General features: G+C 54.8%; 53 protein-coding genes and 3 tRNA genes (2 of these 56 running past the window's edge). 21 read left to right on the top strand and 35 right to left on the bottom strand.

Translation table 11 applies throughout. The features are described 5' to 3' along the window. Nucleotides 1-41: the end of an ABC transporter substrate-binding protein gene (locus F3J29_RS03415; RefSeq protein WP_166863027.1), read on the top strand. The gene continues 892 nt to the left of window position 1, outside the view; only the last 41 of its 933 coding nucleotides appear in the window; its start codon lies off the left edge, out of view; it ends in the stop codon at nucleotides 39-41. Between the two features lie 44 nt (nucleotides 42-85). Here the strand turns inward: F3J29_RS03415 and zigA are convergent, their stop codons facing one another. The 8 genes from zigA to F3J29_RS03375 all read right to left on the bottom strand — a co-directional run bounded on the left by zigA (nucleotide 86) and on the right by F3J29_RS03375 (nucleotide 9,179). Beyond that, complete coding sequence (zigA, locus tag F3J29_RS03410) at nucleotides 86-1,306, bottom strand: zinc metallochaperone GTPase ZigA (RefSeq protein ID WP_166863025.1); 1,221 nt, start codon at nucleotides 1,304-1,306, stop codon at nucleotides 86-88. A 302-nt stretch (nucleotides 1,307-1,608) separates the two neighbouring features. Beyond that, nucleotides 1,609-3,153, bottom strand: a complete 1,545-nt coding sequence (locus tag F3J29_RS03405) for a methyl-accepting chemotaxis protein (RefSeq protein ID WP_166863023.1) — start codon at nucleotides 3,151-3,153, stop codon at nucleotides 1,609-1,611. A 385-nt stretch (nucleotides 3,154-3,538) separates the two neighbouring features. Continuing rightward, nucleotides 3,539-4,483 carry an HTH-type transcriptional regulator Cbl gene (gene cbl / locus F3J29_RS03400; RefSeq protein ID WP_008458004.1) on the bottom strand — a complete coding sequence of 315 codons (945 nt, stop codon included), beginning with the start codon at nucleotides 4,481-4,483 and terminating at the stop codon, nucleotides 3,539-3,541. Nucleotides 4,484-4,589: 106 nt separating this feature from the next. After that, nucleotides 4,590-5,507 (bottom strand): nitrogen assimilation transcriptional regulator NAC, encoded by a 918-nt coding sequence (nac, locus tag F3J29_RS03395; RefSeq protein ID WP_166863021.1) that lies wholly within the window; start codon nucleotides 5,505-5,507, stop codon nucleotides 4,590-4,592. A 252-nt stretch (nucleotides 5,508-5,759) separates the two neighbouring features. Beyond that, entirely contained in the window at nucleotides 5,760-6,263 is a 504-nt protein-coding gene (locus F3J29_RS03390; RefSeq protein ID WP_166863019.1) for a protein disulfide oxidoreductase, read from the bottom strand. Then, complete coding sequence (locus tag F3J29_RS03385) at nucleotides 6,253-6,882, bottom strand: DsbA family protein (protein WP_166863017.1); 630 nt, start codon at nucleotides 6,880-6,882, stop codon at nucleotides 6,253-6,255. Before F3J29_RS03385 ends, F3J29_RS03390 begins: the two co-directional genes overlap by 11 nt. Then, nucleotides 6,879-8,765 carry a protein-disulfide reductase DsbD family protein gene (locus F3J29_RS03380; RefSeq protein ID WP_166863015.1) on the bottom strand — a complete coding sequence of 629 codons (1,887 nt, stop codon included), beginning with the start codon at nucleotides 8,763-8,765 and terminating at the stop codon, nucleotides 6,879-6,881. The genes F3J29_RS03385 and F3J29_RS03380 overlap by 4 nt, the downstream gene beginning before the upstream one ends. Nucleotides 8,766-8,813: 48 nt before the next feature. Further along, nucleotides 8,814-9,179, bottom strand: coding sequence for a copper resistance protein (locus F3J29_RS03375; protein ID WP_166863013.1), 366 nt, complete (start codon nucleotides 9,177-9,179; stop codon nucleotides 8,814-8,816). 191 nt (nucleotides 9,180-9,370) lie between these two features. Between F3J29_RS03375 and F3J29_RS03370 the strand changes: the two genes are divergently transcribed. Then, a tRNA-Asn gene (locus F3J29_RS03370) sits at nucleotides 9,371-9,446 on the top strand. Nucleotides 9,447-10,004: 558 nt separating this feature from the next. Continuing rightward, nucleotides 10,005-10,640: an acyl-homoserine-lactone synthase gene (locus F3J29_RS03365; protein WP_166863011.1), complete on the top strand. Its 636-nt coding sequence runs from the start codon at nucleotides 10,005-10,007 to the stop codon at nucleotides 10,638-10,640. Between the two features lie 9 nt (nucleotides 10,641-10,649). On the opposite strand, the gene F3J29_RS03360 is transcribed toward F3J29_RS03365, so the two are convergent. From F3J29_RS03360 to F3J29_RS03345, 4 genes are all read right to left on the bottom strand, one after another. Next, on the bottom strand, nucleotides 10,650-11,411 hold the full coding sequence (locus tag F3J29_RS03360; RefSeq protein WP_353620531.1) for a LuxR C-terminal-related transcriptional regulator: 762 nt from the start codon (nucleotides 11,409-11,411) through the stop codon (nucleotides 10,650-10,652). Nucleotides 11,412-11,505: 94 nt separating this feature from the next. Further along, nucleotides 11,506-12,159: an oxygen-insensitive NAD(P)H nitroreductase gene (gene nfsB / locus F3J29_RS03355; protein ID WP_166863008.1), complete on the bottom strand. Its 654-nt coding sequence runs from the start codon at nucleotides 12,157-12,159 to the stop codon at nucleotides 11,506-11,508. Nucleotides 12,160-12,220: 61 nt separating this feature from the next. Then, nucleotides 12,221-12,526, bottom strand: a complete 306-nt coding sequence (locus F3J29_RS03350; protein WP_166863006.1) for a putative quinol monooxygenase — start codon at nucleotides 12,524-12,526, stop codon at nucleotides 12,221-12,223. 1 nt (nucleotide 12,527) lies between these two features. After that, a complete protein-coding gene (locus F3J29_RS03345; protein ID WP_166863004.1) occupies nucleotides 12,528-13,535 on the bottom strand; it encodes a zinc-binding alcohol dehydrogenase family protein in 1,008 nt (335 codons plus the stop codon). Between the two features lie 111 nt (nucleotides 13,536-13,646). Here F3J29_RS03345 and F3J29_RS03340 point away from each other — a divergent pair, with 111 nt between their 5' ends. Then, a complete protein-coding gene (locus F3J29_RS03340) occupies nucleotides 13,647-14,567 on the top strand; it encodes a LysR family transcriptional regulator (protein ID WP_166863002.1) in 921 nt (306 codons plus the stop codon). Here F3J29_RS03340 and F3J29_RS03335 read toward each other — a convergent pair. Next, nucleotides 14,564-16,201, bottom strand: a complete 1,638-nt coding sequence (locus tag F3J29_RS03335) for a methyl-accepting chemotaxis protein (protein WP_166863000.1) — start codon at nucleotides 16,199-16,201, stop codon at nucleotides 14,564-14,566. The two genes, F3J29_RS03340 and F3J29_RS03335, sit on opposite strands and share 4 nt — an antisense overlap. Before the next feature lie 200 nt (nucleotides 16,202-16,401). Between F3J29_RS03335 and F3J29_RS03330 the strand changes: the two genes are divergently transcribed. From F3J29_RS03330 to F3J29_RS03320, 3 genes are all read left to right on the top strand, one after another. Further along, nucleotides 16,402-17,856: an AMP nucleosidase gene (locus F3J29_RS03330; RefSeq protein WP_166862998.1), complete on the top strand. Its 1,455-nt coding sequence runs from the start codon at nucleotides 16,402-16,404 to the stop codon at nucleotides 17,854-17,856. Between the two features lie 21 nt (nucleotides 17,857-17,877). Further along, nucleotides 17,878-19,659 (top strand): aminopeptidase P family protein, encoded by a 1,782-nt coding sequence (locus tag F3J29_RS03325; RefSeq protein WP_166862996.1) that lies wholly within the window; start codon nucleotides 17,878-17,880, stop codon nucleotides 19,657-19,659. Between the two features lie 128 nt (nucleotides 19,660-19,787). Beyond that, nucleotides 19,788-19,863: transfer RNA gene (locus tag F3J29_RS03320), tRNA-Asn, on the top strand. Between the two features lie 88 nt (nucleotides 19,864-19,951). On the opposite strand, the gene F3J29_RS03315 is transcribed toward F3J29_RS03320, so the two are convergent. The 6 genes from F3J29_RS03315 to F3J29_RS03290 form a co-directional block, all read right to left on the bottom strand. Beyond that, nucleotides 19,952-20,881, bottom strand: a complete 930-nt coding sequence (locus F3J29_RS03315) for an HNH endonuclease (RefSeq protein WP_286175126.1) — start codon at nucleotides 20,879-20,881, stop codon at nucleotides 19,952-19,954. After that, entirely contained in the window at nucleotides 20,878-23,175 is a 2,298-nt protein-coding gene (locus tag F3J29_RS03310) for an AAA family ATPase (RefSeq protein WP_166862994.1), read from the bottom strand. The genes F3J29_RS03315 and F3J29_RS03310 overlap by 4 nt, the downstream gene beginning before the upstream one ends. Beyond that, a complete protein-coding gene (locus F3J29_RS03305; protein ID WP_166862992.1) occupies nucleotides 23,162-24,388 on the bottom strand; it encodes a T6SS phospholipase effector Tle1-like catalytic domain-containing protein in 1,227 nt (408 codons plus the stop codon). The genes F3J29_RS03310 and F3J29_RS03305 overlap by 14 nt, the downstream gene beginning before the upstream one ends. A gap of 358 nt (nucleotides 24,389-24,746) precedes the next feature. Continuing rightward, nucleotides 24,747-26,135, bottom strand: a complete 1,389-nt coding sequence (locus tag F3J29_RS03300; protein ID WP_166862990.1) for an APC family permease — start codon at nucleotides 26,133-26,135, stop codon at nucleotides 24,747-24,749. Then, nucleotides 26,125-26,328, bottom strand: a complete 204-nt coding sequence (locus F3J29_RS03295) for a hypothetical protein (RefSeq protein ID WP_166862988.1) — start codon at nucleotides 26,326-26,328, stop codon at nucleotides 26,125-26,127. The genes F3J29_RS03300 and F3J29_RS03295 overlap by 11 nt, the downstream gene beginning before the upstream one ends. A 185-nt stretch (nucleotides 26,329-26,513) precedes the next feature. After that, nucleotides 26,514-27,932 (bottom strand): glutamine synthetase family protein, encoded by a 1,419-nt coding sequence (locus tag F3J29_RS03290; RefSeq protein WP_166862986.1) that lies wholly within the window; start codon nucleotides 27,930-27,932, stop codon nucleotides 26,514-26,516. A 212-nt stretch (nucleotides 27,933-28,144) separates the two neighbouring features. Between F3J29_RS03290 and puuD the strand changes: the two genes are divergently transcribed. From puuD to F3J29_RS03265, 5 genes are all read left to right on the top strand, one after another. After that, entirely contained in the window at nucleotides 28,145-28,909 is a 765-nt protein-coding gene (gene puuD / locus F3J29_RS03285) for a gamma-glutamyl-gamma-aminobutyrate hydrolase (RefSeq protein WP_166862984.1), read from the top strand. A gap of 25 nt (nucleotides 28,910-28,934) precedes the next feature. After that, complete coding sequence (puuR, locus tag F3J29_RS03280; RefSeq protein ID WP_154189164.1) at nucleotides 28,935-29,492, top strand: HTH-type transcriptional regulator PuuR; 558 nt, start codon at nucleotides 28,935-28,937, stop codon at nucleotides 29,490-29,492. A gap of 137 nt (nucleotides 29,493-29,629) precedes the next feature. Beyond that, nucleotides 29,630-31,123, top strand: a complete 1,494-nt coding sequence (puuC, locus tag F3J29_RS03275; RefSeq protein ID WP_166862982.1) for an aldehyde dehydrogenase PuuC — start codon at nucleotides 29,630-29,632, stop codon at nucleotides 31,121-31,123. Further along, nucleotides 31,120-32,400 carry an NAD(P)/FAD-dependent oxidoreductase gene (locus F3J29_RS03270; protein ID WP_166862980.1) on the top strand — a complete coding sequence of 427 codons (1,281 nt, stop codon included), beginning with the start codon at nucleotides 31,120-31,122 and terminating at the stop codon, nucleotides 32,398-32,400. Before puuC ends, F3J29_RS03270 begins: the two co-directional genes overlap by 4 nt. Nucleotides 32,401-32,721: 321 nt before the next feature. Continuing rightward, a complete protein-coding gene (locus F3J29_RS03265; RefSeq protein WP_166862978.1) occupies nucleotides 32,722-32,982 on the top strand; it encodes a YdgH/BhsA/McbA family protein in 261 nt (86 codons plus the stop codon). Nucleotides 32,983-33,026: 44 nt separating this feature from the next. Here the strand turns inward: F3J29_RS03265 and ldtA are convergent, their stop codons facing one another. After that, complete coding sequence (gene ldtA, locus F3J29_RS03260; protein ID WP_166862976.1) at nucleotides 33,027-33,962, bottom strand: L,D-transpeptidase; 936 nt, start codon at nucleotides 33,960-33,962, stop codon at nucleotides 33,027-33,029. 159 nt (nucleotides 33,963-34,121) lie between these two features. Here ldtA and F3J29_RS03255 point away from each other — a divergent pair, with 159 nt between their 5' ends. After that, nucleotides 34,122-35,363, top strand: a complete 1,242-nt coding sequence (locus F3J29_RS03255; RefSeq protein ID WP_166862974.1) for a mechanosensitive ion channel family protein — start codon at nucleotides 34,122-34,124, stop codon at nucleotides 35,361-35,363. Here the strand turns inward: F3J29_RS03255 and F3J29_RS03250 are convergent. Then, nucleotides 35,360-36,814 (bottom strand): EmmdR/YeeO family multidrug/toxin efflux MATE transporter, encoded by a 1,455-nt coding sequence (locus F3J29_RS03250; protein ID WP_166862972.1) that lies wholly within the window; start codon nucleotides 36,812-36,814, stop codon nucleotides 35,360-35,362. The genes F3J29_RS03255 and F3J29_RS03250 overlap by 4 nt on opposite strands. A gap of 197 nt (nucleotides 36,815-37,011) precedes the next feature. Here F3J29_RS03250 and F3J29_RS03245 point away from each other — a divergent pair. Further along, a tRNA-Asn gene (locus F3J29_RS03245) sits at nucleotides 37,012-37,087 on the top strand. A 66-nt stretch (nucleotides 37,088-37,153) separates the two neighbouring features. Here the strand turns inward: F3J29_RS03245 and F3J29_RS03240 are convergent. The 4 genes from F3J29_RS03240 to F3J29_RS03225 form a co-directional block, all read right to left on the bottom strand. Next, nucleotides 37,154-37,510: a putative T6SS immunity periplasmic lipoprotein gene (locus tag F3J29_RS03240; protein WP_166862970.1), complete on the bottom strand. Its 357-nt coding sequence runs from the start codon at nucleotides 37,508-37,510 to the stop codon at nucleotides 37,154-37,156. Then, entirely contained in the window at nucleotides 37,507-38,049 is a 543-nt protein-coding gene (locus F3J29_RS03235) for a type IV secretion protein Rhs (RefSeq protein ID WP_166862968.1), read from the bottom strand. The genes F3J29_RS03240 and F3J29_RS03235 overlap by 4 nt, the downstream gene beginning before the upstream one ends. 371 nt (nucleotides 38,050-38,420) lie before the next feature. Continuing rightward, nucleotides 38,421-39,548 carry a DNA alkylation repair protein gene (locus F3J29_RS03230; protein ID WP_166862966.1) on the bottom strand — a complete coding sequence of 376 codons (1,128 nt, stop codon included), beginning with the start codon at nucleotides 39,546-39,548 and terminating at the stop codon, nucleotides 38,421-38,423. A gap of 82 nt (nucleotides 39,549-39,630) precedes the next feature. Next, nucleotides 39,631-40,299, bottom strand: a complete 669-nt coding sequence (locus tag F3J29_RS03225; protein WP_166862965.1) for a Crp/Fnr family transcriptional regulator — start codon at nucleotides 40,297-40,299, stop codon at nucleotides 39,631-39,633. Nucleotides 40,300-40,592: 293 nt separating this feature from the next. Between F3J29_RS03225 and deoD the strand changes: the two genes are divergently transcribed. Then, complete coding sequence (gene deoD / locus F3J29_RS03220; RefSeq protein ID WP_286175203.1) at nucleotides 40,593-41,306, top strand: purine-nucleoside phosphorylase; 714 nt, start codon at nucleotides 40,593-40,595, stop codon at nucleotides 41,304-41,306. 22 nt (nucleotides 41,307-41,328) lie between these two features. Next, nucleotides 41,329-42,855 carry a purine-cytosine permease family protein gene (locus F3J29_RS03215; protein ID WP_166862960.1) on the top strand — a complete coding sequence of 509 codons (1,527 nt, stop codon included), beginning with the start codon at nucleotides 41,329-41,331 and terminating at the stop codon, nucleotides 42,853-42,855. Between the two features lie 17 nt (nucleotides 42,856-42,872). Here the strand turns inward: F3J29_RS03215 and F3J29_RS03210 are convergent, their stop codons facing one another. Further along, the gene (locus F3J29_RS03210) at nucleotides 42,873-43,772 is read right to left on the bottom strand and encodes a LysR family transcriptional regulator (protein ID WP_166862958.1); all 900 of its coding nucleotides are present in this window, start codon (nucleotides 43,770-43,772) and stop codon (nucleotides 42,873-42,875) included. A gap of 110 nt (nucleotides 43,773-43,882) precedes the next feature. Between F3J29_RS03210 and F3J29_RS03205 the strand changes: the two genes are divergently transcribed. Further along, nucleotides 43,883-45,259: an MFS transporter gene (locus tag F3J29_RS03205; protein ID WP_166862956.1), complete on the top strand. Its 1,377-nt coding sequence runs from the start codon at nucleotides 43,883-43,885 to the stop codon at nucleotides 45,257-45,259. A 3-nt stretch (nucleotides 45,260-45,262) separates the two neighbouring features. After that, on the top strand, nucleotides 45,263-45,637 hold the full coding sequence (locus F3J29_RS03200) for a DUF4440 domain-containing protein (protein WP_166862953.1): 375 nt from the start codon (nucleotides 45,263-45,265) through the stop codon (nucleotides 45,635-45,637). Nucleotides 45,638-45,671: 34 nt separating this feature from the next. Here F3J29_RS03200 and proR read toward each other — a convergent pair whose 3' ends face one another. The 3 genes from proR to fusA form a co-directional block, all read right to left on the bottom strand. Next, nucleotides 45,672-45,974, bottom strand: coding sequence for a transcriptional regulator ProR (gene proR / locus F3J29_RS03195; RefSeq protein WP_008454998.1), 303 nt, complete (start codon nucleotides 45,972-45,974; stop codon nucleotides 45,672-45,674). Next, nucleotides 45,959-46,333, bottom strand: coding sequence for a type II toxin-antitoxin system RelE/ParE family toxin (locus F3J29_RS03190; protein ID WP_008455001.1), 375 nt, complete (start codon nucleotides 46,331-46,333; stop codon nucleotides 45,959-45,961). The genes proR and F3J29_RS03190 overlap by 16 nt, the downstream gene beginning before the upstream one ends. A gap of 221 nt (nucleotides 46,334-46,554) precedes the next feature. Next, nucleotides 46,555-48,654 carry an elongation factor G gene (gene fusA, locus F3J29_RS03185; protein ID WP_166862951.1) on the bottom strand — a complete coding sequence of 700 codons (2,100 nt, stop codon included), beginning with the start codon at nucleotides 48,652-48,654 and terminating at the stop codon, nucleotides 46,555-46,557. Nucleotides 48,655-48,856: 202 nt separating this feature from the next. Here fusA and F3J29_RS03180 point away from each other — a divergent pair, with 202 nt between their 5' ends. Continuing rightward, nucleotides 48,857-49,165: an ArsR/SmtB family transcription factor gene (locus F3J29_RS03180; protein ID WP_166862949.1), complete on the top strand. Its 309-nt coding sequence runs from the start codon at nucleotides 48,857-48,859 to the stop codon at nucleotides 49,163-49,165. Nucleotides 49,166-49,205: 40 nt separating this feature from the next. On the opposite strand, the gene F3J29_RS03175 is transcribed toward F3J29_RS03180, so the two are convergent. The 5 genes from F3J29_RS03175 to dacD all read right to left on the bottom strand — a co-directional run bounded on the left by F3J29_RS03175 (nucleotide 49,206) and on the right by dacD (nucleotide 53,315). Further along, nucleotides 49,206-49,541, bottom strand: a complete 336-nt coding sequence (locus tag F3J29_RS03175) for a DUF496 family protein (protein ID WP_166862948.1) — start codon at nucleotides 49,539-49,541, stop codon at nucleotides 49,206-49,208. A gap of 173 nt (nucleotides 49,542-49,714) precedes the next feature. Then, nucleotides 49,715-50,773, bottom strand: a complete 1,059-nt coding sequence (locus tag F3J29_RS03170; protein WP_166862946.1) for an FUSC family protein — start codon at nucleotides 50,771-50,773, stop codon at nucleotides 49,715-49,717. Nucleotides 50,774-50,923: 150 nt separating this feature from the next. Then, complete coding sequence (locus tag F3J29_RS03165) at nucleotides 50,924-51,358, bottom strand: VOC family protein (protein WP_166862944.1); 435 nt, start codon at nucleotides 51,356-51,358, stop codon at nucleotides 50,924-50,926. Between the two features lie 12 nt (nucleotides 51,359-51,370). Next, nucleotides 51,371-51,835, bottom strand: a complete 465-nt coding sequence (sbmC, locus tag F3J29_RS03160) for a DNA gyrase inhibitor SbmC (RefSeq protein WP_166862942.1) — start codon at nucleotides 51,833-51,835, stop codon at nucleotides 51,371-51,373. A 313-nt stretch (nucleotides 51,836-52,148) separates the two neighbouring features. After that, the gene (dacD, locus tag F3J29_RS03155) at nucleotides 52,149-53,315 is read right to left on the bottom strand and encodes a serine-type D-Ala-D-Ala carboxypeptidase DacD (protein WP_166862940.1); all 1,167 of its coding nucleotides are present in this window, start codon (nucleotides 53,313-53,315) and stop codon (nucleotides 52,149-52,151) included. Between the two features lie 252 nt (nucleotides 53,316-53,567). On the opposite strand from dacD, the gene F3J29_RS03150 reads away from it, so the two are divergent. Continuing rightward, nucleotides 53,568-54,719 carry an acyltransferase family protein gene (locus tag F3J29_RS03150; RefSeq protein ID WP_166862938.1) on the top strand — a complete coding sequence of 384 codons (1,152 nt, stop codon included), beginning with the start codon at nucleotides 53,568-53,570 and terminating at the stop codon, nucleotides 54,717-54,719. A 76-nt stretch (nucleotides 54,720-54,795) separates the two neighbouring features. Next, entirely contained in the window at nucleotides 54,796-56,223 is a 1,428-nt protein-coding gene (gene sbcB, locus F3J29_RS03145) for an exodeoxyribonuclease I (RefSeq protein WP_166862936.1), read from the top strand. Nucleotides 56,224-56,286: 63 nt separating this feature from the next. On the opposite strand, the gene F3J29_RS03140 is transcribed toward sbcB, so the two are convergent. Further along, a protein-coding gene (locus F3J29_RS03140; RefSeq protein ID WP_166862934.1) for an APC family permease crosses the window boundary here: on the bottom strand, nucleotides 56,287-57,304 show its 3' portion. It continues 347 nt past the right edge of the window; only the last 1,018 of its 1,365 coding nucleotides appear in the window; its start codon lies beyond the right edge, outside the window — the gene reads right to left on this strand; its stop codon occupies nucleotides 56,287-56,289.

The raw sequence follows: 57,304 nt of genomic DNA, 5'->3' as shown, positions 1-57,304 counted from the left end.
AAATCACCCCGGTGGATGACTACGCCGTAGCGCTGCACTAAGACTGGTTGCCCGGTTGCCTGCCAACGGGCAGCCGGGCCTTCAGTCAGTCGAACCAGGCATCAATCGGATCGTAATACCGCGCCCAGGCTTTAGGGCCTTCTGCCATTTCGGCATCGGTGAGTAAGGCATACTCCAGTTTCTCGCGCAGACTCGCCTCGTCCATATCAATGCCGATGAAAACAATCTCCTGGCGCGCATCGCCGATGCCATCTTCCCAGTGCTTTAAAATGTGCCGGAGGCTGTCGGCATCCTGCGGCCACTGCTCACGGGGAATACTGGCCCACCACATCCCTGCCAGCCCCTGGCGCATCACGCCACCGGCGTGGGACCAGGATCCGGCATGCTGAGGACGGCTTGCCAGCCAGAAAAAGCCTTTGGAGCGAATCACGCCTTTCAGACCGCCGTCGGTCACCATCTGGAAACGCGCCGGGTGGAAGGGACGCCTGGCACGAAAAACAAAATTACGAATGCCGTATTCTTCGGTTTCCGGCGTATGCTCCCCGCGCAGCTCTTTTAGCCAGCCCGGCGCCTGGGCGGCGGCATCAAAGTCAAACAGTCCGGTATCCAGAACCTGATCGAGGCTCACCTGGCTAAACGCCGAAGTAATAATTTTTGCGCGCGGGTTAAGGGAATGCAGCACGGAGATCAGGCGGCGTTTCTCCGCGTCGCCGATCAGATCCGTTTTGTTGAGAACAAGTACGTCGCAAAATTCTATCTGATCAATCAGCAGGTCAACCACGGTGCGCTCGTCCCCTTCGCCCATGGACTCGCCGCGAGACTGAATACTGTCGTAGGATTCATAATCCCGAAGGAAATTAAAGCCGTCCACAACAGTTACCATGGTGTCGAGCCGGGCGATATCGGACAGGCTTTCCCCCTTGTCGTCCACAAAGGTGAACGTTTCCGCCACGGGCAGCGGTTCGGAAATACCGGTAGATTCGATGACCAGGTTATCAAAACGCCCTTCCCGGGCAAGCTGGCTGATTTCCACCAGCAGATCTTCACGCAAGGTGCAGCAAATGCAGCCGTTGCTCATCTCAACCAGCTTTTCATCGGTGCGCGTCAGGCTGGAACCGCCCTCACGCACCAGCGCGGCGTCAATATTCACCTCGGACATGTCGTTGACGATCACCGCCACCCGCCGCCCTTCCCGGTTATTTAAGATGTGATTCAGCAAAGTGGTTTTTCCGGCACCCAAAAAACCGGACAGCACGGTAACGGGCAGTTTCTTTGACCGATGGTGGGTCTGTGTTAACGATGACATTGCAACTCCTTACTGACTGCGTAGCTATTATTGATATGTTATAACATAACAATATCGGACTACATAGTCATGCCGGAGATAAAAACCGTGCCTAGAAATGAAAAAAGCCAGCTAACGCTGGCTTCAGGTTGCTGACAAAGAGGGAAAAAGCGTGGTTTTTCCCTCTTTGTGGTTATCAGCCGAAAATTAACGAGTTGATTTTCCGGTCTATTTTTCTGGCGACACATTGCAGAATTTTATCCGCATGAGGTTTGTCATCAGTCTCAAGCCAGCTAACGCTGGCTTTGAGAAGGAAAACTGAATTACTGCAGGCGGAACACCCGCACCAGGTCACGCAGCTGCTTCGCCTGGTCATTCAGAGAGGCCGCGGCGGCAACCGATTCTTCCACCAGCGCGGAGTTTTGCTGGGTGGTGGAATCAATCATGCCAATCGCGCTGTTGATCTGGGAAATGCCGTCGGTTTGCTCCTGACTGGCCTGTTTTATCTCCCCGAGGATGGTGTTCATTTCCTGCACGTTTTCAATCATACCGGCAATCTGGGCGTTCGCTTTTTCCACCAGCCCCATGCCCTCGCGAGTCTGAGTGGTTGAGTTCTCAATCAGGCTTCTGATCTCGCTCGCAGATGAAGCACTTTTTTGCGCCAGCTGGCGAACTTCCCCGGCAACGACGGCAAAACCACGGCCATGTTCACCGGCGCGAGCTGCTTCCACCGCCGCATTCAGCGCCAGAATGTTAGTCTGGAAGGCAATGGAGTCGATAAGGTTAATGATGTCCGACATACGATTCGAGGTTTCATTTATCACGCGCATTTTGCTGGTGACCTGAGACATCATCTGGCCGTTGTTTTTTACCACCGTTGCGGCTTCGGAAGAGAGCTTGGTTGCTTCGTTGGTGTGGTCAAAGGTGTTTTTCACCGTGGAGGTAATCTGCTCCATGGAGGCCGCCGTTTCCTCGACGGAGCTGGCCTGCTCTTCGGTGCGAGCCGCAAGATCCTGGTTCCCGGCGACAATTTGCGCGGCGGCAGAAGAGATAGTTTCCGATCCCTGCTGAACCTGATGGACAATCTCTTGCAGGCGGACTTTCATGCTCATCAGCGCCTGCAGCAGTTCGCCTGTTTCATCTTTATGGGTCACCGTGATGCTGCCCGTAAGATCGCCCTCGGCAATCGCCCCGGCAAACTCAACGGCACGAACCAGCGGCCGGGTAATGGACCGCACCACAAACAGGCCAATGAGGCTGCCCAGAGCGATACTCAACAGCGTCAACAGAACGGTGACCAGCCGGTTAGAGTGGTAATCTTTATCAACCTGCTGGCCAGCAGCGGACATTTTCTGATTCTGGATAACGATAAGCTCTTGCACCTTATCTTTATATTTTTCCTGAACCTGGATGGTGGTGGACATCATTTCCTGCAGCGCGGCGGCGCGATCGTTTTGTTGCACCGCCTGTAAAATACGAAAACGCGAGTCCAGATACTGTTTACGAATATCGGCCAGCTCCCGCAGCGCTTTTTGTGACGCAGCGTCGGTACTGGATTTGTTCAGGTCCGCCAGCAGCGCTGTAATATGCGCACTGATCTCCGCAAGGTGTTTTTCCGACTTCTGACGAAATACGCCGGCTTCATCCAGCAGCATCAGCTGCTGCGTATTCACGAACTCCTGGAAACTATCAATCAGATCGTTGGCTTTAACGGTCGTCGGGTAATCATCGTTAACAATGGTTTGAATGCCGGTATTTGCTCTGCTCAGGCTAAGTAAAGAAAGCCCTGAGCTGAAGACCATCAGCACAATAAAAATAGCAATAGTCAGCGTTAACTTGCTGCGAATTTTTACATCATGTAGTGACATTTTTTCTCCCTTGAGAAGCGTATTTTTATGAATGCGCAAAATCCTCTGCCGCCTAAACAACAGAGAATAAATAGCACAAAGGGATGGAAGCACCTCGTACAGGCTTATCGGATATATTCAAATTAACTTTATGAATTTGATCGGTTTTTTCTTATGGTCAGGCCAGATGGATAGCTGAAAGCTATTAATTGATTTGCGATTGATCGATGATTTGCGATAAGGAACGTTTTTTTATTCTATTTTTGCGGGAGCCAGACTTTGCCAAACACTATTTTTTTAAATACAGCAAGCGCGAGGTAAATATAAATTCACCGCGCGTCGGTTTATTTAATTATTTAATATTTCATTAACAAACCTGAATTACCCGGGTCAGGACGGGGGAATATCAGATTTGATAATCGATGGCGGGTTCTTCAGGCTCCAGCGCCAGGCGCTTAATTTCCTCAACCGACAGCTCCGGGTTGCACAGTTCAATAAATCGCCAGACATAGTTACGCTGCAGCTGTCCACGACGGATCCCGAGCCAGACTGTATTCGCGTCAAACAAGTGGCGAGTGTCCAGGCGCACCAGACTTCCCTCTTCCCCGCTGGCCTGATCGGCTACCAGCCCAATGCCCAGACCGAGCTCCACGTAGGTTTTTACCACGTCCGAATCCTGCGCGCTGAGTACCACGTCCGCGGTTAATCCCCGCCGGGCAAACGCTTCATCGATACGGGAGCGACCAGTAATGCCCTGCCGGTAGGTGATCAGCGGCCAGCGGCTGATATCGTCCAGCGTGAGCGGGCTAGTATGAATTAACGGGTGCCCCTGCGGAACCAGCAGGCTGTGATACCAGCGGAACCACGGGTAAGCCACCACCAGAGGATCGGTGCTCAGACGTTCGCTGGCGATGCCAATATCCGCCGCGCCGCTGTGCAGCAGGGATTCGATTTCCTGCGGTGTGCCCTGAATCAGCTCGAGGCGAACTTCAGGGAATAAGGCGCGGAAAGCTTTGATCACCACCGGTAGGCTGTAGCGAGCCTGAGTGTGGGTGGTGGCGATGGTTAGCACACCGCTGGTGTCATTGGTGAAAAGGTCAGCCAGGCGACGCACGTTGCTGGCTTCGTTAAGAATACGTTCGGCAATCACCAACAGGGCTTTGCCCGGTTCGGTCATACCTAATAACCGTTTGCCGCGGCGAATGAATATTTCAATCCCCAGCTCTTCTTCCAGCTCGCGAATATGGCGGCTGACGCCAGACTGAGAGGTGAAAAGCATATTGGCGACTTCGGTGAGATTGTAGTCCCGTCGCGCCGCCTCGCGGATTATTTTTAGCTGCTGGAAATTCACATCGCCCCCGGGATCGTGACTGTTCTTTACACCATTGTTAAAGTCACAGCCCCGGCGGGACAAATAATAAAAACCAGCAAACTATTCCATTTAGTAATAAGCGGCGTTAGCCCACCAGCATCAGTTCGCGATTTTCCAGCGCCGGACGGGTGACCAGTGACATAAGAATTTCTTTTACCGCCTGAGCCTGAGGCGAGAGCGGTAAACGCGCGGACAGGTTCAGCGACAGCGGTAAATTTAACGACGGGCTGGTAATACGTGCCATCCAGCCACCTGCAGAATCGGCAAGTGAACGCGCGGCGGATTCCGGCAGCACGGTCACGCCCATACCACTGGCAATGGCCGCAGTTAAAGTCGAAATAGACTCAATCTCACCGATAATTTTTGCCGTCAGGCGGCGCAGGGAGAAAGCCTCATCCACGCGCTTGCGAACCGCGCTGTAGTCGCGGGGCAGGAAAAGATTCATGGCGGCAACGTCCGACAAATCAACGCTGTTGCCCGGGCAGTCGCGGGTACCCACAAGGAACAAATCCTCTTTCAGCAGCGGCTGGCTGGTCAGCCCCGCCGTTGGCGTACGGTCATACAGCACGGCCATATCAAGCTGCCCGCTGAGCAGTTTGTCATTCAGCTGTGAACCGCTATTTTCATGCAGGTACACCTGCACATCCGGCAGTTCGGCACGTACGGCCTGCAGCAGCGGCATGGTAATGGAGGACGCCGCCATCCCCGGCGCAAGACCAATCGAGACAAGGCCCTGCATGTTCTGACCCACGTTATTCACCGCCAGCTGAGCCTGCTCACACTGGCGCAGAATCGTCCGGGCGTGAGCATATAAAATCTTTCCGGCTTCCGTGGGCGTGACGCCGCGTTTGGTGCGAATCAACAGTTGCTGATCCAACTCCCCTTCCAGAGTGGCAACCTGCTGGCTGAGCGCCGGCTGTGCGATGTGCAGTACTTCCGCTGCCTGGGTCAGGCTGCCAATATCAACAATTTTTACGAAGTACTTCAGTCGTCTTAAATTCATTTTGCCCCCTATTACGGAATGCCAGCGCCAGTAATGGCAGTGATGTCGTAAAAGGTTTTGCAATATGCTTGCCACATTTTTCGTTTACGGCGCAAACGAGATAACAGGCTGGATAATAAGAGAAACTGATAAAGCACCCACGAGGATTAACGAAACAGGAGATTTGCTTATGCCCCATAAGAGGTACAAATGCACCGTGATGGTGCATTTCAGCAGAAAAACTGCGTGCCGGTGATAAGCCGGCACGATGAATCACACGCCGGCCCACCACAGGCGAATTTTCATTCCCCAGTAGCTCGTCCAGCCGCTGGTGGTAGACACGACCTGGCCTTTATCGACGATGACAAACGTCGGCGTGACGCCAATTTGCCAGCTGCGGGAAATGGCTCCGTCGGCATCATTGACCACTGGGAACTGAACACCTTTCCGCGCCAGCCAGCGAGAAACCTCGCTTTCATTCCCTGAGCGAAGCGCAATGGTTATCACGTTCTGCCCTTCAGCCTGCAGCTTCGCCACGTCAGGCGTGGTGAAACGACAGACGGCACACCAGCTGGCCCAGAAATAGACCAGCAGCGGGCGTTCTGCGCTCAGCGCGCCGAGCGTGACATCCTGCCCGTCCAGAGTATGCAGCGGAGTGGCATCAAAGGCCGCTGGCGACTGAGGAGCACGCCACCAGTCCATCACCAGCATCACGCCCGCCAGCAAAACCAGCAGAATTACGCCTTCCCGCAGCCAGCGCCGCAGTTTACTTGCCATGGGCGGCCGCCAGTTTTTCTTTGACCACCTCTTCCAGCGTTTCCCACGGCACCGCCCCAGGGATCATTTCATCGCCAATGATGGTGGCTGGCGTGCCCTGCACGCCCACGATGCGCGCCAGTTGAAGGTTCGTGCTCAAGGTTTCCATGCTTTTTTCGTCCGGCGTCACCGGCGTTGCGCCACTTTTTTCAACGGCCGCCGCAATGCTCGCCGCATCGTGATAGCCCTTCTTCTGCATCAGTTTTTCATGCAGCGCCAGGAACTGGTCCGGATGCTGACGCCAGGTCGTCAGGACGGTACGCGCCGACAGCACGGAGCTCTCCCCTTTAAACGGCAGCGGCTTCACGATCACCGCCACATCCGGGTATTTCTGCACAATTTTTTCCAGCATCGGATCGAGCTGTTTACAGTACGGGCAATTGTAGTCTGTGAAATTGACCAGGGTTAGCGTCGGCTTTTTGGCGCCGAACCGCGGGCTGGCCGGATCGTTAAACAGCGCCTGTTCAATCAGCACTTCCAACTGCTTTTGTTGATCGGCGGAAAACGGCGCAGGGGCTTCTTTCGCCGCCAGCGCCAGGCCGGAGAACAGCGATAGGATTAAAATAAAAGCGTATTTCATGGTTTCGTTCCTTTGGCATTATCCAGGGTTGTCAGCACCGAATCGCGCGACAGCAGCGTCGGCAGCACTTTGCCTTCCGGCAGGCCTGGGCCATAAATTTGGTTAAATGGCACGGCAACCTGGCCGCGACTTCTCAAAAAATCAGTGATTTGCTGGGACGGCAGCGTCCAGTCACCGCGCAGGGCAACCACGTCGGGTGCCTGTAAAGCAGCCTGCACGTCCTCTTTGTTGAGCACGTTGTATTTGTTGGCTTTGCAGGTAATGCACCAGTCAGCGGTAACATCAATAAACACGCGCTTATGCTGCGCGAGTGCGTCCTGAATCGCCTGCTCGCTGAGCGGCTGCCAGGCAATATTTTCCCGTGCTGGTTTGCTACCCGAAATGCCGAAATGCACCAGCAGCAGGCTTGCCAGCCAAATCGCGGATCCCAGCATCAGCATGCCGAGCACGCGACGCAGCCAGGTCATCCACTTGCCTGGGCGAGGCAAACGCATCGCCAGGCCGGGGCGAAGCGCAATCAGCAGCCACGGCAAACTCATCCCCAGCCCTAAGGCCAGGAACAGCCCCCACAGCACGGGGTAAGAAGCAGTAAGCGCGACTGCCACTGCAGTACCGAGGAAAGGCGCGCTGCACGGCGTCGCCAGCAGCGTGGCAAACGCGCCCTGCCAGAAGTGTCCGGCCATGCCATTGCCGCCCTGGGTGGCGAGTCGAGTATTCATACTGGAAGAGAGCCTGAATTCAAACAGGCCAAACAGATTAGCGCTGAACACCAGCATCACCAGCGCCATAAAGCCGATAAACCACGGGTTCTGGAACTGGATGCCCCAGCCCAGCGCCTGATTGGTCAGCCGCAGGACGGTCATCAGCAAAGCCAGCACCATAAAGGAAGCGATTATCCCCGCGACCGAGGCTAAAAACTGGCGGCGCACCAGGCCCCGGTCTTTTTGCTGCACCAGCAGAATCGACCCGAGCTTCATGCCCAGCACCGGGAGTACGCACGGCATCAGGTTAAGGATAAGCCCCCCCACCAGCGCCATCAGCACCACCTGCCAAAGCGGGAAGGCATCGTTTCCTCCCGCTACTGCAGGCGCGGAACCAATGGTGAGCGTGTTTTGCTGAGCAATGCCGTTGTCGGCCAGCACCAGCGTGATCGATTTACCCCGCAACTCCGGCGCACCTTCTCCCCAACTGTCGCTCACCGGTACGGTGGCCTGCAGCGAGTCGCCGTCGATGCGGAACACTGGCTTGCCAAGGTCGGCTTCTTCCGGTGGATCGAGGTAAAGACCTGGATTCGTCCAGCCGCCGGCACGCACGGCATTAATGACCAGGCTTCCCGGATGGTAACCGGCTTTGAGCGAATCCGTTAGCCCACTTTCGACCGGCACCTGTCCCATCGCCTGAGCGAAGTCATGGGCAAACTGAGCATCTGCCGCAGAAGGCGTGATGTTAAAGGCATAATCGGTCAGCAGGCAGACGTTGCTGCAGGTAGAAAGCGTCAGTACGCCGCCGATAGTTTCCGGTACCTGGCCGTGAAACACCATCGGGATGGTGACCCGATCGTGATAGCCCTGAGTGGTGATCCCGGCGACGTCAAAACGCGCAGGCGTCGGCCAGAACCACTCTACTTTGGGCATATCCCCCTGCCAGGCAATAGCTGGCGCAACGCCGCCTTCCCCTGGGGATCGCCAGTAGGTCTTCCATCCTTTTTCGAGCTTCACGTCCAGTAAAAGACGCGTTTCATTGTTGCCCGAGGTATCCGCACGCAGCCTGACGCTGGCGTGATCGTTATCCGGCGATTGCAGCCAGCCTGACTCTGCCGCCCAGGACACGGGCAGCCAAAGCATGAGCAGGCACAGCAGCGCCTGCCTGAAGCGAATAAACATATTTTTTCTCCATAAATGATTAACTAACTGTGGGTCACAGCCGGTCTGTCATTCACGGAAAACGCAGAAGCGAAGATGCACCCTGAGGGTGGGGGGTGAAGTGGCTCTTGGGGGTGAGTAAGGCATTCTTGTGGCACGCACGGGCACCAGCAAGGAAAGCAGCAGGCAAAGTGCGAACAACGCCCCATCAAACAAGACTGGCGGCACGCTCAATAATGATTTGGCACTCAGTTCGCACGGCGTGACCGGGGAATCACCGTCGGCCTGCGGGTTATCAGCCTGGGCAGCAACGGCGCTGGCCACGGTTTCCATCTGCAACGCGTGCAGACCCACCATGCGCTGCGCGGTACAAACCAGTACCACAACACATGCCAGGCAAAGAAACCAAATCCCTATCCGCCGCTGTTTTACCATCAGATCCTCACTGTTTAACCCGGCTTATCTTAGCGGCTGGCGAAATATTGGCAATCTTTGCGCTGTAAAGTTATGTCTGAGCCTGTTTCCTGGCAATTTTTGCTTGTTTTATCGGCAAACGATACAAAAGACGCTTTGGAGTCTTTGACAAGCCCGTGCGGCCTCGCTACTATGCGCCCCGTTCACACGATTCCTCTGTAGTTCAGTCGGTAGAACGGCGGACTGTTAATCCGTATGTCACTGGTTCGAGTCCAGTCAGAGGAGCCATATTTAAGAAGCCCGCTTAAGGAAACTTAAGCGGGCTTTTTGCTTTTGATTTTTCACAAAGTTGCCCTCCCTTCACAAAATTCATTTTTCCTCTACATCGGCTGTTCACTTTTTTAATTAGTCGGCTACTATTCAGTTATGCCGTACGCTTTTCACGCAACCCTATCCCGCCGTGTTATAAAATATTTTCCCCACATGCAGGCCGTTATGTTAGTAAATTTTAGCGAAGAATTGCGGTATATTGCCGGGAACGGCATTGAACGAGTCGGTTTCTGGTGAGATATAAAAGAAAAGCCCCCGCAAATGCAGGGGCTTAATTTTCTTTATTTTTATTTTTTGTAATGTAAAATTACAAGTGCTTACAATCTTGTGCATCGGGAAATCGGTGTACTAGATAATAATCTGTGAACATTTCCCTTGGTGTTGCTCAGGTCTTTGACCGCCTGACCCGCTTGCGTGTTGGCGCGGCTGGTCAGGATTTTTTTAAGTTTAGAGAAGGCCTTAGGCAAAAAAAAGCTGTCTTTAAGTACAGGGGATCTCCACATACAGGGATACGCGATGTGTTCTGCAATTGAATTTTTTATAAGTAATCATAATGATTTACATCCCGGTCTCGCCCGGGAATTGTATGCATTACGCAAAAAAACATTTCACGAACGGCTCGAATGGAAAGTGGAATGTGAAGACAATCAGGAAAGAGATCAATTCGATAATGCAAATACAACTTATTTAATGGGCATGCTGGAGGGCAAATTATTTTGTGGCGCACGCTTTATTGATGCCAAACATCCGACCATGACAGATGAAATATTTCATCAGTATTTTAATAACATTAGCTTGCCAAAAGATATTCCCTGTTGCGAAATCACTCGCTTATTTTTAGATAAAAATCGTCGCGATGAGGGGAATTTACGCGCCCTGCCTGCCAGTAAGGCTTTATTTTTGGCGATGATTATGTACTGCATCAAAAATGGCTATCCGGGCATGCACGCGGTGACCAGTCGGGGGATGTACGCCATTTTCCGCCAGGCCAACTGGAAAGTTGACGTGCTGCAGAAGGGGCTATCAGAAAAGGACGAAGCGGTTTATTACATTTATATGCCTGCTAATCAACAGGTTATAGAAGATATTATTAATAAAGATAAAAACAGCGAATGGCTGCGTGAGACGCTCGCCCAGCTCAATAATCTGTAGTCTCTTTGGTCAGGCACCCAGATCTAACAGCCTGAGTTCGATGCTGAGTTTAACCGCGTGACGCGCATTGTTAACGCCAAGCTTTTTCATGGCATTGCCCATATGGAATTTCACCGTGCGCTCGGTAATGGACAAGATAGTCGCAATTTCGGCATAGGTTTTTCCGGCGTAGACCCACTGCAGAATTTGCTGCTCACGCGGCGACAGAAAAACATTTTTTTTCTGCCGAATATCGCTGTATAAATTCAGCATCTTTTGGTGCAGCTTGATAAAGAAAGCGATTACCGCCTCACGATTTTCGGTGAGGTTCACTTCTGAAGGCTGATGGCTGATCAGTGAAAGCACAACAAGGTTGTTCACATAGTCATGGAGCGGATAAGTGTGCCCCTGCACAATATTGTGCTGTGAACCTTCGTCAAAAATACGTTTCAGCGTATATCCGGAAGAAACCATCATCCCGCTGTCCCATGAAAAATCCTCCAGGCTGCTGAGAGACCGGACAATCACTGGGTCAATAAACTGATATTTATTTTCGAGATAAATGTTAAACCATTGCGGATTGTTATTAATAATGCGCATTTGGGAAGGGTCTTTCTTATTCATTACAGCATACGCGTAGGTCGTATGTTTGTAATTCAGAATAAATTCATCAAGTTCGTGCTGAATTAATGAATTTACTCTGCTGTCATTATAATACGTGTCCTTCACAACCATCGCCGTCCGTAGAATTAAGAGTGGAAAGTATAGATCATTTCCCTTCGCTTGCCACACCTCAATGCCACCGATTTGATGAATAAACGCAGGAATTGCCCAATACGCATTCCTGCGTCAGCCGGTAATAGTTAAATCAAGGTATTATCACGCCTTAGATTTCGGTCAGAATCTGGCTGAAATCCAGGCGCGACTTTGGCAGTCCAGCGTTAAAGTCCTCCACGCTGCGGTAGCCCAGCGCCACCATCACCACGCTGGTCAGGCCTTTCTCCCGCAGGCCAAACTCTGCGTCCAGTACGGCGGCGTCAAAGCCTTCAATCGGCACGGCATCAATGTTCAGGGTGGAAACGCCCAGCAGCAGCGTGCCAAGGTTGAGATAAACCTGCTTCTCCATCCAGTGCTGTGCATCTTTCAGGTCAAAACGGTGTTTATTGGCATAGAATGAACGGCCTTTATGCTGCCCTTCTTTGGCCTGTTCGGTAGCAAAGCGCCCATCTTCCTGCTCTTTTTGCAGCAACGTTTGCAGGTGCGCATCGTCATAAACCGTTTTGGCACAGAACACCACGACATGTGAAGCATTCAGCACTTTAGGCTCGTTTGCCGCGTAAGGCCCGGTGGTCGCTTTCGCAATGCGCGCCTTGCCTTCATCACTGCTTACCAGCAAGAAATGCCACGGCTGCGAGTTGGTGCTGGACGGGCTCAGGCGCAGTAGATTTTTAATTTTATCCACGTCCTCAGCGGCAATTTTTTTAGACGCATCAAAAGCTTTGGTGGCATAGCGCCGGGAGGCAGCATCAACAATGTTCATTATTTTTCCTGAATAAGTTTTTGTGTTTTGCAGCGGCCTGCCAGGCCGCTGCACGTAATAATTAAACGGCAACTTCGTCCAGCGGTACCAGTTTCAGCGGTTCCGCCAGCAGCCCGTCCATCTGTTTCACAAATGCCTGGAAATGAGGCAGTGAATTGTGCAGGTCGAGCGCCTGCTGGCCTCGCCATGATTCGCGTACGAAAAATGTATCCGGCTCTTGTTGAAGCTGAAACAGCGTGTAGTCGAGGCACCCAGGCTCAAGGCGGCTCGGCGCGCCCAGCGCTTTCAGCGCGGCTTTAAGGTTATCCTGCTGCCCGGCCTTCGCCTTCAGCATGGCAATTATCGTCAGGGTTTCTGTGGTTGCCATATCAGAATCCCTCCAGCACGATTTTGCCCACCGCGCGCCCGGTTTCCAGCAGCGCATGGGCGCGGCGAAGGTTATCCGCGTTAATTGTGCCATAGTGTTCGCCGAGCGTAGTGCTTAAAACACCCTGGTCGATAAGCGCGGCCACGCGCGTCAGCAGATTATGCTGCTCAATAATATCGCTGGTGACGAACATCGAGCGGGTAAACATAAACTCCCAGTGCAGCGAAATACTTTTGGCCTTCAGCGCACGCACGTCCAGCGCTGCCGGGTCATCAATCAGCGCAAACTTCCCCTGCGGGATGAGCGCCTCAATCAGCTGGGCATAATGTTGCTCGGTATTGGTCAGGCTGGCAACGTGCGTAACGTGTTTCACGCCAATACGCTGTAATTCTTCCGTCAGAGGCTGGCTGTGGTCGATAACGTGGTGGGCGCCGAGTTCGCTCACCCACTTTTGACTTTCCGGGCGAGACGCGGTGCCAATCACGGTGGCTTTTGTCAGCCTGCGGGCAAGCTGGGTCAGAATTGATCCCACGCCACCGGCCGCGCCCACAATCAGCAGCACGGCCTCTTCGCTGCCGTTTTCCTGAATACCCAGGCGGTCGAAAAGCATTTCCCACGCGGTGATTGCCGTCAGCGGTAATGCGGCAGCAGCGGCATTTTCCACGGACTTAGGTTTGAATGCCGCAATACGCTCATCTACCAGCTGAAATTCGCTGTTGCTGCCCGGGCGAGTCAGCGCCCCGGCGTACCACACGGCATCGCCGGGCTTAAACAGCGTGACGGCTTCACCCACTTCAACGACTGTACCCACGGCGTCCCAGCCCAGTACCCGAGGCGCGTCGCCGCTAAAGCCACTGCGAACTTTGGTATCAACGGGGTTCACGGAAATAGCGTTCACCGCCACCAGAATGTCGTGCCCCTGAGCAACGGGTTTCGGCAGCGTGATGTCCTGTAGCGCATCAATATTGTTGCCGTCTTTTGCGTCGCGGGTAATAGCAATAGCTTTCATAGCAGCTCCCATAAGGTAATAGGTTCATCAATTGAGTAAAATCATGGTACAAGGTGCGCTGCAGGTGAAAAACCGGCGTCAGGAAACAACACTTATACTCGGAGAGTGAAAATGCTCAGGCTGGAAGACCTTGCGCTGTTTGTCAGGGCGGCGGCGTTAAACAGTTTTAGCGATACCGCCAGGGAAGCCGGGCTGCAGCCGGCCCAGGTCAGCACCGCCATTAAGCGCCTGGAGCAGAACCTCAATATTCGCCTGTTCGCTCGCTCAACGCGCAGCCTGCGCCTGACCCCCGAAGGTGAATCCTGGCTGCCTTACGCCCAGCAGGTGCTGCAGACGCTGGATGCCGGGTATGAGCAGATCCAGCCTCCCAGCGACGAAGTACGCGGCACGTTACAAATCGCTGTGCCTTCGGATCTTGGGCGCAACCTCCTGCTGGATGTTTTTCAGCGATTTCGCAGTACTTACCCGGCGCTAAGCCTGAAGCTTCTGTTTTCCGATCGGATAACCGATGTGTTTAAAGATCCGGTGGATGTGGCCTTTCGCTACGGCAACAATGATGATGCGTCGTATATCTCCCTGCCGGTCGCACCAGAAAACCGGCGCGTGCTCGTTGCTTCTCCCGCCTATCTGGCACGCTTTGGCGAACCGCAAACCCTTGCCGACCTGGCCCAGCACAATGCGCTGACGTTTGTGCTTCGCGGGCGGGTGCACAATAGCTGGTCGTTCAATTTGCACGGCAAAATGCAGCAGGTGGCGGTGAAAGGTTCGATGATGAGCGATGATGCAGAAGTCATTCACCGGCTGGCGGTAAAAGGCGAAGGCATTACCTACAAATCCTGGCTGGATGTCAGCGAAGATGTGCAGGCAGGCCGCTTAAAGCTGCTGCTGCCGCAGTATGAAGGGGACAGTATTCCGCTGAATCTGATTTGCCCGCACCGTAAGCAGCTGTCAACCACGGTGCGGTTGCTGCACGAAGCGGTCAAGGCGCGCTGCGAAAACGCGATGCGCACCCTGCCCGCTATCGAAGCTTAAAACGTGACCCAGTCATCTCCTGCCGCGGTGGCAGTGGCGGCTTTTGCCTGAGGTTTGACCTTCGTTTCCACGCTGACCCGTTCTTCACGCCCGGACAGGCGGAAACGCGCCACCGCTTTTTGCAACATTTCAGTCTGGCCTTCAAGCGCCGCCGCCGCCGCCGAGATCTGCTCCACCAGCGCGGCGTTTTGCTGCGTCACGCTGTCCATTTCGCTGACCGCCACGCTCACCTGAGAAATGCCTTTACTCTGCTCATCCGTCGCCGAGGCAATTTGCTTCATAATTTGCGTCGTGTCAGAGACTGCCTTCAGCACCTCTTTCATAGTATTGCCCGCCTCGTTCACCAGCGCCGCACCGCTGTTCACCCGGTTTACCGAATCGGCAATCAGCGTTTCAATCTCTTTCGCCGCGCCCGCGCTGCGGCTGGCGAGGTTGCGCACTTCCCCCGCTACCACCGCAAAACCTCTGCCCTGTTCACCTGCGCGGGCGGCCTCAACGGCAGCGTTTAGTGCCAGAATGTTGGTCTGGAAGGCAATACTGTTGATGACGCTGGTGATTTCGCTGATTTTGCGGGAGCTGTCGGAGATCCCTTCCATTGTCACCACCACGTCACCCACCAGCTTGCCGCTGCGGCTGGCGGTTTGTGAGGCTTTCTCCGCAATGCTGCTGGCCTGGCGGGCATTCTCGGCGTTGAATTTGACCGTGGCCGTGAGCTGCTCCATGCTGGCGGCGGTTTCTTCCAGCGCGGCGGCCTGCTCTTCGGTGCGTGAAGAGAGATCGTTATTGCCGGACGAAATCTCCGCCGAACCACGATAAATGTTCTCCGTGCCGCTGCGAATCGCGCTCACCGCATCACGTAGGCTGCCCTGCATCTCGGCCAGCAGCGGGAACAGTTTGCCGACGCAGTTCCGCCCAAAGTCCTCCACCGGATGGCTGAGGTCGCCTTTCGCAATGACCGAGAAATGATCCCGAATGCGGTCCAGCGGTTTCACCAGCAGGTTCACCAGATAGCGATCGGTAAACAGCAGGATCAGCAGCCCAATCACGATAGCCACCAGCACGGTGACTTTCATCAGGCGAGTCAGCGAGTCCACGGCAACCCGCGTCCGGTCCAGCCGTTCTTCTGCCACGGCGGTAAACTTGCTGCTGCTGGCCCCAAAAGCGCGGCTGAGCGGCGGCGTGACCTGGGTCGCCTGCTGGCGATAATCCGCCGCGCTCCCCTGCCGGGCAAGCTGCATCTGCACCGCCACGCCGCTATCTAAAAGCTGCTGCCATTTTTCGATCACGTCGGCGGAAACGGCCGGATCCATTGGCCCAGGCGAAACGCTCTTCAGGCGCTCAAGCTCGCTTTTCATGTTATCCAGCGCTTCCTGCACGGGTTTAAAGTCGGCATTTTCCCCGGCCGCCTTCGCCTCCATCACGCGCGAAAGGCGGGTAATAAAGCGAAAATACTGGTCGTTACCTTTGCTGAGTATCGTCATCTGCGACACCAGCTGATGGTCAACGGCGTTGCCGTCCCCCAGCTTCGCCAGCGAATAAACGGTAAACACGCCCACGGCTGACCACAGCAGGCAAAACAGCCCCAGCACGGTGAGCAGCACCCGGCGTACGGTAAAATTCTTTAACATTCCCATGTCGTTCCCCTCATCGTTATTGTCGTTATCCCATCAAGCTCGGGTATCAATGGGGTTATCGGCAGTCTCTGCGCGGGTATTCATTTTTTTGCGATGAATTTTTTATGAGGCTCGCAACTCTTCCCGTCTTCCGCTTCCGTTCTGCGCCCGGCATGACATACTGAGACACTAACCCGGCGAGAACCGGTAAAGGAGAATCAATGAATAATAACGTTGTGTGCCAGGGGCTGACGCCTGCTGAAGCCCTGGACAAGCTGGAAGCACTGTACGAAAACTCGGTAACCGCCCTTCGCGATGCGATTGCCCTCTACACCCAACACGGTACGCTGCCGGACGTAGACGCGCGTTCCGACGGGCTGTTTGTCTACCCGGAACTGCGGGTGAGCTGGGACGGCGTTCCCCGTGGCCCCAAAAATACCCGCTCCTACGCCCGCTTTACCCACTCCGGCAGCTACACCACCACGGTGACTCGCCCCGCACTGTTTAAGAGCTACCTGCACGAACAATTGAGCCTGCTGTGCGAAGACTATGGCGTGCACATTGAGGTTGGCCCTTCTCAGCATGAGATCCCTTATCCTTATGTGATTGACGGCCTGAACCTCGACCGCACGATGAGCGCCGGGCTGACGCGCCATTTCCCGACCACCGAGCTGTCGCAAATTGGCGATGAAACCGCCGATGGCCTGTTCCATCCGACGGAAGCCTGGCCGCTGTCGCACTTTGACGCCCGCCGGGTTGATTTCTCGCTGGCTCGCCTGCGCCACTACACCGGCACGCCGGTGGAGCACTTCCAGCCTTTCGTACTGTTCACCAACTACACCCGCTACGTGGACGAGTTTGTCCGCTGGGGCTGCCAGCAAATCCTCGACCCGGACAGCCCGTATATCGCCCTGTCCTGCGCCGGAGGCACCTGGCTGACCGCCGAAACCGAAGCCCCGGAAGCAGCGATTTCCGATCTGGCGTGGAAGAAACATCAGATGCCGGCCTGGCATCTGATCGATAAAAACGGCAGCGGCATTACGCTGATTAACATCGGCGTAGGCCCGTCCAATGCCAAAACCATCTGCGACCACCTCGCGGTGCTGCGCCCGGATGCATGGCTGATGATTGGCCACTGCGGCGGCCTGCGTGAAAGCCAGCAGATTGGCGACTACGTACTGGCTCATGCCTACCTGCGTGACGATCACGTTCTGGACGCGGTGCTGCCGCCGGATATTCCTATTCCAAGCATCGCCGAGGTGCAGCGCGCCCTTTATGACGCCACCAAACAGGTAAGCGGGATGCCTGGCGAAGAAGTTAAACAGCGCCTGCGCACCGGCACGGTGGTCACTACCGATGACCGCAACTGGGAGCTTCGTTATTCGGCTTCTGCGCTGCGCTTCAACCTCAGCCGCGCGGTGGCTATCGATATGGAAAGTGCGACGATTGCCGCACAGGGTTATCGCTTCCGGGTGCCTTACGGCACGCTGCTGTGCGTTTCAGACAAACCCTTGCACGGCGAAATCAAGCTGCCGGGCCAGGCCAACCGTTTCTATGAAGGGGCGATTTCCGAGCACCTGCAGATTGGCATTCGGGCCATTGATTTGCTGCGTGCCGAAGGTGAAAAGCTGCACTCGCGCAAGCTGCGTACCTTCAATGAACCGCCGTTCCGTTAACAAAAATAATAAGGAATCTGGATGCCACACACTTCATCACTCGGCGCCCTGCGGGCGCTGCTCCGGGAGCGCGAGCTGGATGGGATCATCGTGCCGCGCGCCGATGCCCATCAGAGCGAATACTGTGCACCTCATGACAATAAGCTCGAGTTTATCAGCGGCTTTACCGGTTCCGCCGGGCTGGCGTTAGTGCTTGCCGATCGCGCCCTGCTGTTTGTGGACGGACGCTACCAGGTTCAGGCTCGCCATCAGGTGAATCTGGCAGAGTTCGAGATTCATCATCTGCACGACGAGCCGCTTCACCTTTGGCTTCGGGACAACCTTCCCGCGGGCAAACGTATCGCCTTCGAACCGCTGCTGATGGTCAACAGTCAGTTCGAAAACCTGCGTACCAGCGGCTGCGATCTGGTGGCAGTGGATGACGATCCGCTTGATGCTATCTGGCCCGATCGCCCGGCAGCACCCTGCGGGGAAATTATCGCCATGCCGGACGAAATCAGCGGCGAAAGCTCCGCCTCAAAGCGTGAGCGGATCGCCCAGGCGCTGAGCTCCGCCGGAGCCGATTATCTGGCGCTGACGCAGCCGGACAATATCGCCTGGCTGCTGAACGTACGTGGCTCGGACATTCCGATGAGCCCGGTGCCGCACTCCTTCGCACTGTTGAGCGCCAGGGGTGACATTGAATGGTTTGTAGCGGAAGAAAAACTGCGGAACCTGGACAAAGCCTGGCTCAACGGCATCACTATCCGCCCAATGAGTGATTTCCTTTCCCGCTGCCAGCAGCTAGCGACCGGGAAACATATCCTCATCGACGCGGACTCGGCGCCAGTTGCGGTCCGCTTTGCGGTAGAGCAAGGCGGGGGCAGCGTACTGTGGGCGCCGGATCCCGTCACGCTTATCAAAGCCAATAAGAACGAGACCGAGCTGGCAGGCTACCGCGACAGCCATATCGAAGACGGCGTAGCCTGGGTGAATTTCCTTGCCTGGCTGACCCGAGAAGTACCGCGCCGCGAAGCCGCAGGCAACCCGATTACCGAGCTGGAAGCCCAGGAGAAACAGCTAAGCTTCCGCCAGCAGGGTTCCACCTTTACCGAGCAAAGCTTTAGCACCATTTCTGCAGCAGGCAGCAACGCCGCGATGTGCCACTACCACTCTTCACCGGACACGAATTTCGCCCTCACCCACGCGCAGTTCTACCTCAATGATTCCGGCGGGCAGTATATCAACGGCACGACGGACGCCACCCGCACGCTCAGCTTTGGCGAGCTGGACTCAACCCGACGCCTGCACTACACCGCGGTACTCAAAGGCTTCCTGGCGCTGATCTCGCTGCAGTTCCCGCAGGGGACTCAGGGCCACCAGCTCGATGCCTTTGCCCGCGCTCCGCTCTGGGAGCTGGGACTGGACTACGACCACGGCACCGGGCACGGCGTTGGCCACCGGCTGATGATCCACGAAAACCCGCACCGCATGGCGAAAAAGGTGAACCCGTGGCCGATGCTGCCGGGCAACATCCTCACCATCGAACCGGGTTATTACCAGGCGGACAGCCACGGGATCCGCATCGAAAACCAAGTCGAGGTCGTTGCCTCCCGGCCTGGCTTCTGCAAATTCTCATCGCTGACGCTGATCCCTATCGATCTGTCAGCCGTCGACGTGGATTTGCTCAGCCCGCAGGACATCGCCTGGCTGGACGATTACCACCGGCAGGTGCGGCAAACGTTATCCCCACGGGTGAATGAAGAAACTCGCCAGTGGCTTGAAGCCGCCACGCAGCCCGTTAGCCCGCTGTGCAAGCAGTAACCATTTAAGGCCGCGTTTGCGGCCTTCTTCATTGATTTGCTGGATTAATCGGCAGTTGAACGCATTTCACCAAAACAGCCTTTGACAACCCGGACTCACGCCGTTAGTATTCGCCCCGTTCACACGATTCCTCTGTAGTTCAGTCGGTAGAACGGCGGACTGTTAATCCGTATGTCACTGGTTCGAGTCCAGTCAGAGGAGCCATATTTAAGAAGCTTGCTTAGGAAACTAAGCGGGCTTTTTGCTTTTTTATTATCCGCAGAATGCTATCCCGACTGCACGGTCTGACATGTTATTCGCGCCCAGCTATCTTCGCTTTAAACTCGCTCACCCAAGTTTTGGCCATGACCGAATAGGGTTGATCCGCTGCGGTCATTTGCTTCATCTCCTCGCCCGTCCATGTCATAAGCAGTTCCAGTTTGCGAGTAATGCTTTCCTTAATTTCATCAGAAATCGGAGTAGCTTCAATCTCCTCGACAAGCTCCCCGAGAGAAATCAGCATTTCACCTAAAAAGACCAGCCTACGCAGATAACGCGTCCTGTCCTGCACAAGGCCAAGACGATTAAGACCGTAGATATGAATTGAGGCGGCACCACGTTCGATTGAACCCTCTCCTACAGGGATAGCCAGACTCACCGGTGGATTACCTACGCTGACAAAGCGTATATGTTCGTCGGGGTTATCAAAATAAGGATTGAGCAATAATGGCAACTCAGTCGCATAGTTTTTATTTTCTGGCAAAAGTCTCGCCCCGCCGGAGACAACGGGAAAACTGTCCTTCTTACCTGACGAATGACGTGATTGCCTCTGGCGGGCAAGGAGTACGCTCAGCTCTGTCGACCCATCAACAAGCTGCTGTTTGCGCTTGCGGTTACAGTCAATGCAGCTTGGCAGAAGATTATCCCAGTCCATTGCCAGCCACCAGTACCCCGGATGAGTGGCATCTTCGCTAACGGCACTTTTGGGGCGATAATGCTCAATATCTACCGGTGCCGAGGCAGAAAAGAAACTCTCACAATAGGCGCATTTATAATGAAAGAGCGCGTTGAGCCGCCATTTCACCTCGTCGGCTTTATAGGTGACAAAGTCAAAGCTCTCTTTTTTTCCTGGCTTCTTATAATGAGCCCTCGAACGTTCCAGCTCTGTGGTCCCGTCTCTACTCTTAGCGTCCAGGGCTGCGGGGGCTAACATCTGTTCTCGCGTGCGAATGACCTTTCTCATTGCAGCACCTGCTTCAAAATATCAACAATCTTGTCTCTTGTGCTCTCCCGCAGCTGCGGAGTATCACGATGTCGCTCCTGCAAATACTTCGCCACAGCTTCCTGCACCAGACGATGTGCTTCCGATGTCCCCACGGGCATGGCAGAAGCAATATCTGCCTCAAATGCGCTAAGCGCTTGCTTCTCTACGTCATTCAGTGGGGTGCCTTGCTGTGCCTTTGCCAGCAGATCTGCTACATGAGCCATCTGCTGGTTTATTTTCGGTTCAACGGTGGAATAGAGCTGGAAAAAATCGGCCGTAAGAAGCTGATCGACACGCAGAGTATCGATATCGGGTAAATCCGTTAACATCTGAACTGTCGTAGGTAATTGATTATCCTGAGGTGAAAAATCATTCACTCTTTTTTGCAGGACAACCACTTCACCCTTACTCATACCCCGCAGGCAAAGCGGATCGTGCGTCGTGGCAATAAAAGTCATGTTTGGCAGCGCCCGGCGCAACCCCTTCATTATTTGCATTTTCCAGCGGGGATGAAGATGCGCCTCAACTTCGTCAATCAACACCACGCCCGTCGCGCTATCAAGCGCTTTGAAGTTGGGGTTATATTCTGAATTCATCAACCCGGCCATAATGTCGCAAACCATCGCCAGTACGGAACGAAATCCCGATGAAACAATATTCAGCGGAGTGCGGATTTTAACTGGCTTACCGACATGTTGGGCCATCAGGGTAACGATATAGCAGACCTCCGCATCGCGTTCTACCACGTCAAAATCACCTTCTATTGCCAGCACATCTCGTAACGCACGGATCACTATATCGAAGGTCTTTTTTTCAAGCCCGAGCAGCCAGGTCTGCGGGTTGCCAAGCAGGTTACCATCAAAAAGATTTCTCACCGGGTGATCGACGGTATAGCGTCGCCGCTTATGCTGATAATGCCGAAAAGCGCCATAGGCAAAGACTGGCCCAACACTGAAGCCAGGCTCCGATAAAATCTCATAGCTGCCCTTTTTGAGCGTCATGTTGAGGAGCTGCTGCTCTGAACTACGAATACTCACATGAGCAATATCAGAATCTTGCCCCGGCCCTCCTCCCATGAACTGCGGATTCAGCACATAGCTACGCCAGTAAAGAGAGAGTTTTTTTCTTGCCACTTCTGTCGTCAACGCCAACGCAATCCCCTCAAGGATTGAGCTTTTCCCGGTGGCGTTTTCGCCAAGAATCAGCACTGCAGACGCCATCGGCGAACCATCGTCGTCTGTCGCAGCGGGCGGGATAGCTAGCGTTATTTTTTGTAGCGATTTGAAATTTTCAAAAGCGACCTCGTTTATGCGTGCATGTTTTGCCTCATGGATATCCTCCTCACTGAATTCGCCATACGGCAAGGGCTCTTCACGCTGGCTCTCCCTTACCGCGTCATTAAACCATTCCAGCCCTCGCGACTCTTTAAGCAGCGGTAAAAACAGGCGGCTAATTCTGGTGGGGGAAAGGATCGGTTTTGGCCCTTTGCGCGTACCAATTTTTTCCGCCAGCCGCCGCAATAACAAATACCAGCTGCCGCCAAATTCAAGCGCTGAAAAATTGAAGAGCTCTTTAAGCCCAGTGGACGACGAAGTCTTAATTGCGTGGGTAATACCTTCAAGATACTGGTTAAAACAAATTTCCCTCTGTTTAATCAGCTTCCTTCGATTAAGGCCAAAAGTGTAGATAGTTTCATTTCCGGCTTCAGAGAGGGCAATGAGTCTGCCTCCCGTTTCCACCGAAAAATGCGTGTAAAAGTTCTGCCGTTTACAGGGATCTAATACCAGCGCTTTCTCTTCAGGCGGCCAGTTCGGCCAGAGGCCCGTGCCGTTTTTCAGATATTGCAGATACTTCTCGTGGGAAGGGATCGGCACTCTCGCCCCCTGCACCGGGAAATAGTTACGTCCATGCACGTTACACTCGGCACAAGTCAGATAGATATTCTGCCACGCGTTTGCCAGCCAGGAATAATAAATATGACTATCTACCAGCTCGTCGTCGGAATCAACGCCGTTCACAGGGCGGAAATAGTGTATTTGTGGCCTTGATGCTCGGGATTCACAAAACGCACAGCGTCCATGAAAAAGTGTGAACAGTGCAGGCAGCATACTGGCATAACGGTCAGACGGAGCACCGCTTTGTGGGACGCGAGTTTGTGCTCGTCTATCGGGATCAAGCTGCAAAAATCGCCACAGCGCCTCCCCGTTACTAAAAAGCTTATCGCCCCGCAATGCCTCAGGGGGAGGAACTAGCTTTCTGTCAATGAATTGCATCGGTGCTCTCCTCGCACTGCGGATCTGATCCATCTTCATCGGTAAATCGATAAGAATCTTTAAGGTTTATCGGGCGGTAATCTGGATCCTTCTCCATCCTATCCCGAACCGAAGCATGTATCAGCGAATCCGGCGGAATGACGCGAGGTTCGCCCAGCGGTAGGTAATACCCCAGAAAAGTGGGGCCGGAAGTGTCCCATTCTCGCCAGCGTTTATTTTTAGGAATGTATTCGAGGATCCACCACAGTCCCTTTAGGGAACGATGGAGCATCCCGGTAGCATTAGGGGGAACAAAAACTTCATGGCCCCGAGGCAGTTCTCCACCATGACTGATGACCTCACAGAGCTTTTCGTCATAGATCAGTCCGGCCTTTTTCGCCTCTTCGAGCATCCAGATGAGCGGATATTTGGAAAGCCCGCTTTCGCTTTCAGGATATCCGCCGCCGACATCAGCATGAACACCAGCGAACCAGACCTGCAGAATATCTTGAGCAATTTCCCTCCTACTCGAGAAAGGATGAGGCCGGTATGATTGCGGATCTATCCAGCGGTTGAGGCGGAACATACGACGCCGCTCATCGATGGAAATGGCCTGTCGGAAACACTTCACCGCCGGATTTGTTCGTGTGAAGCGAAGCGTTTGTATTCCCGGCAGCAGGCGATCGCGGCGAGGAACTATCACGGAAGAGACCGTATCCCATACGCCGATAAATTCGATTCTGGCGAGTTGGCCCCCCGCAATACGACCAAAAAGCCAGGCATCCTGCAGGTCATTACCAGGCTTCTGAGCCGCATGGTCGTCGCTGGCTTTTTTGTAGGCCGTCAGGCCGTATTCGGCCAGGTTACGCTGTTCTGGCGGAATAATACCGATAGTATTCACTAACGCGGCCAAAACTCTCACCGTATAAGCACCGCGACTGAATCCAAACAAATATATTTTGTCCCCTTTGTGCCAGTTCTGGCACAAAAAATCGTAGGCCTTGAGTACGTCGTTATCCAGACCGTACCCGGCCCCCAGGCCCAGCAGCATCCGACACTGCTGTTTAAACCGTTGCCAGGGATTATCCAGCCCAACCGTGCCCACGCCCGGCGTATAGAAAACCTGTTGCTCTGTATTTTTGTCCAGAATACGAAAAAACTTAAGAACGTTAGACATTGTCCGGTTTAATTCATTGCCGGTTCCATCGCAGCAAATAACAATTCGTTTGACCATTTTTATCTCCCCTCACACGATCTGAAAAAAGTAGCACGTAAAACAGAGAGGTACGTTACACCGCACACAGAATTGAAATAAATAATTTATTATCTCTCTGACCGATAAATTAATTTATTGGTGTTTTCAGTGTTGACCTTCGCCATAGCAAAGAAGTAAGCAATGCTAATTTTTCGCTGATAGAAACAGCAACGTGATGTTATTTATTGCAGGGAAATAATTAAGACAGCAATTATTTATCCGTCCGTACCGGCCCACTCTCTTTGCCGATAAGGATATATCCAAAGAGGGTGAGCATAATATAGAGAAAAGCCCGCCTGAATTCAGCGGGCTTCATCTTCTCTAACGCAACCTTCCCTCACTCCCAGGCGCGTTCGGCCTTAGTGGCGTCAAACACCGGCGGTGGCCTGCGGAAGCGCCGGGTGAGGAAGGCCAGATACAGAATACCGACCGCCGCCCACACCAGCCCCAGCGTCAGGGACGTCACTTCCAGGTTCACCCACAGCACCGCCACCGTCGCCGCGCCAATCAGCGGCAGAATGAGGTAATGCAGCTTTTCGCGCCAGGTTTTGTTGCGGCCTTCGCGACGCCAGAAGTGGTTAAACACCGACAGATTCACGAAGGTAAAGGCCACCAGCGCGCCGAAGTTGATCAGCGCCGTCGCCGTCACCAGGTCAAAGAACAGCGCGGACAGGGCCACTACTCCGACCATGATCACGTTCAGCGCCGGGGTGCGCCATTTCGGGTGCACGTAGCCGAAGTATTTTTCCGGGAAGACGTTGTCACGCCCCATCACATAAAGCAGGCGGGAAACGCTGGCGTGGGAGGCAAGTCCGGAAGCCAGGGTATTCACAAAGGTGGTGCAGAGGAAAATCGACTGGAACAGCTTGCCGCCAACGTAGAGCGCAATTTCAGGCAGCGCCGCGTCCGGGTTTTTAAAGCGGCTGATGTCCGGGAAAAATAGCTGCATAAAGAACGACGCAACGATAAACATAATCCCGCCGTAGGCCGCGGTCAGGAAAATGGCTTTCGGGATAGTTCTCGCCGCATCGGGCGTCTCTTCCGACAGCGTGGTCACCGCGTCAAAGCCGAGGAACGAGAAGCAGACTATCGTCGCGCCGGTAATCACCGGGATCAGGTGCGCATTTTCGCTGATAAACGGCTGCAGCGACCAGACGGTGCCGACGCCCTCACCTTTATGCAGCCCCTGCACCACCAGAATGATAAACACTACCATGATGGCAATTTGGACCAGCACAAACAGAGTATTGAAGTTCGCCACCAGATTGACGCTCTTCAGGTTCGCCGCCGTCAGGATGCAGACAAAACCGACTACCCAAATCCACGGCGGGACTTCCGGGAACAGCGCCGAAAGGTAGATTTTTGCCAGCAGGACGTTAATCATCGGCAGGAACAGATAATCCAGCAGCGAAGACCAGCCCACCATAAAACCTACGTGCGGGCTAATGGCCTTTTGGGCGTAGGTATAGGCTGACCCGGCCTGCGGGAACTGGCGTACCAGTTTGCCGTAGCTGATGGCGGTAAACAGCACCCCCGCCAGCGCAAGCAGGTAGGATGCCGGAACGTGGCCGTCGCTGATGCCGGACACAATCCCGAAGGTATCAAACACCGACATCGGCGTGAGATAGGCCAGGCCCATCACCACCACCTGCCAGAGTTTCAGAGATTTACGCAGCTGCGGTTTTCCCGCCTGCGAAGCAATGTCTGCGGAAGAATTAGTCGCCATGACGATGTCCCCCCACGCGGATACAGGTTTGCGAAACGTTGTTCGTTCGGGCAAACCGGCTTAGCCTGGGGGTTAATCGTAACTGTCGGGGAACGGCAATGGGGTTCACGCAGGCCGCTGGCCCGTCGTTATCAATACGGCAGCAGCGTTCGCCCTCGCCGTGCGGATATTTAAACATTTGCGTCTGCATCATTTCATTTCCTCGTCGTACACATTGTCGTTAACTGAAGACCCGTTGCCGCCCGCGCTCCATTACGCGACTTCGGGAAATGGCAGGTTGCCCTGCAAAACGTCCGGCCTGGCTCCGCTCAGTCCGTATGATGCTACTTATTTATTCGCGCGCCCGGCCACGGAGGGTTCGCCGGGCAGGCGCCACACTCAGGCGTTTTTCAGCATCCACTCAATTTCAGTTTCTGTGATTAAACGCTCAAACTGCACCAGCTCATCGTGCTTGCACGCATGGAAAACGTGGCTGAAACGCTCACCCAGCAGGTCGCGCAGATGATCGTTCTGGGTGAATTCCCACAGCGCGTCGCTCTGGCGGATCGGGAACGGCAGCCCTTCCTGCTCCAGTCCGTTGCCTTCTACCTCTTCCTGCAGCGGCAGGTCGTTATCCAGCCCGTGTAAAATCCCGGCCAGGATCGTCGCCATTACCAGATACGGGTTGGCATCCGCTCCCGCCACGCGATACTCAACGCGGTGGTTATCCCTGTCGCCGCACGGAATGCGCAGCGCCACGGTGCGGTTGTTATGCCCCCACGAAGCCTGAGTCGGGACATACATCCCCGGCTGGAAGCGACGCCATGAGTTCACGTTCGGAGCCAGCAGCGCCATCGACGACGGCATCAGGTGGATCATGCCCGCCAGCGCGCGTTTCAGCAGCGCTGAGTCTTCACCGTCGGCGTCCGCCAGCACGTTTTCACCTTTGTTATTCAGCACGCTAATGTGGATGTGCATTCCGCTGCCCGCGTGCTCTTCATACGGCTTCGCCATAAAAGTGGCGTGCATCTTATGCTTCTCGGCGACAGTTCGCACCAGGCGTTTTAACGCCAGCGCATCATCGCAGGCATCCAGCACGTTATCGGTATGGTGCAGGTTGATTTCAAACTGCCCCGGCGAGGCTTCCGCGACCGCGCCATCGGCAGGGATAAGCTGCAGGCGGGCCAGATCGTCGATGTCGGTCAGCACGTCGGCAAAGTGGTTCAGGTTATCAACGGAGTAAACCTGGCTTTGGGTATTACGTTCATCGGTACCCGGCGCGCAGGGCGGCTGCAGGTAGCCCTCGGCGTCGCGCTGACGGTCAATTAAATAGAACTCCAGCTCTACCGCTACCACGGGGAATAGCCCACGCTGGCGCAGCTGCTGCCAGAGTCGGTTCAGCACGTTCCGCGGCTCAACGTCAAAGGGAGCGCCATCTTCATCCAGCATGGTCAGCATCATCTGGCCGATAAATTCCGGATCTGCCGCGGAGGGGGTCAGCGTGCCCGGCACCGGCACGCAGCGGCGGTCCGGCTCGCCCAGCTCCTGCCCCAGACCGGCTTCTTCTACTACGTTGCCGAGAATATCCATGGCAAACACGGACGCCGGGAAGTAACAGCCTTTCTCTACCTTACGCAGCCCGGCCACGGGAATGCGTTTCCCCCGGAAGCAGCCGTTCAGATCGGTGAGCAGGACGTCGACATATTGGGTATTGGGATAACGTTCAAGGAAGGTATTCACTTCGCGTGCAAACGCGCTACTTCGTCTCTCTTCGGAATGCTGAACAAAATTCTCAACTTCTACGATATTGGTTTCCATGATTCACCGCCGTTGCGTTGGATGCCGGTCGCTGATGTCGACCGTTAAATATAATGTCCACTTATCGACAATGGTGCGAAACAAAATGTTTGTCAAATGTTAATTTAAGTTTGCAAGACAGTTAAACCACTGCTAATTTGAAAAAATATTGAACGGAAAAGGCCAACAAGGAATCGTTTGGAAATAATTTAGTCCATAATGTGAGGTTGATCATGGTCGATATATTTGACAAGCCGTTAATCGGCGTTGTGATGTGTAGAAACAGGCTTAAGGGTCATCTGACCCAAACGTTGCAGGAAAAGTACCTGAATGCGGTATTGAATGCGGGCGGCTTACCCATTGCCCTGCCCCACGCGCTGGCAGAGCCAGAATTACTGGAAGCGCTGCTGCCAAAACTGGACGGGATCTTCCTGCCGGGCAGCCCCAGCAACGTGCAGCCGCACCTTTATGGTGAAAATGGCGATGAGCCTGACGCCGACCCCGGGCGTGATGAATTGAGCATGGCGCTTATCGCCGCCGGGCTCAAAAGGCGCATCCCCATTTTCGCCATCTGCCGGGGTTTACAGGAACTTGTTGTCGCCACCGGCGGGACTCTGTATCGTCGCCTGAGCGATCGTCCTGAGTTTCTGGAGCACCGTGAAGATCCGGAACTCCCGGTGGAGCAGCAGTATGCCCCATCACACGAAGTCCAGATTCATGAGGGAGGATTGCTTTCGAAGTTGATACCAAGCTGCAACACGTTTTGGGTGAATTCATTACACGGCCAGGGAGCGAAAACGCTGGGTCCGCTGCTGCGCGTCGAGGCGCGTTCACAGGATGGTCTGGTGGAGGCCGCGAGCGTTCACGATCATCCTTTTGCCCTCGGGGTTCAGTGGCATCCGGAATGGAACAGTAGCGAATATGCACTATCGCGTTTGTTGCTTGAGGGTTTTATCACCGCCAGTCAGAACCACCTCGCTGAAAAGCAGCGGCTCTGACCACTACCGTTAAGGAAATGCCACTATGAGCGATGACGGCCTGGCGCCGGGTAAACGTTTGTCAGCGATCCGACAGCAACTGGGTCTCTCTCAACGTCGTGCCGCCGAACTGTCTGGATTAACGCATAGCGCCATCAGCACCATAGAACAGGACAAAGTCAGTCCTGCCATCAGTACGCTGCAAAAGCTGCTGAAAGTCTACGGGCTGTCGCTCTCCGAGTTCTTCGCGGAACCGGAAAAACCTGATGAGCCACAGGTCGTTATCAATTACGACGATCTGATTGAAATAGGCAGTCAGGGTGTTTCAATGAAATTAATACACAATGGGAATCCTAACCGTACGCTGGCGATGATCATTGAGACCTATCAGCCGGGCACAACCACCGGCGAGAGGATCAAACACCAGGGTGAGGAGACGGGCACGATACTGGAAGGTGAAGTGGTTTTGACCGTAAACGGCCAGACCTGGCACCTGGTTGCGGGGCAAAGCTATGCTATTAACACCAGCATGCCGCACAGCTTCAGCAACACCTCGGCAGGCATCTGCCGTATTATCAGCGCCCATACCCCCACCACGTTCTAATTATTTTCAGGCCTGAGTTTTCAGGCCTTATTTAAACACCTTTTTTAACAGGACTTATTTCCTGGGGCTTTTTGCAGCCCAAATTTGCCTGAAGAACCCAGTAAGGCCATTTATCCGATTGAATAAAAGGAGTCATCATGGACTTTCAGCATCTTAATTACTGGCTGGAGAAAGCCAAAAATACCGCTCCCGAAACGCGTTTATTTATTAACGGCGAATATTGCGCGGCGCAGAACGGTGAAACATTTAGTACCGTCGATCCTTTTGCACAGCGCGACCTTGCCGAAGTGGCGCGAGGTAAAAAAGCTGACGTCGATATTGCGGTGAAGGCCGCCCGCGATGTCTTTGATCGCGGCGACTGGGCGCAGGCTTCCCCGGCCAAACGCAAAGCCGTGCTCAGCAGGCTGGCGGATTTAATGGAACAGCATCACGAGGAGCTGGCGCTGCTGGAAACGCTGGACACCGGCAAACCTATTCGCCATAGCCTGCGTGATGATATTCCGGGCAGCGCCCGCGCTATCCGCTGGTACGCCGAAGCCATCGACAAAGTGTACGGTGAAGTCGCCACCACCGGCGTTAACGAACTGGCGCTGATTGTGCGTGAGCCCGTGGGGGTGATCGCCGCCGTTGTGCCGTGGAACTTCCCGTTGCTGCTGGCCTGCTGGAAGCTCGGCCCGGCGCTGGCAGCGGGCAATAGCGTTATTCTCAAACCTTCCGAAAAATCACCGCTGTCGGCAATTCGTCTTGCGGCGCTGGCTAAAGAAGCGGGGTTGCCGGACGGCGTGCTTAACGTTGTGACCGGGTTTGGCCATGAGGCGGGCCAGGCGCTGGCTCAGCATCCGGACGTGGACGTGATTACGTTCACCGGCTCCACCCGCACCGGCAAACAGCTGCTGAAAGATGCGGGCGACAGCAATATGAAACGCGTCTGGCTCGAAGCCGGCGGGAAAAGCGCCAATATCGTTTTTGCCGACTGCCCGGACCTGCCAAAAGCCGCAGCAACCACCGCCGCCGGTATTTTCTATAACCAGGGCCAGGTCTGCATCGCCGGCACGCGCCTGCTGCTGGAAGAGAGCATCGCCGACGCGTTTATTGCCCTGCTGAAAGAGCAGGCTAAAAACTGGCAGCCCGGCAACCCGCTCGACCCGGAAACCACTATGGGAACGCTGATCGACTGCGCCCACGCCGACAACGTCCACGGCTTTATTCGCGACGGCGAAAGCCAGGGCAAGCTCACACTCGACGGGCGGAACAGCGCTCATCCGGCGGCTATCGGCCCGACAATTTTCACCGACACACCCGCAGATGCACGAGTCGGCAAAGAAGAGATCTTCGGCCCGGTGCTCGTCGTTACCCGCTTCACCTCCGAAGCCCAGGCGCTCGCGCTGGCCAACGACAGCGACTACGGCCTCGGTGCCGCCGTATGGACCCGGGATCTCTCCCGCGCCCACCGCATGAGCCGTAGCCTTAAAGCCGGTTCCGTTTTCGTCAATAACTACAACGACGGCGATATGACCGTCCCGTTCGGCGGCTATAAGCAGAGCGGCAACGGCCGCGACAAATCGCTGCATGCCCTTGAGAAATTTAGCGAACTGAAAACCATCTGGATTGCCCTGGAGCCTTCATCATGACTGAACATACCACCAGCTATTACGCGGCCAGCGCCAACCAATATGCGCCTTTCCCGCAGCTGAACGAATCCGTAACCTGCGACGTATGCGTGGTTGGCGGCGGCTACACCGGCCTTTCGTCCGCGCTGCATCTGTCTGAAATGGGTTATGACGTGGTGCTACTGGAGTCCGCGCGCATCGGCTTTGGCGCCAGCGGGCGCAACGGCGGGCAACTGGTGAACTCCTACAGCCGCGACATCGACGTGATTGAGCGCCGCTATGGCCCGGAAGCGGCCAAAATGCTCGGCAGTATGATGTTCGAAGGCGGGGAAATTATTCGCGAGCGCATCAGGCGCTACCAGATTGAATGCGACTATCGCCCCGGCGGCCTGTTTGTGGCGATGAACCACAAACAGCTGGAGACCCTGGAAGAGCAAAAGGCCAACTGGGAGCGCTACGGTAACACCCAGCTTGAACTGCTTGACGCCAGCGAGCTGAAGCGGGAAGTGGACAGCGACCGCTACGTTGGCGCTCTGCTCGACCACAGCGGCGGCCATATTCACCCGCTGAATCTGGCGATTGGCGAGGCCAATGCGATTCGCCTGAATGGCGGACGCATTTTCGAACAGTCCCCGGTGACCCACATTGAGCACGCCAGCCCGGCAGTGGTCAGCACGGCGAAAGGCAAGGTCACGGCGAAGTACGTGATTGTCGCCGGGAACGCCTATCTCGGCAATAAACTTGAACCGGAACTGGCGAAGCGCAGCATGCCGTGCGGCACGCAGGTGTTGACCACCGAGCCGCTGGGAGAAGATCTTGCCCGCGCGCTGATCCCAAAAAATTACTGTGTGGAAGATTGTAACTACCTGCTGGATTACTACCGCCTGACCGCCGATAACCGCCTGCTGTACGGCGGCGGCGTGGTGTACGGCGCCCGTGATCCGGTGGATATTGAACGCCAGGTGATGCCAAACCTGCTGAAAACCTTCCCGCAGCTTAAGGGAGTGAAGATTGACTACAGCTGGACCGGAAACTTCCTGCTGACCCTGTCTCGCCTGCCGCAGGTAGGCCGTCTGGATAAGAATATTTACTACAGCCAGGGCTGCAGCGGGCACGGCGTGACTTATACCCACCTGGCTGGCCGCCTGATTGCAGAACTGCTGCGCGGCGATGCGGAGCGCTTCAATGCCTTCGCCAGCCTGCCGCATTACCCGTTCCCGGGTGGCCGCACGTTCCGTATTCCGTTTACCGCGATGGGCGCGGCTTACTACAGTCTTCGCGATCGCCTTGGGGTTTAATTTGCCTTTGCTATTGCGCTAAAGACCCGGCCACGCTGGGACTGACGAGCAATAACCCGACGCACGGAGCGATTCCCTCCGTGCGTTTTTTATTAACGCCCCACCGCTTTATAGCCACCAAAACTTCACGTTGTGGCAGATTAATTAAGGAAAAAATAAGATGGCTGATATTAATTTACAGTCAATAACACCCGGATATTACCAGCCAGAAATTTTGAAAGTCTTCATCAATAATGCCGGCTGTTCATTACGCAGGTGGCAACGTAGCATGCAACGCATTCACCGACGACTCACTTTAATACCTACATTGAGAGACTCAAAATGATGCGTAAACTGATTAACTCCGCCCTCGCCCTGACCGTATTGACCGCCCTTACCGGTACAGCTTTAGCCGCTACTGAAGTCCAGCACACTGGCACCGGACCGAGCATTGGCACAGTGTCAACCAGCGGGGCATACACCCTGGACCAGGCGATAAATCAACTTTCTGACAAAGCAGATAAAGCCGGTGCCACGGCCTTTAAAGTGACTTCTGCTGGCGGAAAAAATAAACTTTATGCTACCGCAGAATTATTCAAATAAATAAAAGCTCGCGATTTGCGAGCTTTTATTTTTCTGACTGAATATTACAGTCGCCCTGTTTCCGTGGCGGCTGTATTTATTTGGACTGGCATCCCCGAGCGTCTATTAAGCGCCTCACTCACCACCGTCGGATTCACACCAGACGACTGAGTTTCGCCGCGCAATATCGTGGTCATCGGTAGCGGCACTTTCTTGTCGGACTCAAACTCCGCGCGGTTGCGCGACAGCGGTTCGTGCACCTCCAGCCAGCGTTTGCCGTCCGGCTCCACGGTCACCTTCACCGGCTGATCGATGAGCTGAACGCGAGTTCCGACCGGCACATTATCGAACAGGAATTTAATGTCATCATTGCGCAAGCGGATGCAGCCCTGGCTGACGCGCAGGCCGATACCAAAATTGGCGTTGGTGCCGTGAATGGCGTACAGCTTGCCGATGTAAATGGCGTACAGGCCCATCGGGTTATCCGGCCCCGGCGGCACAAAGGCAGGCAGCGTTTTACCTTCTTTGGCGTATTCGCGGCGGGTATTCGGGGTTGGCGTCCAGGCCGGGGCATCCTGCTTGCGCTCGACGCGGGTGACCCAGTTGCGCGGCGTTTCGCGTCCGGCCTGACCAATACCTATCGGCAGGATTTCTACGGTGTTAGTGTCCTTCGGATAATAATAAAGGCGCATTTCCGCCACGTTCACCACAATCCCTTCCCGCACCGTATCCGGCAAGATGACCTGCTGCGGGATCGCCAGCTGCGTACCCGCCTTCGGCAGGAATGGATCGACGCCCGGGTTGGCCTCCAGCATATTGCTGAAACCCTGCCCGTACTGAGCGGCAAAGTGTTCCAGCGGCTCCTTGTTTCCCTCCGGCACGGTAACCGTCAGGGGCGCACCGACCAGGCGGCTGCCTTCCGGCGGTAAAGGATAAGTCACGGCCATCACACTCTGCGTGACCGCCGCCAGAGCAAATGCCAGCGTGGAGAAACGAATCATAATTTCCCTGTTAGTTAACATGATGTGAATGCATTAAGCATAACCGCCCTGAGACAATTCTGTAAGGATTACGCGTTAATATGTCTACTAATTGTACAGCCGGGTTGCGACCGCCGGCTGCAGAGGGCATGATGTCCTCTTGTTTTTAAAGGAGACGTTATGCAGGAATTGATATCCGCCCTCGAGCAATACGGCATTCAACCCACTCACACCACTTCCCTGATCGTCATTTTCGGCATCATTTTTCTTACCGCGCTGGTGGTGCATTTTATTCTGCACGGCATCGTGCTTCGCGCCTTTGAAAAGCGCGCACAGTCCAGCGCCAGCCTCTCCTTGCAGATAATCACCCAGAACAAACTGTTCCAGCGGCTGGCATTTCTGCTGCAGGGGATCATCGTTAACGTTCAGGCGGTGCTGTGGCTGCAAAAAGGCAGCGACGCGGCCACCATTCTGACCACCTGCGCCCAGCTGTGGGTCATGCTCTACGCGCTGATGTCCTTCTTCTCGCTGCTGGACGTGATCTTCAGCCTGTCGGGAAAATTCGCTTTCGCCTCTCAGCTTCCGCTGAAAGGTATTTTCCAGGGCGTGAAGCTGCTGGCCGCGATTGTCGTCGGCATCATGATGGTTTCGCTGCTGATCGGCAAATCCCCGGCGATATTGATAAGCGGTCTCGGCGCGATGGCCGCCGTGCTGATGTTGGTGTTTAAAGACCCGATTCTCGGCCTGGTCGCCGGGATCCAGCTTTCTGCCAACAGCATGCTGAAAATGGGCGACTGGCTGGAGATGCCGAAATACGGCGCGGACGGGGCGGTGATCGACATCGGCCTGACGACGGTGAAAGTGCAGAACTGGGACAACACTATCACCACCATTCCAACCTACGCCCTGGTGTCTGACGCGTTTAAAAACTGGAGCGGGATGTCGGCCTCAGGCGGGCGCCGCATCAAGCGCAGCGTGAACATTGACACCACCAGCATTCGTTTTCTGTCGCAGGGAGAGCAGGAGAAGCTCCTTAAGGCGAAACTGCTGCAGCCGTATATGGCGGAGCGTGGGAAAGAGATCAGCGACTACAACCAGCAGCACGCCGACGACTCGGTGCTGAACCAGCGCCAAATGACCAACGTTGGCACCTTCCGGGCCTATCTGAATGAGTACCTGCGCAGCCACCCGCGTATTCGCAAAGACATGACGCTGATGGTGCGCCAGCTTGCCCCTGAAAGCGAAGGGTTGCCGGTGGAGATTTATGCCTTCACCAACACCGTGGTTTGGGCCGAGTATGAAAGCATTCAGGCCGACATTTTCGACCACATTTTTGCCGTGGTGGACGAGTTTGGGCTGCGTATTCACCAGACGCCAACCGGCAACGACATGCGGGCCATTGCCGGGGCTTTCGAACGCTAAACGGTGCTTTCTCCCTGAACCTGAACAGGTTCTTTCGGCGGTCGCGGGTATTTTTTCAGCCAGCGGCCGCTGACCATTCGCCAGTAGAAGCAGGCGCCGCGCACCGCCCAGTCGCCGAACATTCCCAGCCAGACGCCTACCACGCCCATGCCCAGTACAATCCCCAGCGTGTAGCCGGCGATAACGCGGCAACCCCACATCCCCGCCATCGACACCCACATCGCAAAACGTGCGTCACGGGCGCCCTTCAGCCCGGCAGGTAGCACCCAGGAAGCGGCCCAGATCGGCATAAAGGCGGCGTTCATCCACAGCAGAACTTTGACGACTTCTTTGACGTCATCTTCACTGGTGTAGAACGAGGCGAATAACCCGGCGAACGGCGCGGTTCCCCAGGCTATGATCGTCAGGCCAATGGTGGCGAGCCAGAACGTGTGCCGCAGCTGGCGCTCGGCCTGGCCAATTTGCCCTTTCCCTAACCGCCTGCCGACGATAATAGTCGAGGCTGATCCCAGGGCGTTACCCGGCAGGTTAATCAGCGAGGCGACGGAAAAAGCAATAAAGTTACCGGCAATAACGTTGGTGCCCATTCCGGCAACGAACATTTGCGTCAGCAGCTTGCCGCCGTTGAAAAGCACCGACTCGACGCTGGCCGGAATGCCGATGCCGAGCACTTCCCACAAAATGCCCCAGTTGAGCGGCGTAAAATAGCTTTTTAGCGAGATGCGCAGCGCCGGGTTAAAGCCAATCATCAGCACGAAGATAATGCCCGCCGCGCCGATGTAGCGGGAAATGGTCAATCCCAGGCCAGCGCCGATAAAGCCCAGCCCGCCCCAGCCGAAGATGCCGTAGATAAGAATGCTGCTGATGATGATGTTGAGGATGTTCATGCCGCCGTTAATCAGCAGCGGGATTTTGGTGTTCCCCGCCCCGCGCAGCGCGCCGCTACCGATCAGCGCTATGGCTGCCGCCGGGTAGCTCCAGACCGTGGTTTGCAGGTAAGAAAGTGCGAGAGCTTTAACTTCCGGCGTGGCGTTCCCGGCAATCACATCGATGATATGCGTGCCCGCCAGGTGAATGCCTGCGGCCATAATGAAGGAAACAATGGTCATCAGGATCAGCGACTGCCGGGCCGCCGCCCTCGCCCGCTCCGGATCCAGCCTGCCGAAGCTGAACGCCACCACCACCGTGGTGCCGAGATCGATAGCGGCAAAGAACGCCATGATCACCATGTTAAAACTGTCGGCGAGCCCTACGCCCGCCATCGCCTCTTTCCCTAACCAACTCACGAGGAAGGTACTCAACACCCCCATCAGCAATACGCAGGTGTTTTCGAGGAAGATTGGCACCGCCAGCGGCGTTATCTCACGCCAGAACAGCACCCGATAACTCTTACGTTTGGCGTACCACGGCGTTTTCGCCACGCTCTGGCGAAGGACTGCATGTAAGTTCAAGCGAGGACCTGCAAGGAAAGATAAAACGGCATTTCAAATAATGAGCGACAAATCGTTATCCTGCAAAGGATTTTTTTGTCTCTGATTGCCTGAAAAGGCAACAAGATGTTGATAGTTTCCGCAAACGCACCACAGGGTGAGATTTTGCCTTTGACAAGCCCCGGAGCCGCCGCTAATATTCGCCCCGTTCACACGATTCCTCTGTAGTTCAGTCGGTAGAACGGCGGACTGTTAATCCGTATGTCACTGGTTCGAGTCCAGTCAGAGGAGCCAAATTTAAGAAGCCCGCTTAAGGAAACTTAAGCGGGCTTTTTGCTTTTGATGGTTCAGGCAGAGGCGTTACTTCCCGCAGCCGAGCTCGATGAATAATCCGTTGTTGTCGATGAAAAAGCCATATCGATAGACTTTGTTATTCAGCGTGTAAGACGTTTGGTAGATGTAGCCACGGGTAAGCGGAACCTTAATGCAGGTATCTGGATAAATGAGGTGTTCGTAGTCAGCAGTAGCAAGATCTTTAAAGTCGTCACCTTGTAATGAAGAAATTGAATAGCGACTTAGTACATCGGATTTATCAACGGTAAAACAGAGATTGCCGTTAATAATGTCATAGCTTCGCCACTCGCCTACCCCTAGATTTTCACCTACGCAGCCAGTAAGCAAAGAACAGGCAGAAACAAATGCAACAACATGCTTCATAAAGGAAATCTCCCCAGTATTTTCTTGTACCGTGAAAACAGTGAAACCGTCGGCTCCGCCGGGTTAAGGTGGCGAAGATTGTAGAGGTGGGAATATCCTGCAAATCCATGGGTTTTTAGCAGCCAGTAATCGCTTACAATGCAGGCTTGTTGCTCCAGGCCGTAATCGAGCAGTGTCGGTTTTTCGAGATCATAGGTGTAGTCAGCGGCCCAGGAGAAAGCTCCGCGAGTGCGCACCCACATCCCTCTCTGATGCTGCCAGACATGCATCATTTCATGCATGAATATGTGCTGCCCATCAATGCGTTTCATTGTCATGTGCGACATTGAATAATCAGATTCATAAACACCCGCCTGAAACCATATTTCTCCATTAGGCGTCATGGCGTAGTTATTACTCTGCATGTTGAAAGGCAAATAACTTCCACGATGAATCCAAACTTTGTGATATTCAATAGCGTTACCGTAGAGTGTTCTGGCGAGCTTAATTTCCCCGAGCGTCAGCAGCCGTAAGCCACCTCGTTTTATTCCTTTAGACATAAACCCTCCTTTTGGAAGGGTTTATGCTACCATCGAATTAAAATCATACAATTATTTAGTTTATGAATGAATTACGATGATGTAGTCATGCGGAAAATAGTAAGTGACCGATATATCTCTGAGTCTTAGCATATTTTCATTAATATTTTTTCTTTAAAATTCATCTGCGGCCAGAGAAGCCAAACTGTAAAGCCCATTCAAGCGTTTTTTCCTTTACTGCATGAACTTATTATTCATTGAACTTATTTATTCCAGATCTTTTAAATCCATTTATTAAATAGTTTTAAGGCAAAATCTGTTCTGTTGGTATAACCAAGGCTTAGGCGCAATAAAATCATCGCCACCCGCAAAACGCCGGCGGCGGATCCTTGCTATAAATCCAGCTCCCACTCCTCTCCCCCAAGCACCTTGCCGTTGACCTGAATCTCGATCCGCTGCACGCCAGGGTAATACTGCCGGGTGGTGATTTTCTTCACCGCATGTTTTTTCTCTATCGTTACCGTTCCGTTGGCCGGCAGTTCGAACACGCGGAGCTTGAAGACCTTCGGGGCGGGGCTGCCGTTGGCTTTCATAAAGTGGAGCACGTAGTCCACCACGAGGCTTTGCGGCGCGCCGCTGGTTGAGCGGAGGCCGATCTTAAACTCGAGGTTTTCGCCCAGAGTGATGGTTTTTTGCTTTATGGAGAAGGCATCCAGCGCGACGTCCGCGCCGTGCTGCACGCCGATCAGCGCCAGCGCATCCGGGTGGCCGTTCTTGATTAAGGTACGCAGCGAATGGCGGGTTATCCACGCGACTTTTTTCACGTCGTCACCGCCAGACAGTTTCGCCTGCTGCTGCCAGCGTTGCAGGAGCCGAATGACATAGTCCGGGTGGTCTTTGGTGATGTCGTTCAGGTGGTTGGCGACGCTTTTTCTGACGTAAAGCTCCGGGTCGAACTTCAGGGCATCCAGAATCGCTGTTGTTCCCGCCGGGTCTTCAATAAACAGATGCAGCTTTTCGCCCCACGGCACGCGCGGACGAGTGCCTTCCGATGCCCAGCGACGGATATCCACGCTTTCATCCTGTGCACATTTAAGCAGAAAGTGCATGGTTTCTTCAGGGTTCTGTTTAATAAAGGGCCGTACCGCCCATTCGGCGGTAAAGCAGACGGTAACCACTTTCAGGGCTTCGAGGGAAATCTCCGGGTGGTTCAGGCCATAAACCTGAATAAACTCCGCAAATGGCCAGACGGCAAAACCGCGCAGCTTATGCTCTTTTAATACGGCAACCACCACGCCCAATGCTGTCGGGTAGTCCTGCGGGAGCTCAGCCGCCAGCGCGTCGCGGATGGCCTGAACTCTGGCCTTCATTTCCAGCTTATCGAGGTCTTGTGCTTTGTTTAAAAACGCTTCGGCGTTAAAGGCGGGATAATGCCGCGCGATTAGGCTCGCGATGTCCTGCAAAAGCGCATGATTAAAGGCATGTTTAAACGCGTTCTGATTTTCGACGGACTCACTCACTGCCCTACTCCCTTTCGGATAACGTATCCCCGGAGTCTATCACTGTTTTTTCTTTGCTTTTTAGCCGTTTGCTACAAATTGGTTAGCTAATACGCCCCGGATTCGTCAGCACCTGGCGGAATTTCTCGATGTCGAAAATCACGTATTCATGGGCCACTTTCTGAATATACTGCTCTTCTATCAGCTGGTTGATCACCCGGCGGTAGGTTCTTTCCGAGCAGCCAAAGCGCTCGGCCTCGCGAGACACCTGCGAGAAGTCCACCAGCGGCTTGTTCTGCCGATGGCGCTCATACAGGTCCGCCACGATGTTAAACACCAGCGGCTGCAGGAAACGCTCCATGGTTCTCGCCATTCCGCGCTGGTAGCTGGTGGAAAGCAGCTGGCTGAGCCAGACGCCGACTTCCGCGTGGCTGGTCAGGATGGTGTCCATCATCGCCAGCGGGATGATTTTTACCGTCATGGTGTCATGGGCCACGACCGAGAACTGGCTCGGCGTATGGGTCAGATATTCTATTTCGCCGATGATGGTATCGCTGACAAAGCGCTGCCCCAGGCTGAACGCTTTCCCGTTTTCGGCGTTGTAGTGCATGGTGTACTCGCCGAGCGTGATCCAGTAGAGCGCTTTGATCTCCTCGCCCTGGCGCAGAATAAATTCATCGGGGCCGATCTCTTTGCTTTTAAGCGGTGCTGCGTACACGGCATCGCGCAGGATCTGGTGCCCGCGCTGAGCGAATTTCTGAATAGTATTCATGGTGTTGTCGCTCTCCGGCAGGGCTGCCACGCAGCTCAATAAGGTCACTAACCCGTCAAGTATTGCCTGTTTCGCCAGAGGCTGCAGCGAAAAAGGCGGCTGAGATTAACTATCGCCTCTCGGTATTGTCAATACTCCGCGTTTTACTCATCCCTTGCCAGCCCTGGCGTTTCACTTTTCTTTTCCGGGCAAAAATCAATTTTGTGATCGCCGTCAGCCCGGTCGGACATTTGCCTTTTTCTGCAAGCAGCGGGATTTCTATCGTAATGGCATGAAACCAGCCTGGAGATCGTCTGATGACGCCACATATTAACGCCAACCCCGGCGACTTTGCCGAAACCGTGATCATGCCCGGCGACCCGCTGCGCGCGCAGTACATTGCGCAGACGTATTTAACTGATGCAAAGCGCGTGTGCGATACCCGCAATATGTTCGGCTTTACCGGTTACTACAAAGGTAAGCGTCTTTCCGTGATGGCGCACGGGATGGGCATTCCGTCCGTTTCGATTTACGCCCATGAATTGATCAACGCGTTTGGCGTTAAGCAACTTATTCGCATCGGCACCTGCGGTGCAGTGGATGAAAGCGTGGATATGCGCCACGTGATTGTCGCCACCGGCGCGGGCACCTCATCCTCGGTAAACCGCGACCGCTTTGGCGGCTACGACTACGCGGCCGTACCGGATTTTGACCTGCTGCGCCGCTGCTGGACGGCGGCCGGGCAACACAATATTCCGACCCGGTTCGGCAACACCTTTACCAACGACCTGCTGTACGACAAACCCGAAGGCATGCTCCCTGCCCTCAAAAAGATGAATATCCTTGCGGTGGAAATGGAAACCTCGGCGCTTTTCACTATCGCCGCGCAGTACCGCGCCAAAGCCCTGAGCCTGCTGACGGCGTGCGTAAGCAGCGTCACGGGGAAAGAGCCGACGGCAGAAGAACTACAAAACACGTTAGACAACATGATTGAGCTCGCTTTAGAAACCGCACTTCTCTGCGATTGATTTCTCCCATAAGGGTTCTCCGATGACAAACTCTACACACCAGCCGGCCACGGGCGGCATAAAAGTTGAAGCAAACGGCGTCAATGCCGTCCCGGAAGCAGAACGCTACGGCAAACCTGCCGGGCTGTTCCCGATTTGGTTTTCCTGGAACGTCTCTATTCTGGGAATGACCTACGGGATTTACGTTTATTCGCTCGGCCTGAGCGTCTGGCAGTCGATCACCGCCGGAATCATCGGCTACCTGCTCTCCTGCTGCCTGGTCGGCGTGCTGGCGGTGGGCGGGCCAAGAACCGGCCTGCCCACGCTAACCCAGACCCGCTTCTGCTTCGGCTATCACGGCAATAAGTTCCCAACCCTGTTTGCCTATATCTCCAACATGGGCTGGAAAATCACCATTATTACCCTCGCCTCGTCCACCGGCGCGGCGCTGTTCGCCAGGCTCTGGCCTGCGGCTTTTGCGCTGGCGGACGGCAAACCGACGCTGGTTTGTATTCTCGGCTGGTTCATCGTCAGCCTGGCGCTGACCATGTCGGTCGCCATTTATGGTCACCAGCTGATCATGAAGGTGGAGAAATACATCGCCTGGCTGACCGGGTTTATGAGCATCATCTTTATCTTCCTGATGCTGCCGCATATTCACTGGGAAAAGCTGGGTCAGAGCGCGGCGCACGGCGACCTGCTGACGTACATCGGCGGCGTGGTAATGGCAATGACGATGGTAGGCTTAGGCTTCCTGAACTACGGCGGCGACTTCGCACGCTATTTGCCGAAGAAAACGCAGGCTTCAAAAGTGATTTTCTGGACGACTACCGGGATTTCTCTGCCGGTAAGCATTCTGCTGGTGCTGGGCGCATTCCTCGCCGACAGCAACCCGGACCTGAGCGCGGCGGCGGCGCAGTCGCCTATCGCCTCGCTGACTAACCTGCTGCCGTTCTGGTTCTACGTGCCGTTCTCCATCGTGATTATCGTTTCGCTGTTGGCGGCGGCAATTACCGGCGTATACAGTTCAGGTCTTGCCCTGCTGGCGCTGGGTATTCCGGCCAGCCGCGCCACGACGACCACGCTGAATGCGGCGATTATCGGCTTCGGTGCGTTCTACCTGATGTTTATTTCCGATTCATTCCTGGCGACCTTCCAGTCGTTCCTGGCCTCTATTTCGGTGGTGATTGGCTCCGCCGGGGCGATTCAGCTGATAGACTTCCTGCGCCAGAAGCGTCTGGGCTGGGATGTGGCGATGGCGAATAAAGCCGGTTTTGGTGGCCGGGATGGCCGCTGGACAGCGCTGCTTTCGCTGGGTATCGCGACCTTTGTGGGGCTGGGCACAATTACTTCCGGCGACCCGTACATCGCCCACGTGGTGGGCTTCCTGCTGACCGAGGAAACCCGCCACAGCGTCTTTGCGACGGCGAACCTGGGCGTCATTGTCTCGATGCTGACCGGGGGCGTATTGTATTCGCTGCTGACCTTCGGGCTGAAAATTGAGCTGCCGGGCATTTCGTCTGCACAAGCGGCTTCAACAGTGCAGGGTAAAACCCAAAAAGCGCTGTAAGCAGAAAAACAGGCCCGCTAAGCGGGTCTGTTATTTTCCCACTCCTGCAAAAAGTCTATCAGGGCACGTACTTTCGCTGGAACATGCCGCGTATTGGGGTAAACCGCATAAATTCCCTGGGACGGGAAACGGTATTCCGGTAGCACATGCAGAAGCTCACCGCGCGCTATCGCCCTGCGCACCAGCCATTCGGGCAATAAACCTACGCCGCAGCCCTGAACCACAAAAGCCATGAGCGCCGCGGCCGTGTCGGTCATAAAACGGGCTGGCCCGGTTATCGTCAGCTCCCGCGTTTCCCGATCAGGCCCAATGACCTGCCATTCTCTGGGGGTTAGCAACCGGCGATGAATGACCCATTCCGCTTCGGCCAGCGCCTCCAGGCTGGCGACAGGGTTTCGTTCGAGCCATTGCGGGGCGGCAACCGCCACAATCTCGAACCGCTCGATCAGCGCCGCGCGGTAGGACGAATCCACCAGCTTGCCCAGGCGAATTGCCACGTCAAACTGCCCGGAGATAAGATTAGCCGGGGCAGACGAAGATTCGTGCCGGATGGTCAGGCCCGGATGCAGCCTGCCAAAGGCGCTTAACGCCGGGATAACCTTTGCCTGGCCGTATTCCGGCGTTGTCGAAATACTCAGTTCGCCAGAAAATCCGCCATGATGCCCCAGCACATCTTCCACCAGCGCTTCGCTCTCCCTTAACAGCTGCAGAGCGCGCTGGTAGAACACTTCCCCCGCCTGGGTTAACGCCACTCGCCGCGTGGAGCGCACGAGCAGAGAAACGCCAAGCTCTGCCTCAAGCTGGCGAACGTTAAAGCTGATCGCCGCTTTGGTTTGCTGCATAGACTGCGCCGCCGCGGTAAATCCCCCGGCCTCCACCACCGCAACAAACTGTGCCACCCGCTGTAAGTTAAGCATGCTAATTCGCCTGATTATCAAATTATTTTTGACAGTGTATCAGCCGGAACGGGATTTATCCGTCTCGCCGAACCTGCTGAAATCACCTTTTCTTTTTCACGAGAGCCGCCATGCCTTATCGCTACAGGGTTGCCGCCGTTTATCTGCTCGGTTTTTTTCTCGACTTAATCAACATGTTTATCTCAAACGTTGCCTGGCCTGAAATGGGGAGGGAGTTTCACGCACCGGTGACCGAACTGGCGTGGATAAGCCACGGCTATCTTTGCGGCCTGACGCTGGTTATCCCCTGCAGCGCATGGCTGACGCAGCGGCTGGGCGCCAGGCGATTGTTTATGCTTTCTTTGGGGCTTTTCTCTCTCGGCACGCTGGCCTGTGGCCTTGCTTCTGGCCTGAATGCATTAGTCGCCGCGCGTATTTTGCAAGGCGTGGGCGGGGGACTCCTCATTCCCGTCGGCCAGGCGCTAACCTGGCAGCTTTTCGCGGTGCATGAGCGGGCAAAACTTTCGTCTGTAATCATGCTGGTTGCGCTGTTGGCCCCGGCGCTTTCGCCAACGGCAGGTGGATTGCTGGTGGAGTCCTTCGGCTGGCGCTGGATATTTCTCTCCAGCCTGCCGCTGGCGCTGCTGACATTAGTTCTCGCGGGACTTTGGCTAAAACCTGCCGGGCAACAAACGGTTCGCAGGCCGCTGGACATCAAAGGGCTGATGCTGGGATCGGCGGGATTGTTCGCTATTTTGCTGGGCGTCACGCAGGCCGGAAACCCGACGGCTCATGGCGCGGCATTAGCGTGGCTCATCGCTGGCATACTTATTCTTTGGCTTTTTATTCGCCGCAACGGCAAACATCCAACCCCGCTGTTCAGCCTGCCGCTGCTGGCAGATCCTCTGCTGCGGTATGCCATGCTGGTTTACCAGTGCATTCCGGGCATTTTTATGGGTACCAGCCTGGTCAGCATTGTCTATCTGCAAACGCAGCTGGGCCTGACTGCCACCCAAACCGGAATGTTGATGCTGCCCTGGGCGATAGCCTCTTTTGTCGCGATTTCATTTACCGGCAAGATGTTTAATCGCCTTGGCCCTCGCCCGCTGATAGCCGCCGGGGGCGTATTTCAGGCCGCAGGAATTTTGCTTCTCACACACATCAACGCCGGCGAGCAAGCCTCGTGGCTGGTCGCCGCTTACGCGTTGATGGGCCTGGGGGGAAGTCTTTCCAGCAGCACGGCGCAGAGCACCGCTTTTATTTCCATCCCTTCGGCGGCAATGCCGGAAGCCAGCGCACTCTGGAACATTAATCGCCAGTTGAGCTTTTGCTTTGGCGTGGCGCTGTTGAGCCTGCTGGTGACTGTTTTGCAGGCGCTGATGCCCGCCCCTCGCGCTTATTTTGTCACTTTTAGCCTCGCCGCCGCCGGAACGCTGGCCCCGCTGGTTTACTCTTTGAGGCTGAATAATCAGCACATTAAAAATCAACTGACCCAAAAGGAACACTGAGCAATGAATATCTGGTTTAAAGAAGTGATTGAGGCCCACGTTGCTATTGAGCAATGGCTTGGTGCGGGTAAGGGGGAACTGGAAGCGCTGCTGGCACGCTTTACTCACGATTATTCAATGGTCGCGCTGAGCGGCGCAAGGCTGGATTACCCGGCGCTTTGCGGCTTTTTCAGCACCAACGGCGGCAGCCGTGAAGGGCTGATGATTGAGGTCGATAACCTCCAGTTACTGGACGAGTGGCCGCAGGGCGCCGCCGTGCTTTATCGCGAGACGCAAACGCTGAACGGCTCTACCACCGTGCGCTGGTCTACGGTTATTTTCCGCCGCGAGGATGAGAAAGTGTTATGGCGGCATTTGCAGGAAACGGCGCAGGCTTAAGCCGGAACGGGCGGTGAAAACCGCCCCAGTAGCCTTAAAGCGCGATATTGAAATGCGTCCCGTCCGGCAGCTCGATATCCAGCTTAACCTTCCCCCCCGCCGCCTCAACGTAACGCTTGAGAGAAGAAAGCTTAATGTCGCGGCCTTTTTTTTCCATTTCGGCAACGGTGGGCTGCTTCACGCCCAGCTTCTGCGCCATCTCAGTCTGCGTTTTTCTGACTTTGTCGCGAAGTTCAGCCAGATGGATGTTCAGCAGCATTTCGTCGGCCATGGCCTGCGCGGCCGCCACCACTTCGGGTTTTTCTTCGGCCATCCATTGTTCTAACGTTCGACCCATTCTATTTGCTCCTTTTCCGTTAACTGCTGTAAGTGCGCCCGAAACTCGTTGTCTGCTAATGGCACCATGACGTTATAAAAACGCTTCTCGTTCCCTGCTTTATTTCCCGCACAGAGCAGGATGGCACAGCGTTTTATATCAAAAGCAAAAAAGATCCTGAGGGGCTCACCCCGGCACTGAATCCGCAGCTCTTTCATGTTGGAGTACTGCGACCCTTTTACCGTGTCGGCATAAGGCCGTCCGAGTAAAGGCCCTCTCTCTTTGAGCAGTACAACCCCTGCCATAACGCAGGCTTTGGTCATGTCATCTGACGCCGTAACCCAGGCATCAAACGTATCCGTCATTTTAATCGACCACACATCGCCCTCCACAATATAGGTTAAATGCTATATAGGAACAAGCCTATGTGCCGATTGTGTGAGCAAAGGCCCGGTTAATCATTTGGCCTTAGGTGAATGGTCGAGAGAGATTCGGAAATGAATAATGACGTTCAGCGAGTTGCAGCCTCACTGGAAACGGACGCGTAAATTTGCTCGGATGAAAGGTGGATGAGAAAACCCCATCCACCCTGAACGACTCATTATGATTTACGGCTGGCAATAATATCGTCGGCCACGTTACGCGGCGCTTCGGCATAATGATGGAACTCCATGCTGTAGGTCGCCCTGCCCTGAGACATTGAGCGCAGCGTGGTGGAATAACCAAACATTTCTGCCAGCGGGACATCAGCGCGAATAATCTGGCTGCCAAAGCGTTCTTCCATGCCCTGCACCATGCCGCGACGGGAAGAGAGATCGCCCATGATGTTACCGGCGTACTCTTCCGGCGTTTCCACTTCCACGTGCATGATCGGCTCCAGAATAACCGGATCCGCTTTGCGCACGGCGTCCTTGAAACCGAAGATCGCCGCCATCCTGAACGCCATTTCCGAAGAGTCGACGTCATGGTAAGAGCCGAAGGTCAGCGTGGCTTTGACGTCCACCACCGGGTAACCGGCCAGCACACCTGTATTCATCGCCTCACGCAGACCTTTTTCCACAGAAGGAATAAACTCACGTGGCACTACGCCCCCTTTGGTGGCATCTTCAAACACAAAGCCTTTGCCCGGCTCAAGCGGTTCGAGCGTCAGCACTACATGTCCATACTGACCTTTACCGCCTGACTGCCGCACAAATTTCCCTTCCACGTCTTTCGCCGTTTTACGGATGGTTTCGCGGTAAGTTACCTGTGGCCGGCCAATGTTCGCTTCCACGCCAAACTCACGTTTCATCCGGTCGACGATAATTTCCAGGTGAAGCTCGCCCATGCCGGAGATGATCGTCTGGCCGGATTCTTCGTCCGTATGCAGGCGGAAAGAGGGATCTTCCGCCGCTAAACGCTGCAGCGCGATGCCCATTTTCTCCTGGTCAGCCTTGGTCTTCGGCTCGATAGCGAGGGAAATCACCGGCTCAGGGAACTCCATCCGCTCAAGCGTGATTGCCGCATTCGGGTCGGTTAGCGTGTCCCCCGTGGTGACGTCTTTCAGCCCTACGCAGGCGGCGATATCCCCGGCGCGCAGCTCATCAACCTCGTGGCGGTCATTCGCATGCATCTGCACAATACGCCCGATACGCTCCTTTTTGCCTTTCACCGGGTTGTAAACCGAATCGCCTTTTTTCAGCACGCCGGAATAAACACGGATAAAGGTCAGTTGCCCAACATACGGGTCGGTCATCAGCTTGAAAGCCAGCGCCGAGAAGGGTTCATCATCACTGGGATGGCGTTCCGCGTGTTGCCCTTTTTCATCCACGCCGTCAATGGCAGGAATGTCGAGCGGCGATGGCATCAGCTCTACCACCGCATCCAGCATGCGCTGCACGCCTTTGTTTTTAAACGCGCTGCCGCACAGCATGGGCTGAATTTCCCCGGAAATGGTGCGCTTGCGCAGGCCAGCAATAATTTCCGCTTCGCTCAGATCCCCGGTTTCCAGGTATTTATCCATTAGCTCATCGTCAGCTTCCGCCGCCGCAGAGACCATTTTTTCGCGCCACAGTTGTGCAGTCTGCAGCAAATCCTGCGGCACAGGCCCATAGCTGAACGTCATGCCCTGGGTCGCATCGTCCCAGATAATGGCGCGCATTTTGATGAGATCCACCACGCCAGTGAAGCTGTCTTCTGCCCCGACCGGGATCACGATGGGAACAGGGTTGGCTTTCAGGCGGTCAATCATCATCTGCACCACGCGGAAGAAATCAGCCCCCGGACGGTCCATTTTGTTGACGAAGGCCAGCCGCGGCACGCGGTATTTATTTGCCTGCCGCCAAACTGTTTCCGACTGCGGCTGTACGCCGCCAACTGAGTCGTAAACCATCACGGCGCCGTCGAGCACGCGCATGGAGCGCTCCACCTCAATGGTGAAGTCCACGTGTCCCGGCGTATCGATGATGTTGATACGGTGCGGTTCGAAACCGCGATCCATACCCGGCCAGAAGCAGCTCACCGCGGCGGACGTAATGGTAATGCCGCGCTCTTGCTCCTGAGCCATCCAGTCTGTCGTTGCTGCGCCATCGTGAACTTCACCCAGTTTGTGGCTCATGCCGGTGTAAAACAAAATACGTTCGGTCGTGGTTGTTTTACCGGCATCGATATGGGCTGAAATACCAATGTTGCGATAGCGTTCGAGAGGGATGGGTCGGGGCATGATATATCCTTAGTCTTGTTGACTGTTAAACGGCGGCCACTATGGCCGTCAGAATTGTTCGCCATCAGGATAGTACAACTGTACGAGTATATTCGAACAATTTGAGCTATCGTTAATATCAATACATTCGAAGGGCATCAAGTTTGCTATCAAGTTTGCTATAGTAGCCGGCCGCCGTGCCGCCACCGCCTACAGGAAGAGTATGATCGCCAACCATCCGGAACGAGAACAAATCCGCCTTGAAAATGTGCTTTTTGCGCTGGGCAACCCTTTGCGGATGGGGATCGTCAGATCGCTTGCCGGCGGGGCAGAGCTTACCTGCGGCGCTTTAATTCAGGATGTGGCGAAGTCGACCATGACCCACCACTGGCGCGTTCTGCGCGATAGTGGCGTCATCTGGCAGCGTCCTCAGGGACGTGAGAATTTGATTTCGTTAAGGCGTGAGGATCTGGATGCGCGGTTCCCCGGACTGCTGGAAACCTTACTGCGTGTGATGGTGAACGAGGCATAAAAAAACCGCCCCTACAGGCGGTTATTTAAATTCACTGAAGTTATTCAGATTTGCTGTCAGCCACTTTTTGCTCGCCCATCACTTTCAGCTTCTTAGAGATCTCACGACGCTCTTTAGACAGCTCGGCGTTTTTGATGATGTAATCATCCACGCGGTCTTCATAGTCGGTTTTCATGCTGGCAATAATACCCTGCACCGCTTCAATGCTCATACCCGGCTTGATGTAGTCGCTCAGGTTATCAAGCAGCAACACGCGCTTTTGGTTGTCACGGATCTTTTTCTCTACGTCCTGAATTTCACGCTGCAGTTTGTTTTTACGACGGAACAGACGAACAAACTCCAGAACGTCCTGGAAGGTAGGTTTGATATTTTCCATTTTTACACCCCTGCTAAATTGGTACTCGGATTCGTTAAGACAACCGCCATAACCTTAGTAGTAGCGGTTGACGATTACAATTTTTTGTCAGTCTCACTAACGGGCTTGCCCTATCTTAACCTCAATTTCTGCTGAATCGAAACAAGCATTGTCATTTCTGTGCTTAACGCGCGCTATTTGCGCAGCGCGCGACAAATAAGATGCGACAGCAGCTCAAGCTGGCGGGCCAGTTCCAGGCTAAGCCAGACGTAGCCGTGAATAGGCGTCTCCTGAAGCTGGCTGCCCTTACCCTCTTCCATCAGCTGGCGCAGTTCAAAAACGATTTCGTTTAATTTCTCGGTGTTGGCTGAGATAGGCGAAGGGTTCCCTTCATACAGCGCCTTCGCAATCGCCGACAGCGTTCGCTGCGTCATTTGCTGCGTGTCGCGCAGCGTATGGGCGTTGATCATCACAAAATGGCTTTCCCGCGTCGCCCAATAGGCGTTGATTTGCAGCTCAAGGGTGCAGACCATGTTGCGGTTAATGGTCTGAATTGCCTCAAAGACTGACTTCTGAATACGGGTTTCTTTGCCTGCGGGACCAATCAGGGCGCGCATTTTAACCACGTCATTCAGGATTTTCTGCAACGGCTTCGCCAGGCGCGGGCGCTCCACAAGGTTTGGCGAAAACCCTGCCGTATAAATTTTGCTAAACGCCTGCACGAAGGTCGCCATCTGGATACGCCAGTGGATAAATGCCCGCTGCGGGTAAACGCTGGTGAATAACATGGCCAGAAGCGAGCCGAAGATAACGTCGCCGCTGCGCCACAGCGCTATCTCCATGTCCCCCGGCGGCGCCCCGACAACCACGGAGAGCGTGATGCCGATAAGCAACGCCTGGTAGGGACGTTTACCCAGCGCCAGATAGCCGCACAGGAACATCGCCAGCCCGCACCAGATAATCATCAGCGGCAGCGAAAAAAGCTCCAGCTTGAGGGCTATCAGCCCGATGGCTGCACCAAAAATGGTGCCACCGATACGCTGAAAGGCGCGCGGAACCACGTTCCCCCAAAAGGAAATGGGACCCATCACCACCACCAGCGTAATAAGCGGCCAGGTGCCTTCGGGGATGTTCAGCAGGCGAACCAGAACAAAAGTCAGCACAAAAGCAAGGGCGATGCGTATACCGTGGGCAATGCGATAGTTGCGGTAAATACGGGTTTCAAACGGGGTCAGTGATTTGTCGGGGCGCACACCCGGCTCTCCGGAGATAAAAAAGAAATTGTACCCGTTTTTCTCACAAAGAAATCATGTCGCCGGGTACGGCAGGGCTTTTCCGCAGAATATTTCACATTTCTTTGCTGAATATCAGAAATGGGCGGCAGATTGCCGCCCGGAATATCGCTAGCGCAGCCAGGGCGTAACGGTCACACCAACCAGCAGACCTTCGGGACTGAGCAAGCGCGACACCGTTTGCCCCCAGGGCTCGATACGGTTATCCACCAGCATCTGGTACCCGGCCTGCTTTAGCACCGCAGTCGCTTGCCCGACATCTTCTACTTCAAACTCAACCCAGCTTTGGGGCACAACGATGCGCTCTGGCCAGCTGGCCTGGCCGAAACAGGACTGTGCCGCCTGAGCGAGCGGCCAGAGCGCAAAATGCTTCACGCCCTCCAGTTCGCCCTGCTCCGTTGCCAGATAGTCCTCGTTGCCTTCCATCGCCTTCAGCGGCAGGCCAAGCACCTGCTGATAAAACCCGGCACTTGCCGCCACGTCGCGCGTTACGGGGCCATACCCGGCAATAAATAACACCTTTAACCCTGCGATAGCTTCCGTCACGGTGAGCTCCTGTCAGACTTTAGCGACCGGGATATACATATCAATTTCCCATACACCGGACGCCGAGCCGTCGTTGAGATAGATTTCGTAACAGGGTTTGCCGGTTAACTGATAGTCGCCGTCAGCCTCTACCAGATCAAAGAAGGTTTCCCAGGCTTCCTGGAACGCTTCGTTTTTCACGATGGCATGCCCGATGGCGTAGGTATCTGCCTCGATAGCCGTGATGATAACGCCTTCGCTGTTTTCAGGTAGTTTGAAATCTTCTGGCACGCCCAGCACCGTGTCCACGCGGAGCTTTTCTGGCGGAACAACATCGGGGTCGTCATAGTAAACGGCCAGCCAGTCTCCGCTCAGGCTGTGGGTTTTCGCCCACATGGCCAGTTGCCCAAACCCTTGCGGAACCGTGGTTTCCCACGGGCCGACCAGATGAAAACCGGCCACTTTACGCGCCGGAACATGCTGAACTTTGAATGTCATACTGCCTCCACGCTGATGAATAAATACACTGTACATTTATACACTATATTCTTTAATAGCGGGACACAAGCTGCCAGATTTGGGAGCTGCTTCTCAGGAAATAGAGACAAAAAAACCGCGCAGAGCGTGGTTCCAGACGGCTGACAAACCACTGATGAGAGAAGAAATACCTGACGGCTTGTTAAAGAAAACAGGAAAATCAACTCGTTGATTTTCGGCTGATAACCACAAAGAGGGAAAAACCACGCTTTTTCCCTCTTTGTCAGCAACCTCAAACCGCGCAAATTGCGCGGTTCATCAACAATACAAAGGGTTAAAGCTTGCGGCTGATAAAGTCGCCGAGACGCGAAAACAGCCCGCCCTTCTCCACCGGCGTGAGGTTCACTAGCGGCCAGTGGGAGATAAGCCTGTCGCCATCAAACAACTGGATCTCGCCTACCTGCGTATTGGCCGCCAGCGGGGCCTCCATGTCCTGTTTGCTCAGCACATACTTTGCTTTGATGTTCGGCACTTCTGATTTAGGCAGCGCGAGGAAGACGTCCTGGTCCGGCCCCACATTGATGTTGGCCTTGTCGCCATACCAGATGTGCTCGCTGCCGATAGATTTACCTTTTTGCAAGACCTGCACGGTGTCGAAGTTATCCTGCCCCCAGTGCAGCAGCTTGCGGGCCTGCTCTTCACGCCCTTTTGAGCTAAGGCCGCCCATAATCACCGCAATCAGGCGGCGCTGGCCCAGCACGCTGGAGGCAATAATGTTAAACCCTGCCGTTTCGGTGTGCCCCGTTTTCAGCCCGTCCACGTTAAGGGATTTATCCCACAGCAGGCCGTTGCGGTTTTGCTGGGTAATGCCGTTCCAGGTGAGGCTACGCTCGCTGTACATATGGTAGAACTGAGGTTCACCGTGAATGATAGCGCGGGACAGAACGGCAAGATCGTAAGCGGAGCTATGCTGCCCCGGCGCGTCCAGGCCGTGCACGGTTTCAAAATGGGTGTCGTGCAGGCCAAGCTGCTCTACGTAATGATTCATCATGGCGACAAACTGCTTCTGCCCCCCGGCGACATAATCTGCCAGCGCAACGCAGGCATCGTTGCCGGAATCGATAATCAGCCCGCGGCTGAGATCGCGCACGGTCACCCGGTCGCCCGGTTTAATGAACATCAGCGACGAGCCATCGAATACCGGGTTACCTTTTGCCCAGGCATCTTTCCCCACCGTCACGACGTCGTCCGGGGTGATGCGTTTACTGTCGATTGCGCGGTCAACGACATAGCCGGTCATCAGTTTAGTCAGGCTGGCCGGATTACGCTGGACGTGCTCATTACCTGCGGTCAGCACCTGTCCGGTGGTGTAATCCATCAGTACCCATGCGCCGGCTTCTACCTGAGGTGGCTGCGGCTGATGAGAGAAGACATCATCAGCGTATGCGGCATTGACGGAGAGAGACAAAAAACTCAGGGCAACAAGCAGGCGGGTTTTCAACGGAATTTCCTCAAAGACTTAATTTACAGCGGCTCGTTTTACGGGAGTTCTTGTTAATTTGCTTCTTTAAATTGCAAGAAAATATGACATTTCATATTTAGCAATAATAATGAATGATATTTGTACGGAATATATTGCCCGAGGTATCACACTGCGTTTATTCCGATATTCAATGTTTGTACGACATTCTGATTGTGGCCACGCTGATTCATTTTTACTCTGGCCGAAGATTACACGCATAAAGGTCATTGTATGGTGGAAAGTAAACGCTGGTCCCCTGAGCTGGAGGGGCTGCGAGGACTTGCCTCGCTTTGGGTTTTGCTCGGCCACATTTGCCTGCTGGTGCAGTGCCGCATTCCCCTTCTTTACGACCCGGGCATGGGGGTCGATTTATTTATTTTGCTGTCAGGGTATTTGATGGCAAAAAATTATCAGGAGCGTCGGGAAAAAGAGCCGTGGAATAGCCCGGATACCTTTCGCAAATTCTGGCTACGCCGCTTTTTCCGCATCGCCCCGCTCTATTATTTGCTGCTGGTCGTTGCGCTGATTTTTGGTAGCTGGTTTGGCGAAATGCGCGATATTATCGCCAGCGCCTGGCCGACGACCGCCACCGCAAGCAGCCGCTATGCCGACCACTCTGCAATGAATATTTTCAGCCATCTGACGTTTATTTTCGGCCTGTTACCGGCCTGGTCCTTCCGCACCGTGTTGCCGGACTGGAGCATTGGGTTGGAGATGCAGTTTTATCTGCTGTTCCCGTTCATTATGCTGCTGGTGATGCGCTACGGGTTTACGGTTAGCGCGACGCTGCTGATGGTGGTTTGCCTCGCAGCTCGCTGGCTCTTCCCGGCGTATTTCAACGCCTTTCCTATGCCGTCCATGATCCTGATAAAGCTGCCGCTGTTTATCGCCGGCATGCTGATATCCCACGCGGTTATGCAAAGAAACTTGCGCTATTGTGCGCTGGCGCTGCTCGCGCCGGTCATTGCCTGGCAGATGCATATTGCCGAGACCCATCTGCGGCTGGTGGCGGAGTGCGTGATGATTACCGGAATGACGCTGCTGCTCTGGCAGTCTGACAAGGAAAATCACCTGCATTGCTTCACTGCCGCACCTCGCAAGCTGCTCACCTGCCGGTTTAGTCTGTTCCTGGGGGATATCTCTTACTCGGTGTATCTGCTGCATCTGATGATTGTCCTCCCCACGATCGGCCTGCTGGTTCACTACACCGGTTTTGTCCATCAGCCTTCGCCGATGCGCTTCCTGATAGTCACGGCAATCGTGCTCCCTCCCGTCTGGCTGATTGCCTTCGCGCTTTATCATCAGGTAGAAAAACGCGGCATCGCGCTGGGTAAACAGTTGCTGAGCGGGGCGGAAATGAAGTCCGAAAGGTCAGTATCTTAAACGTGCTTTTCCTTCTGATGCGCGGGCAGATGGTTTACCATTGAGTCTGATGATAACTAGCCCAATGGTAACCTCTGTGTCCGATTCCGCCTCACTTGCTACCTTTCTGTTTCACGATTACGAAACCTTCGGCAAAAGCCCTTCGCTGGACAGACCGGCCCAGTTTGCCGCGATTCGCACCGACAGCGAATTTAACGTTATTGGCGAACCGGAAGTGTTTTATTGCAAGCCTGCGGATGACTACCTGCCCCAGCCTGAAGCCGTGATGATCACCGGTATAACGCCCCAGTTGGCGCTGGCGCGCGGCGAAAACGAAGCGGCCTTCGCGAAGCGCATTCACGACATCTTCACGGTGCCAAAAACCTGCGTGGTGGGCTACAACAACGTACGGTTTGATGATGAAGTGACGCGGAATATCTTTTACCGTAATTTCTACGATCCGTATGCCTGGAGCTGGCAGAACGACAATTCTCGTTGGGATTTGCTCGACGTGATGCGCGCCTGCTACGCCCTGCGCCCCGAAGGCATTGTCTGGCCGGAAAACGAGGACGGCCTGCCCAGTTTCCGCCTTGAACATCTGACCAAAGCCAACGGCATTGAGCACGCCAACGCGCACGATGCCATGTCAGACGTTTACGCCACCATCGCAATGGCTCAGCTGGTGAAAACCCGCCAGCCGCGCCTGTTTGAGTATCTCTACAGCCACCGCTCAAAGCAGAAATTACAGACGCTGATTGATATCCCGCAGATGAAGCCGCTGGTCCACGTCTCCGGCATGTTCGGCGCCCAGCGCGGCAATACCAGCTGGATAGCACCGCTGGCCTGGCACCCGGACAACCGCAATGCGGTGATAATGGTCGACCTGGCCGGGGATATCTCGCCGCTGCTGACGCTGGATGCCAGCACCCTGCGTGAACGCCTGTACACGCCCAAAGCCGAGCTGGGGGATAACGCGGCGGTGCCGATTAAGCTGGTGCACCTGAATAAATGCCCGGTGCTGGCCGTTGCCAACACCCTGCGCCCGGAAGATGCCGACCGCCTCGGCATTAATCGCCAGCAATGCCTTGATAACCTGAAAACGCTGCGCGAACACCCGGAAGTGCGTGAGAAGGTCGTGGCGCTGTTTGCTGAAGCCGAGCCGTTTGTGCCGTCTGAGAACGTCGATGCCCAGCTTTACAACGGCTTCTTTAGCGACGCCGACCGGGCCGCAATGCGCATCGTGTTGCAAACCGACCCGCAGCATCTACCGGCGCTGGATATCACCTTTGCCGATAAGCGCATTGAGAAGCTGCTGTTCAACTATCGCGCGCGCAACTGGCCAGGTACGTTAAGCGAAGATGAGCAAAACCGCTGGCTGCAGTACCGCCGTGACGTGCTTTCCCAGGAAGCCCTGCAGGCCTACGCCCTTGAGCTGGAAGCGCTGTATAACCAACATGAAGGGGATAAAGAGAAAATGGCGCTGCTGAAAGCGCTGTTTGAATACGCCCAGTATCTGGTCGGTTAATGTTTCCAGCAGCCCAAAAAAAAGCTCCCTGAGAGGGGAGCTTTTTTTGTAGTCAGAAGCCGATCAAGCCGCGTCTTCGTTGTACTGCGGCACCGGGTTACGGAAGCTGCGGGTGACACAGGCCAGATAAATCAGGCCAATACCGCCCCAAATCAGGCCGAGAACCATCGAGCTCTCTTCCAGGTTGATCCACAGCGCGCCAACCGTCAGAGCACCACATACCGGCAGCACCAGGTAGTTAAAGTGGTCTTTCAGCGTTTTGTTACGCTTTTCGCGGATCCAGAACTGAGAGATAACCGACAGGTTCACGAAGGTGAACGCGACCAGCGCCCCAAAGTTAATCAACGCAGTGGCCGTCACCAGGTCGAAACGAATCGCGAGCAGCGCAATAGCCCCAACCAGCAGCACGTTCCATGCCGGAGTACGCCATTTCGGATGAATGTAACCGAAGAAGCGAGTCGGGAACACGCCATCACGCCCCATCACGTACATCAGTCGAGAAACGCCCGCATGTGCCGCCATACCGGAAGCCAGGACGGTCACGCTGGAGAAGATCAGCACGCCCCACTGGAAGGTTTTACCGGCCACATACAGCATGATTTCCGGCTGCGACGCGTCTGGATCTTTAAAGCGCGAAATATCCGGGAAATAGAGTTGCAGGAAGTAAGTAGCAACAATAAATACCATGCCGCCAATCAGCGCGGTCAGGAAGATCGCTCTTGGGATCACACGTTCTGCATCTTTTGTCTCTTCGGACAGAGAAGAGATGCCGTCAAAGCCCAGGAACGAGAAGCACAGAATGGTCGCCCCGGTAATCATCGGCACTACATGGGCATCGCCTGACCAGAATGGACGAGAGCTCGCCAGCGTGGCTGCGCCTTCACCGTGATAAACCCCATAAATAATCATGCCGACGATGACGGAGACAATCCCCATCTGCAGCACCACGATCAGGGTGTTGAAGTTAGCCACGGTTTTGATGCTGCGCAGGTTAGAGATGGTCATAAAGGCCACCAGCGCCACAACAAATATCCACGACGGCACGCCCGGTACCAGCGCTTCAAAGTAAATTTTTGCCAGC

This window comes from Enterobacter sp. Cy-643, from assembly GCF_011752815.1.
Lineage (GTDB): Bacteria > Pseudomonadota > Gammaproteobacteria > Enterobacterales > Enterobacteriaceae > Cedecea.
This window is presented reverse-complemented; position numbering and strand designations above follow the sequence as displayed.

Excerpts from the sequence above, each read along its gene's own strand:
- zigA (WP_166863025.1), bottom strand. The coding sequence starts at position 1,306 with ATGTCATCGTTAACACAGACCCACCATCGGTCAAAGAAACTGCCCGTT.
- F3J29_RS03405 (WP_166863023.1), bottom strand. The coding sequence starts at position 3,153 with ATGTCACTACATGATGTAAAAATTCGCAGCAAGTTAACGCTGACTATT.
- nac (WP_166863021.1), bottom strand. The coding sequence starts at position 5,507 with ATGAATTTAAGACGACTGAAGTACTTCGTAAAAATTGTTGATATTGGC.
- F3J29_RS03390 (WP_166863019.1), bottom strand. The coding sequence starts at position 6,263 with ATGGCAAGTAAACTGCGGCGCTGGCTGCGGGAAGGCGTAATTCTGCTG.
- F3J29_RS03385 (WP_166863017.1), bottom strand. The coding sequence starts at position 6,882 with ATGAAATACGCTTTTATTTTAATCCTATCGCTGTTCTCCGGCCTGGCG.
- F3J29_RS03380 (WP_166863015.1), bottom strand. The coding sequence starts at position 8,765 with ATGTTTATTCGCTTCAGGCAGGCGCTGCTGTGCCTGCTCATGCTTTGG.
- F3J29_RS03375 (WP_166863013.1), bottom strand. The coding sequence starts at position 9,179 with ATGGTAAAACAGCGGCGGATAGGGATTTGGTTTCTTTGCCTGGCATGT.
- F3J29_RS03365 (WP_166863011.1), top strand. The coding sequence starts at position 10,005 with ATGTGTTCTGCAATTGAATTTTTTATAAGTAATCATAATGATTTACAT.
- nfsB (WP_166863008.1), bottom strand. The coding sequence starts at position 12,159 with ATGAACATTGTTGATGCTGCCTCCCGGCGCTATGCCACCAAAGCTTTT.
- F3J29_RS03350 (WP_166863006.1), bottom strand. The coding sequence starts at position 12,526 with ATGGCAACCACAGAAACCCTGACGATAATTGCCATGCTGAAGGCGAAG.
- F3J29_RS03345 (WP_166863004.1), bottom strand. The coding sequence starts at position 13,535 with ATGAAAGCTATTGCTATTACCCGCGACGCAAAAGACGGCAACAATATT.
- F3J29_RS03340 (WP_166863002.1), top strand. The coding sequence starts at position 13,647 with ATGCTCAGGCTGGAAGACCTTGCGCTGTTTGTCAGGGCGGCGGCGTTA.
- F3J29_RS03335 (WP_166863000.1), bottom strand. The coding sequence starts at position 16,201 with ATGGGAATGTTAAAGAATTTTACCGTACGCCGGGTGCTGCTCACCGTG.
- F3J29_RS03330 (WP_166862998.1), top strand. The coding sequence starts at position 16,402 with ATGAATAATAACGTTGTGTGCCAGGGGCTGACGCCTGCTGAAGCCCTG.
- F3J29_RS03325 (WP_166862996.1), top strand. The coding sequence starts at position 17,878 with ATGCCACACACTTCATCACTCGGCGCCCTGCGGGCGCTGCTCCGGGAG.
- F3J29_RS03315 (WP_286175126.1), bottom strand. The coding sequence starts at position 20,881 with ATGAGAAAGGTCATTCGCACGCGAGAACAGATGTTAGCCCCCGCAGCC.
- F3J29_RS03310 (WP_166862994.1), bottom strand. The coding sequence starts at position 23,175 with ATGCAATTCATTGACAGAAAGCTAGTTCCTCCCCCTGAGGCATTGCGG.
- F3J29_RS03305 (WP_166862992.1), bottom strand. The coding sequence starts at position 24,388 with ATGGTCAAACGAATTGTTATTTGCTGCGATGGAACCGGCAATGAATTA.
- F3J29_RS03300 (WP_166862990.1), bottom strand. The coding sequence starts at position 26,135 with ATGGCGACTAATTCTTCCGCAGACATTGCTTCGCAGGCGGGAAAACCG.
- F3J29_RS03295 (WP_166862988.1), bottom strand. The coding sequence starts at position 26,328 with ATGATGCAGACGCAAATGTTTAAATATCCGCACGGCGAGGGCGAACGC.
- F3J29_RS03290 (WP_166862986.1), bottom strand. The coding sequence starts at position 27,932 with ATGGAAACCAATATCGTAGAAGTTGAGAATTTTGTTCAGCATTCCGAA.
- puuD (WP_166862984.1), top strand. The coding sequence starts at position 28,145 with ATGGTCGATATATTTGACAAGCCGTTAATCGGCGTTGTGATGTGTAGA.
- puuR (WP_154189164.1), top strand. The coding sequence starts at position 28,935 with ATGAGCGATGACGGCCTGGCGCCGGGTAAACGTTTGTCAGCGATCCGA.
- puuC (WP_166862982.1), top strand. The coding sequence starts at position 29,630 with ATGGACTTTCAGCATCTTAATTACTGGCTGGAGAAAGCCAAAAATACC.
- F3J29_RS03270 (WP_166862980.1), top strand. The coding sequence starts at position 31,120 with ATGACTGAACATACCACCAGCTATTACGCGGCCAGCGCCAACCAATAT.
- F3J29_RS03265 (WP_166862978.1), top strand. The coding sequence starts at position 32,722 with ATGATGCGTAAACTGATTAACTCCGCCCTCGCCCTGACCGTATTGACC.
- ldtA (WP_166862976.1), bottom strand. The coding sequence starts at position 33,962 with ATGATTCGTTTCTCCACGCTGGCATTTGCTCTGGCGGCGGTCACGCAG.
- F3J29_RS03255 (WP_166862974.1), top strand. The coding sequence starts at position 34,122 with ATGCAGGAATTGATATCCGCCCTCGAGCAATACGGCATTCAACCCACT.
- F3J29_RS03240 (WP_166862970.1), bottom strand. The coding sequence starts at position 37,510 with ATGAAGCATGTTGTTGCATTTGTTTCTGCCTGTTCTTTGCTTACTGGC.
- F3J29_RS03235 (WP_166862968.1), bottom strand. The coding sequence starts at position 38,049 with ATGTCTAAAGGAATAAAACGAGGTGGCTTACGGCTGCTGACGCTCGGG.
- F3J29_RS03225 (WP_166862965.1), bottom strand. The coding sequence starts at position 40,299 with ATGAATACTATTCAGAAATTCGCTCAGCGCGGGCACCAGATCCTGCGC.
- F3J29_RS03215 (WP_166862960.1), top strand. The coding sequence starts at position 41,329 with ATGACAAACTCTACACACCAGCCGGCCACGGGCGGCATAAAAGTTGAA.
- F3J29_RS03210 (WP_166862958.1), bottom strand. The coding sequence starts at position 43,772 with ATGCTTAACTTACAGCGGGTGGCACAGTTTGTTGCGGTGGTGGAGGCC.
- F3J29_RS03205 (WP_166862956.1), top strand. The coding sequence starts at position 43,883 with ATGCCTTATCGCTACAGGGTTGCCGCCGTTTATCTGCTCGGTTTTTTT.
- F3J29_RS03200 (WP_166862953.1), top strand. The coding sequence starts at position 45,263 with ATGAATATCTGGTTTAAAGAAGTGATTGAGGCCCACGTTGCTATTGAG.
- proR (WP_008454998.1), bottom strand. The coding sequence starts at position 45,974 with ATGGGTCGAACGTTAGAACAATGGATGGCCGAAGAAAAACCCGAAGTG.
- fusA (WP_166862951.1), bottom strand. The coding sequence starts at position 48,654 with ATGCCCCGACCCATCCCTCTCGAACGCTATCGCAACATTGGTATTTCA.
- F3J29_RS03180 (WP_166862949.1), top strand. The coding sequence starts at position 48,857 with ATGATCGCCAACCATCCGGAACGAGAACAAATCCGCCTTGAAAATGTG.
- F3J29_RS03175 (WP_166862948.1), bottom strand. The coding sequence starts at position 49,541 with ATGGAAAATATCAAACCTACCTTCCAGGACGTTCTGGAGTTTGTTCGT.
- sbmC (WP_166862942.1), bottom strand. The coding sequence starts at position 51,835 with ATGACATTCAAAGTTCAGCATGTTCCGGCGCGTAAAGTGGCCGGTTTT.
- F3J29_RS03150 (WP_166862938.1), top strand. The coding sequence starts at position 53,568 with ATGGTGGAAAGTAAACGCTGGTCCCCTGAGCTGGAGGGGCTGCGAGGA.